The organism is Mucispirillum schaedleri ASF457, from assembly GCF_000487995.2.
Lineage (GTDB): Bacteria > Chrysiogenota > Deferribacteres > Deferribacterales > Mucispirillaceae > Mucispirillum > Mucispirillum schaedleri.
The window spans coordinates 1,708,427-1,766,097 of sequence record NZ_CP097562.1; the positions used below are offsets into that span (position 1 = coordinate 1,708,427).

The 57,671-nt window shown below is 28.9% G+C and carries 57 protein-coding genes, 2 tRNA genes and 1 pseudogene (2 of these 60 running past the window's edge); 31 read left to right on the forward strand and 29 right to left on the reverse strand.

Going from position 1 to position 57,671, the window contains the following annotated elements:
• On the forward strand, positions 1-349 hold the 3' portion of the coding sequence (locus N508_RS08005; RefSeq protein ID WP_023275900.1) for a helix-turn-helix domain-containing protein. It extends 77 nt beyond the left edge of the window; 349 of the gene's 426 nt are visible here — the last part of the coding sequence; the start codon falls outside the window, past its left edge; its stop codon occupies positions 347-349.
• A gap of 952 nt (positions 350-1,301) precedes the next feature.
• Here the strand turns inward: N508_RS08005 and N508_RS08010 are convergent.
• The 9 genes from N508_RS08010 to N508_RS08050 all read right to left on the reverse strand — a co-directional run bounded on the left by N508_RS08010 (position 1,302) and on the right by N508_RS08050 (position 7,234).
• Positions 1,302-1,375, reverse strand: a tRNA-Arg gene (locus N508_RS08010).
• A gap of 53 nt (positions 1,376-1,428) precedes the next feature.
• Positions 1,429-2,358 (reverse strand): tyrosine-type recombinase/integrase, encoded by a 930-nt coding sequence (locus N508_RS08015; protein ID WP_023275901.1) that lies wholly within the window; start codon positions 2,356-2,358, stop codon positions 1,429-1,431.
• Between the two features lie 54 nt (positions 2,359-2,412).
• Positions 2,413-2,877 (reverse strand): hypothetical protein, encoded by a 465-nt coding sequence (locus tag N508_RS08020; RefSeq protein WP_023275902.1) that lies wholly within the window; start codon positions 2,875-2,877, stop codon positions 2,413-2,415.
• 50 nt (positions 2,878-2,927) lie between these two features.
• Positions 2,928-3,143 carry a hypothetical protein gene (locus N508_RS08025; protein ID WP_023275903.1) on the reverse strand — a complete coding sequence of 72 codons (216 nt, stop codon included), beginning with the start codon at positions 3,141-3,143 and terminating at the stop codon, positions 2,928-2,930.
• The gene (locus tag N508_RS08030) at positions 3,133-4,203 is read right to left on the reverse strand and encodes a ParB/RepB/Spo0J family partition protein (protein WP_023275904.1); all 1,071 of its coding nucleotides are present in this window, start codon (positions 4,201-4,203) and stop codon (positions 3,133-3,135) included. Before N508_RS08030 ends, N508_RS08025 begins: the two co-directional genes overlap by 11 nt.
• An 11-nt stretch (positions 4,204-4,214) precedes the next feature.
• Positions 4,215-4,949 (reverse strand): ParA family protein, encoded by a 735-nt coding sequence (locus N508_RS08035; RefSeq protein ID WP_023275905.1) that lies wholly within the window; start codon positions 4,947-4,949, stop codon positions 4,215-4,217.
• Between the two features lie 363 nt (positions 4,950-5,312).
• A complete protein-coding gene (locus N508_RS08040) occupies positions 5,313-5,816 on the reverse strand; it encodes an ATP-binding protein (RefSeq protein WP_023275906.1) in 504 nt (167 codons plus the stop codon).
• 1 nt (position 5,817) lies between these two features.
• On the reverse strand, positions 5,818-6,192 hold the full coding sequence (locus N508_RS08045; RefSeq protein ID WP_023275907.1) for an ASCH domain-containing protein: 375 nt from the start codon (positions 6,190-6,192) through the stop codon (positions 5,818-5,820).
• On the reverse strand, positions 6,170-7,234 hold the full coding sequence (locus tag N508_RS08050; RefSeq protein ID WP_040636944.1) for a hypothetical protein: 1,065 nt from the start codon (positions 7,232-7,234) through the stop codon (positions 6,170-6,172). Before N508_RS08050 ends, N508_RS08045 begins: the two co-directional genes overlap by 23 nt.
• 524 nt (positions 7,235-7,758) lie before the next feature.
• Here N508_RS08050 and trbB point away from each other — a divergent pair.
• The 12 genes from trbB (at position 7,759) to N508_RS08110 (ending at position 20,651) form a co-directional block, all read left to right on the forward strand.
• On the forward strand, positions 7,759-8,712 hold the full coding sequence (gene trbB / locus N508_RS08055) for a P-type conjugative transfer ATPase TrbB (protein ID WP_023275909.1): 954 nt from the start codon (positions 7,759-7,761) through the stop codon (positions 8,710-8,712).
• A 22-nt stretch (positions 8,713-8,734) separates the two neighbouring features.
• Positions 8,735-9,073 (forward strand): TrbC/VirB2 family type IV secretion system protein, encoded by a 339-nt coding sequence (locus N508_RS08060; protein ID WP_023275910.1) that lies wholly within the window; start codon positions 8,735-8,737, stop codon positions 9,071-9,073.
• A gap of 2 nt (positions 9,074-9,075) precedes the next feature.
• On the forward strand, positions 9,076-9,366 hold the full coding sequence (gene trbD, locus N508_RS08065) for a conjugal transfer protein TrbD (protein WP_023275911.1): 291 nt from the start codon (positions 9,076-9,078) through the stop codon (positions 9,364-9,366).
• A 10-nt stretch (positions 9,367-9,376) separates the two neighbouring features.
• Entirely contained in the window at positions 9,377-12,001 is a 2,625-nt protein-coding gene (locus N508_RS08070) for a TraG/VirB4 family ATPase (RefSeq protein WP_051350780.1), read from the forward strand.
• Positions 11,988-12,752 carry a VirB8/TrbF family protein gene (locus tag N508_RS08075; protein WP_023275913.1) on the forward strand — a complete coding sequence of 255 codons (765 nt, stop codon included), beginning with the start codon at positions 11,988-11,990 and terminating at the stop codon, positions 12,750-12,752. Before N508_RS08070 ends, N508_RS08075 begins: the two co-directional genes overlap by 14 nt.
• Positions 12,733-13,632, forward strand: coding sequence for a P-type conjugative transfer protein TrbG (gene trbG, locus N508_RS08080; protein WP_023275914.1), 900 nt, complete (start codon positions 12,733-12,735; stop codon positions 13,630-13,632). Before N508_RS08075 ends, trbG begins: the two co-directional genes overlap by 20 nt.
• Before the next feature lies 1 nt (position 13,633).
• A complete protein-coding gene (locus tag N508_RS08085; RefSeq protein ID WP_023275915.1) occupies positions 13,634-14,092 on the forward strand; it encodes a hypothetical protein in 459 nt (152 codons plus the stop codon).
• A gap of 1 nt (position 14,093) precedes the next feature.
• Positions 14,094-15,563, forward strand: a complete 1,470-nt coding sequence (locus tag N508_RS08090; protein WP_023275916.1) for a TrbI/VirB10 family protein — start codon at positions 14,094-14,096, stop codon at positions 15,561-15,563.
• A 106-nt stretch (positions 15,564-15,669) separates the two neighbouring features.
• A complete protein-coding gene (locus N508_RS08095) occupies positions 15,670-16,452 on the forward strand; it encodes a TrbJ/VirB5 family protein (RefSeq protein ID WP_023275917.1) in 783 nt (260 codons plus the stop codon).
• Positions 16,453-16,463: 11 nt separating this feature from the next.
• Complete coding sequence (locus N508_RS08100; RefSeq protein ID WP_023275918.1) at positions 16,464-17,777, forward strand: type IV secretion system protein; 1,314 nt, start codon at positions 16,464-16,466, stop codon at positions 17,775-17,777.
• An 11-nt stretch (positions 17,778-17,788) separates the two neighbouring features.
• Positions 17,789-18,319 (forward strand): transglycosylase SLT domain-containing protein, encoded by a 531-nt coding sequence (locus tag N508_RS08105; protein ID WP_023275919.1) that lies wholly within the window; start codon positions 17,789-17,791, stop codon positions 18,317-18,319.
• A gap of 10 nt (positions 18,320-18,329) precedes the next feature.
• A complete protein-coding gene (locus N508_RS08110) occupies positions 18,330-20,651 on the forward strand; it encodes a PKD domain-containing protein (protein WP_023275920.1) in 2,322 nt (773 codons plus the stop codon).
• A gap of 17 nt (positions 20,652-20,668) precedes the next feature.
• Here N508_RS08110 and N508_RS08115 read toward each other — a convergent pair whose 3' ends face one another.
• From N508_RS08115 to N508_RS08160, 10 genes are all read right to left on the reverse strand, one after another.
• A complete protein-coding gene (locus N508_RS08115; RefSeq protein WP_023275921.1) occupies positions 20,669-21,361 on the reverse strand; it encodes a hypothetical protein in 693 nt (230 codons plus the stop codon).
• Positions 21,362-21,497: 136 nt separating this feature from the next.
• Entirely contained in the window at positions 21,498-21,845 is a 348-nt protein-coding gene (gene vapD / locus N508_RS08120; protein WP_023275922.1) for a VapD family protein, read from the reverse strand.
• Positions 21,846-21,848: 3 nt separating this feature from the next.
• Entirely contained in the window at positions 21,849-22,169 is a 321-nt protein-coding gene (locus N508_RS08125) for a hypothetical protein (RefSeq protein ID WP_023275923.1), read from the reverse strand.
• Positions 22,170-22,350: 181 nt separating this feature from the next.
• The gene (locus tag N508_RS08130; protein ID WP_023275924.1) at positions 22,351-25,119 is read right to left on the reverse strand and encodes a zincin-like metallopeptidase domain-containing protein; all 2,769 of its coding nucleotides are present in this window, start codon (positions 25,117-25,119) and stop codon (positions 22,351-22,353) included.
• On the reverse strand, positions 25,112-25,273 hold the full coding sequence (locus N508_RS08135) for a hypothetical protein (protein ID WP_023275925.1): 162 nt from the start codon (positions 25,271-25,273) through the stop codon (positions 25,112-25,114). The genes N508_RS08130 and N508_RS08135 overlap by 8 nt, the downstream gene beginning before the upstream one ends.
• Positions 25,274-25,318: 45 nt before the next feature.
• Positions 25,319-27,649 carry a DNA topoisomerase gene (locus N508_RS08140; RefSeq protein ID WP_023275926.1) on the reverse strand — a complete coding sequence of 777 codons (2,331 nt, stop codon included), beginning with the start codon at positions 27,647-27,649 and terminating at the stop codon, positions 25,319-25,321.
• Between the two features lie 95 nt (positions 27,650-27,744).
• Complete coding sequence (locus N508_RS08145; protein ID WP_023275927.1) at positions 27,745-28,275, reverse strand: S26 family signal peptidase; 531 nt, start codon at positions 28,273-28,275, stop codon at positions 27,745-27,747.
• Between the two features lie 16 nt (positions 28,276-28,291).
• Entirely contained in the window at positions 28,292-30,139 is a 1,848-nt protein-coding gene (locus N508_RS08150) for a type IV secretory system conjugative DNA transfer family protein (RefSeq protein ID WP_023275928.1), read from the reverse strand.
• Between the two features lie 3 nt (positions 30,140-30,142).
• Positions 30,143-32,110 carry a TraI/MobA(P) family conjugative relaxase gene (gene traI, locus N508_RS08155; RefSeq protein WP_023275929.1) on the reverse strand — a complete coding sequence of 656 codons (1,968 nt, stop codon included), beginning with the start codon at positions 32,108-32,110 and terminating at the stop codon, positions 30,143-30,145.
• Positions 32,107-32,457, reverse strand: coding sequence for a plasmid mobilization protein (locus tag N508_RS08160; protein WP_023275930.1), 351 nt, complete (start codon positions 32,455-32,457; stop codon positions 32,107-32,109). The genes traI and N508_RS08160 overlap by 4 nt, the downstream gene beginning before the upstream one ends.
• Before the next feature lie 266 nt (positions 32,458-32,723).
• Between N508_RS08160 and N508_RS08165 the strand changes: the two genes are divergently transcribed.
• Positions 32,724-33,254, forward strand: coding sequence for a hypothetical protein (locus tag N508_RS08165; protein WP_023275931.1), 531 nt, complete (start codon positions 32,724-32,726; stop codon positions 33,252-33,254).
• A gap of 16 nt (positions 33,255-33,270) precedes the next feature.
• Positions 33,271-34,056: a nucleotide-binding protein gene (locus tag N508_RS08170; RefSeq protein WP_023275932.1), complete on the forward strand. Its 786-nt coding sequence runs from the start codon at positions 33,271-33,273 to the stop codon at positions 34,054-34,056.
• Between the two features lie 702 nt (positions 34,057-34,758).
• Here N508_RS08170 and N508_RS08175 read toward each other — a convergent pair.
• The 3 genes and pseudogenes from N508_RS08175 to N508_RS10980 all read right to left on the reverse strand — a co-directional run.
• Complete coding sequence (locus N508_RS08175) at positions 34,759-36,315, reverse strand: sigma factor-like helix-turn-helix DNA-binding protein (RefSeq protein WP_023275933.1); 1,557 nt, start codon at positions 36,313-36,315, stop codon at positions 34,759-34,761.
• 468 nt (positions 36,316-36,783) lie between these two features.
• On the reverse strand, positions 36,784-37,053 hold the full coding sequence (locus N508_RS08180) for a hypothetical protein (RefSeq protein ID WP_244891706.1): 270 nt from the start codon (positions 37,051-37,053) through the stop codon (positions 36,784-36,786).
• Positions 37,054-37,065: 12 nt separating this feature from the next.
• Positions 37,066-37,173, reverse strand: a pseudogene (locus N508_RS10980) (hypothetical protein); the annotation flags it as partial.
• Between the two features lie 279 nt (positions 37,174-37,452).
• On the opposite strand from N508_RS10980, the gene N508_RS08185 reads away from it, so the two are divergent.
• From N508_RS08185 to N508_RS08210, 6 genes are all read left to right on the forward strand, one after another.
• Complete coding sequence (locus N508_RS08185; protein ID WP_076654143.1) at positions 37,453-38,391, forward strand: DDE-type integrase/transposase/recombinase; 939 nt, start codon at positions 37,453-37,455, stop codon at positions 38,389-38,391.
• 346 nt (positions 38,392-38,737) lie between these two features.
• Complete coding sequence (locus tag N508_RS08190) at positions 38,738-39,622, forward strand: IS30 family transposase (RefSeq protein ID WP_179077821.1); 885 nt, start codon at positions 38,738-38,740, stop codon at positions 39,620-39,622.
• Positions 39,623-39,815: 193 nt separating this feature from the next.
• The gene (locus N508_RS08195; RefSeq protein ID WP_023275935.1) at positions 39,816-40,835 is read left to right on the forward strand and encodes a ketoacyl-ACP synthase III; all 1,020 of its coding nucleotides are present in this window, start codon (positions 39,816-39,818) and stop codon (positions 40,833-40,835) included.
• An 88-nt stretch (positions 40,836-40,923) separates the two neighbouring features.
• A tRNA-Asn gene (locus N508_RS08200) sits at positions 40,924-40,996 on the forward strand.
• Between the two features lie 184 nt (positions 40,997-41,180).
• Positions 41,181-41,933, forward strand: a complete 753-nt coding sequence (locus N508_RS08205) for a hypothetical protein (protein ID WP_251930601.1) — start codon at positions 41,181-41,183, stop codon at positions 41,931-41,933.
• Between the two features lie 14 nt (positions 41,934-41,947).
• The gene (locus N508_RS08210) at positions 41,948-42,796 is read left to right on the forward strand and encodes a sigma factor-like helix-turn-helix DNA-binding protein (protein WP_251930603.1); all 849 of its coding nucleotides are present in this window, start codon (positions 41,948-41,950) and stop codon (positions 42,794-42,796) included.
• A gap of 505 nt (positions 42,797-43,301) precedes the next feature.
• Here N508_RS08210 and N508_RS08215 read toward each other — a convergent pair.
• Positions 43,302-43,553 (reverse strand): nucleotide-binding protein, encoded by a 252-nt coding sequence (locus tag N508_RS08215; protein ID WP_023275937.1) that lies wholly within the window; start codon positions 43,551-43,553, stop codon positions 43,302-43,304.
• A gap of 60 nt (positions 43,554-43,613) precedes the next feature.
• A complete protein-coding gene (locus tag N508_RS08220; RefSeq protein WP_023275938.1) occupies positions 43,614-44,153 on the reverse strand; it encodes a hypothetical protein in 540 nt (179 codons plus the stop codon).
• 276 nt (positions 44,154-44,429) lie between these two features.
• On the opposite strand from N508_RS08220, the gene N508_RS08225 reads away from it, so the two are divergent.
• Together N508_RS08225 and N508_RS08230 are read left to right on the forward strand one after the other, a co-directional pair.
• Positions 44,430-44,771: a plasmid mobilization protein gene (locus N508_RS08225; RefSeq protein WP_023275939.1), complete on the forward strand. Its 342-nt coding sequence runs from the start codon at positions 44,430-44,432 to the stop codon at positions 44,769-44,771.
• A 521-nt stretch (positions 44,772-45,292) separates the two neighbouring features.
• The gene (locus N508_RS08230) at positions 45,293-46,189 is read left to right on the forward strand and encodes a tyrosine-type recombinase/integrase (protein ID WP_023275940.1); all 897 of its coding nucleotides are present in this window, start codon (positions 45,293-45,295) and stop codon (positions 46,187-46,189) included.
• 424 nt (positions 46,190-46,613) lie between these two features.
• On the opposite strand, the gene N508_RS08235 is transcribed toward N508_RS08230, so the two are convergent.
• The 3 genes from N508_RS08235 to N508_RS08245 all read right to left on the reverse strand — a co-directional run bounded on the left by N508_RS08235 (position 46,614) and on the right by N508_RS08245 (position 49,254).
• Positions 46,614-47,873: a TRM11 family methyltransferase gene (locus N508_RS08235; protein WP_023275941.1), complete on the reverse strand. Its 1,260-nt coding sequence runs from the start codon at positions 47,871-47,873 to the stop codon at positions 46,614-46,616.
• Positions 47,870-48,634, reverse strand: coding sequence for a BsaWI family type II restriction enzyme (locus tag N508_RS08240; RefSeq protein ID WP_023275942.1), 765 nt, complete (start codon positions 48,632-48,634; stop codon positions 47,870-47,872). Before N508_RS08240 ends, N508_RS08235 begins: the two co-directional genes overlap by 4 nt.
• Positions 48,635-48,828: 194 nt before the next feature.
• The gene (locus N508_RS08245) at positions 48,829-49,254 is read right to left on the reverse strand and encodes a hypothetical protein (protein ID WP_143815556.1); all 426 of its coding nucleotides are present in this window, start codon (positions 49,252-49,254) and stop codon (positions 48,829-48,831) included.
• Positions 49,255-49,487: 233 nt separating this feature from the next.
• Here N508_RS08245 and N508_RS08250 point away from each other — a divergent pair, with 233 nt between their 5' ends.
• Entirely contained in the window at positions 49,488-50,870 is a 1,383-nt protein-coding gene (locus tag N508_RS08250; RefSeq protein WP_023275943.1) for an MATE family efflux transporter, read from the forward strand.
• Positions 50,871-50,888: 18 nt separating this feature from the next.
• Positions 50,889-51,251, forward strand: a complete 363-nt coding sequence (locus N508_RS08255; protein ID WP_023275944.1) for a hypothetical protein — start codon at positions 50,889-50,891, stop codon at positions 51,249-51,251.
• Between the two features lie 463 nt (positions 51,252-51,714).
• On the opposite strand, the gene N508_RS08260 is transcribed toward N508_RS08255, so the two are convergent.
• Together N508_RS08260 and N508_RS08265 are read right to left on the reverse strand one after the other, a co-directional pair.
• The gene (locus tag N508_RS08260) at positions 51,715-52,143 is read right to left on the reverse strand and encodes an RrF2 family transcriptional regulator (protein WP_023275945.1); all 429 of its coding nucleotides are present in this window, start codon (positions 52,141-52,143) and stop codon (positions 51,715-51,717) included.
• A gap of 18 nt (positions 52,144-52,161) precedes the next feature.
• Positions 52,162-53,004, reverse strand: a complete 843-nt coding sequence (locus tag N508_RS08265; protein WP_023275946.1) for a deoxyribonuclease IV — start codon at positions 53,002-53,004, stop codon at positions 52,162-52,164.
• 251 nt (positions 53,005-53,255) lie between these two features.
• Here N508_RS08265 and N508_RS08270 point away from each other — a divergent pair, with 251 nt between their 5' ends.
• The 6 genes from N508_RS08270 to N508_RS08295 form a co-directional block, all read left to right on the forward strand.
• Positions 53,256-53,483 carry a hypothetical protein gene (locus tag N508_RS08270; protein ID WP_023275947.1) on the forward strand — a complete coding sequence of 76 codons (228 nt, stop codon included), beginning with the start codon at positions 53,256-53,258 and terminating at the stop codon, positions 53,481-53,483.
• Between the two features lie 146 nt (positions 53,484-53,629).
• Entirely contained in the window at positions 53,630-54,949 is a 1,320-nt protein-coding gene (locus N508_RS08275) for a ferredoxin reductase family protein (protein ID WP_023275948.1), read from the forward strand.
• A 165-nt stretch (positions 54,950-55,114) separates the two neighbouring features.
• Positions 55,115-56,053 (forward strand): UDP-3-O-acyl-N-acetylglucosamine deacetylase, encoded by a 939-nt coding sequence (lpxC, locus tag N508_RS08280; RefSeq protein WP_023275949.1) that lies wholly within the window; start codon positions 55,115-55,117, stop codon positions 56,051-56,053.
• 56 nt (positions 56,054-56,109) lie between these two features.
• Positions 56,110-56,304, forward strand: a complete 195-nt coding sequence (locus tag N508_RS08285) for a hypothetical protein (protein ID WP_023275950.1) — start codon at positions 56,110-56,112, stop codon at positions 56,302-56,304.
• 7 nt (positions 56,305-56,311) lie between these two features.
• Complete coding sequence (locus N508_RS08290) at positions 56,312-56,776, forward strand: hypothetical protein (RefSeq protein ID WP_023275951.1); 465 nt, start codon at positions 56,312-56,314, stop codon at positions 56,774-56,776.
• 24 nt (positions 56,777-56,800) lie between these two features.
• Positions 56,801-57,671 carry the 5' portion of a proline--tRNA ligase gene (locus N508_RS08295; protein ID WP_023275952.1) on the forward strand. The gene runs 869 nt beyond the window's last position, so 871 of the gene's 1,740 nt are visible here — the first part of the coding sequence; it begins with the start codon at positions 56,801-56,803; its stop codon lies off the right edge, out of view.

Below are 57,671 nucleotides of genomic sequence, written 5' to 3' on the forward strand. Positions count from 1 at the left end.
ATCAAAAATGAATGTAAGTGAGATATCGGAGTTATTAGAAAGAGACAAAAGCACAATATACCAAGAAATTAAACGGGGTCTGGTAGAGTTTCGCAACAGTGACTGTAGTGTAAGAAAAGAATACAGTGCCTATTATTCATTAAACATAAGGGGACAGTTAATGAGTAAAACAGGGCGAAAGTTGTTCTATGAAAAAGACAGTTTGTTATTAAGTTATATACAAAGTAAGTTAGACGAGAAGTATTCCCCCGATGCCATATCTGGTGAATTAAGGCATCAGGGTATATTAACAATTATTAAAAATTTTTCAGCTGCTTATATTAAAAAAATTCGGGGACTGGATGAATAATTATCCTAGAACATTATTTAACTATAAATCGGCTAATGATATTTTTTATGAGAACATAAAACAATGCTTAAAATCTTGCAATTGTTTTTGGAGTTTACAAGCACGAAAAGAATAGTAAAAAATAGTAGTAAATTTATGCGATTTCACATATAGTGTATAAAAAAATATGTAACATGTATTTAAAAAGATAAATCATTAATAATATTACATAAAAATAGATAAAGATTAAAAATAAATGTGTATCTAATACGATTATTCAAATAAATATTTGGCAGGCTCAATATGTGTGAACAGACTGGGATAATGCTTCAATAGAAATTTTCGAACATACAGTAGAAGAATATATACCATACATTAAACCTAGATAATTTGCAGTATAAAGCCTCTATATGCAGGCTATTTTTTTGAAGATGCTGCAATATTCAACCCCCGCACCCATGTTTGAGAAGATGCTCCCGCTCCTTGCCTTTTCTTCCCCAACAACTCGTAAAAAAATAATTATTTTATAAATTATTAATCTAACCAAACAAATATAAAAACACCATACCAACACAAACAAAATATAAAACAAAGCTGCACAATGCATTAATATTAAAATTCAATAATAAGCCAAACAATTTCATATAATAATAGATTAACCAAACTATTTTAAAATAAATGCTGCTGCATTGCATTTTTTTTTGCAAAAATTATACATTTCCTGCGGGCTTCACTCCCGCACGGCAATTTTTAGTACAGAAAGAACCTATTGAGGAAATTTAGCAGTGATTTTTACTGCTAACTTCCAACTGGGGGGGGCATGGGGCTTGCTCTGTTTTTGAGAAAAATGTAAGAAACTGTGTAGATATATGTAATAAAAATAAGTGTAATTTAAGTGTAATTATATAATTAGAATACATTGTTTACTGCACTAGATGCAAAAAAAGCCTTGAATAATCAAGGTATTAAGAAATGCCCCTGACAGGAATTGAACCTGTGGCCTGCGGATTAGGAATCCGTCGCTCTATCCAACTGAGCTACAGAGGCAGATTACATCTGATTATTTTATATTAGAAAAACTTAATACAAGTATTATATGATTAAGCTTTATTAGAACTTCTATTTATAAAGCATAATTTATTGCTTGCGTCAAGCTCTTTTTTGCTATCATTTGCTAAATATCGCTCTGTCATTGCAATAGAGCTGTGTCCTAACATGTGCTGTATGACTTTAATATTGGTGCCATTATGCAAAAGAGTTGTAGCAAAAGTTCTTCTTAAATCATGAAATCTAAAATATTTAATATCTGCCTGCTTTAATGCACTTTTAAAAGACCTTTTTACTTCTTTTGTTTTAAATACATATTCACCATTATCATATTCAAGCATATATTTATTTAATTCATCAAGCAAGTCTTGATGCAAACATATAAGCTGTCCCTTACCTGACTTTGTTTCACAGCCATCAAGCTGGTAAATATTACCTTGAATGTTTGATTTTTTCATATTTACTATATTGCTGTATCTCATACCAGTATATAATGCTGCTAACACTATGTAATAAAGCTCTTTATTCTTACTTTTTTTACAGGCTTCAAGTAGTGCATTCACTTCAAATTCATTTAATGCCCTGTTTCTGCTTTCTTCTTTATATTTTTTTATATATTTTACTGGATTTTCTTTTATCAGTTTATCTTTAATTGCAGTATTAAATATATGGCTTAAACAAGAACGATAACGATTTTGAGTAGCCTGTGTAATCTTTCTATCCTTTTTTAAAAGGTTAAAGAAATTAACAATATCATTTTCTGTTATATCAAAAATTGCTTTTTTTACAAATGTATAGCTTGTAATTATTTTTAATTTGCCTAAGATATCCCTAAAATTTCTTTCTGTCTTGGAATTTCTTTGAAAAGGAATATAAGTATCATTAATATACCTTTCTAATGTGATTTTTTCATTATCTGTATTATCAGACATTAATACAGATGTTAATTCATTGATTTGTTTTAAGATTTCTGATTTTGTCATAGTGTGTCTCCTTGCTGTTTTTTGCTAAATACAGCAAGGAAATTACCACATAGACTAAAATACCAAATACATAATAAGCAGCGAAAGAATAATATTACCAGCAAGTAATAATTTTACATAAAAATTGCTTGTGATAAACATATTATTTTTTTCTTCATTAGCTTTGCTTAATTTATTTATTTTATCAGCAATAAAGTATAAAGTTTCCTGCACTTTTTCATCAGTTGATATTTTAATTTCATTAGTTAGGAATTGCACTTTTGAAAGAAATTCTTTATCATCTTCAATTTTTTTATTATCTAAATAGGCTTTAAATTCATCAATCACATCTCTTTGCTGCTGTCCTGCATTATCTATCCTATTATCAAGTTCTTCTGCATATTCTTTAAAGACATATTTTGCAATAGTATAAAACATTAGAACAGGGTCATTATTTTCAATAATGGATTCATTATTTAAAGCAATAGTTTTGATTAATTCTTCAAACTCTGCATCATCAATTTTATATATTTTACTCATTATCTTCACCTTTGATTTAATAATTTTATTCTTTCAACACTTCCATCAGCCTATATTAGCTCTGAATATGTAGAAAGCATAACATCTTTGAAAAAGTCAATTCCTCCATCTTTTAATTCTTTTTCAAGCAATTTTAAAATTTCGTGCAGTGCAGCATTATGCATAAAAATCAAGCTGCTTATATCACCATTAATTTTAGAATATACCTTTTTATTTTTATCAATTATTACTCTTAATTCTGCATAATTATTATGATTATTTCTCATTTTGAACTCGTATCTTATACACAAATTTAAGCATATCTGAAAGTTTATTATTTTCAAAAAGATATCTATATAATTCATCTGATAGCATAATTAAAATCTTATCATCAGAATTACAAATATTTTTTGTATATAAATCAAGATAAATATCTTTATACCACATTTGTCTATTTTCTTTCATATTCTGCTTATTAGAAGTCTTTTTTATTGATGTATCTATGTTATCTATATTTTCAGTAATTCCTATTTCATATGCATTAAAATGATTTTCAGCAATATCATTATCATCTTTTTCATTAGTTTCTAATTCTTGAACTATTTCATTGATATTAGTCTCTGCTAGTTCATCTAAATAATCTCCAATATTTGGTCTAGCTAAATCTTCATCTGTAATAATAGATTTATTATCATCATTGGATAAGTTATTTAATTTCTCAATAATATTTCTACTAATATTATCAATACTTTTAATATAATCAAGTGCTGCTGCATATATATCTGGCTCTGCATTATTGAGAAATTTATTAATTTCTACAATTAAAGTAATATCTTTTGTTTTTGGAGTAAGCAGTTCTTTAATATAATTATCAATTTTTGCATAATTATAGTATAATGTAATGTATGAGTTACTTTTAGATAATGATTTAGCAATATCTTTCTTTTTCTTTTTTTGAACATCAATCAAATATTTGATAGTTTCTGCTATTTCATCAAAATTCAGCTCTTGTCTTTGCACATTTTCTACCAGTTGCTTTTCAAATATGTCTTCAAAATTAGTATTAACTATGACAGCAGGTATTGATTTTAATCCTGCCTGTTTAGCTGCTCTAAATCGTCGTTCTCCATAACAAATTCTATAAACATTATCATTTTTAAATAATGTTATAGGTGAAAGCACTCCATGCAGTCTGATTGATTCTGCTAAATCATCTATATTATCAAATATTTTTCTTGGCTGGGTAGGGTCAATTTCAATTTTATCTAAATCTATTTCCTGAAATTTTTCTTCATTAGCATTCATTAGTAAATCACTTGTTTTTTTAATATCTTTTAAAAAATCCATATAATTACCCCTTACATTTTTGCATATATTGTGTCAAATACATTAATTAATTCTTTTTTATGTTTTGAATTACTTTTAAAGAAAGAAGTCTGGCTTGCACTAGCATTTGCTAAATCATTTCTATATTTAATAAATGGCAAAAATAAATCCTGACCATATTCAGAGTATAGTTTTTCTAAATTTTTACTTTGCCTTTTATTTGTAGTAATTACACGAGAAGGCAGCACACCAAGAAAAGACATATCATTATTTCTATTTTTTTTGATATTGAATATAGTATTAAGCATTAGAGATAAGCCTTGTAATGAATATATTTCAAGCTCAATAGGAGTTATTACATAATTTGATAACTCAAGTGAATATATAAGTTTATTAGACAGCACAGGTGCAGTATCTATAAGAATATAATCAAATAAAGTATATAAATATTTTAGATTTTGCAGATAGTTAATAGAGTTATCAAATTCATTTTCATTTGATAAATCAATAGTAGATTTGAAAAGATTTATTTCATCTTTTTTTATTCCAGAAATTTTAGCCGCTAAAATATTTACATCATCAGTAAAAAGTGAATAAGTATCGCCAATAATATTAGCATTACATAATGAGTATGAACAATTAGCTTGAGTATCTGTATCAATAACTAATACAGATTTATTTTTAAAATCCTTTAAATAATAAGCAAAATTAATTAAAAAAGTAGTCTTGCCAACGCCACCTTTTTGGTTTGCAACAGTAAATATCATATTGACACTCCATTATTTTATTTTTGTATTATGATTTAATACTGCTTTAAACTGAACTAATATTGAAAAGCTATTAAAAAAACTGAAAATATAATATTTAGCTATATATTAAGTGCAGATAATCATCAGAACAAGAGCTTATAAATTTGGTTTTAAGCAGTTACATGCCCATTTACAAGATGCAGGGGCGTGTTTCTGCTCATTTATACTTAATTAATGATACTATAAATATTATAATAAATTTTGAAAAGTAGGAAAGAAATTTTTGTAATGACACTTTTTTAAACTGAATAAGGAGTAAAGAGAAAAAGTGAACTAAAACGGTAGATTTTAATAAGACACCTGTGAAGTATTTTTTTCATGTTATATTAATTTTATTTCATCCAAATTTATATTGTTGTTAGTTGTATCTATAATATGTTCTTCAAAACCCATATATTTACATAATTCTTTATATCTTTTTATTTCTGCTTCCTGCATTTTATATAATAAATCAATATCATACTGTTTATTATCTCTAGCTAATATTCTATCTTGAATATGATGAATTTCACAGACCACAAGGAACATTTTTGTTATATTCATTTCATAATATATATCTTTTGGAACATTTTGAATGATGCCTTTACTTAAAAGTGTATAATGTCCATCTAAGATGATTGAGTTATATTTATCTTTTAGATGTTGTAATTCAGCTATTAAAACATTTTGATTAGAATTGATACTTTTCACTTCTTTATTTTTTTGAATACCTTGATTAATTAACTCTCCTGCTGAAAAATGTTTTATACTTAATTGACTTGATAATCGTTTACATAGAAATGTTTTTCCAACTCCATGTATACCGCCAAAAAAATGTATATTCATATTAATGTTCTACATCCCAATACATAAATGATTGTGGAGCCTTAAACTGTTTAATTATATCTTTAGGCTCAAGTTCATATTGTTTAATATTTCCAATTTTTATCGCATAAGCAATTTTTCTGTTATAAAAATATTTATCAAAATAGTCCTGTGTAATACCAGCAAATTCCTGTGTTATTTGCCAAATATTTTCAGGTGTATCATATAAAATGCCATCAATTTCAAATTCGCCAATAATTTTACAAAATGGAGTTGTTTTATAAATTACAACTGTATCAACATTCTTTTTGAATATTGCTTTACGATATTCATATTTTTTATTACCTTTAATAATACTTTCAACAAATTTTGGTTTAATAGATAATAAGACCTTCACTTACTCCACCTAATTCACAAATTCTTTTGAATTGCTCTTTTGTCATCTGCATTAATCCTGCATATGCTTCTCTATCTATATTAGCTTTTTCAATTAAATCATGTCTTGTAATTCTTTTATCTAATGCGACATTATATGTCATTTTTATAACATAGTTATTTTTATTGGCAAATTCTATTTTTAGCTCTTTTTCAGAAAAAATACTATATTTAGAGTAATCCAAAAATTCATCAATATTTTTAAATGAATTTATACTTTTATTTTTATCTACAATACAAATAGATGTGGCAACAGACGAATATTCTGCACTTTTTCCTTTTTCTGCTGTTCTATATATTACTACTACATCATTTCTAGAAATTTGTTCCATTCCTTGCATTCTTGCAATATATATCTTCTTTATACTATTAGCAGGAGTTACATCATTAATTAATTGGTTAAGTATATGATTTTCTGTTCTTAAGGCAGAATCTGGAAAAAGTTTTGTATGATATTCAGGATAAATACCCAAAAGCCATATATTATTGTCCTGCACATTAACAACTGGATAATCTAAATAAATATTGTTATTTTGAGTAACAAAATTTTTTAAAAATACTTCTTCTCTACCATTATCGGTTATTTTTTCACCATACTTGATAAAGCCATATTCACATAATCTTTTTATAAGTTTCTCATGTTTTTCAAATACTGTAACATAAACATATTTAATACTATTTGCAATAGCCATATCAAAAATTTTTTTGATATATCTATCAGAAAGTTTCGTTCCATGTGCTTCTATTTTAAATGTTCCAACTTTTAAAACTTTCTTGTCATTTAAAGATGGACTTATATCAACTATTGGACCATTCTCTATTTTTAAATACATAAAACCTATTAAATTATTGTCATTATCGTATGTCACGAAAACTGTTTCATCTCTTTTTTTGCTGAACCAACTAGTAAATTCAGAATAGCTATTTTTTAAATCATTAAAAAAAGGAACATTAATATCTATATCTTTGAATTTAGATAGTTGAATAACAGGGTCTTTAAGCATAGATGCCTCATATGAATTAATTAGAAATATATTTATGTATAATGTATATACAAAAATATATTCAAATGCAAGCATAAAAAATTTCAGCCGCTAAACTTTTTTGTATTTTTAATAAATTCAGGATGATTTTTGAAAAATCAATTGAAAATTTTACTTGAAATAAAATTAAAATTGTATATACTGAAGATAGTTGGAGCGGTTAGCTCCATTAAGATTTTTTATTTTAAAATCCGCTTGTTGCTACCAAGCGGTTTTTTTATGTTATTTTTTAAGCTTATATATTAGATAAGCTAGGGCTGTAACTAAAATTATAATTGTAGTCCAGCTTTCTTGTAACATAAGCTCATCTCCATTATAATATTTATTATTAATGTGATAAGCTAACCGCTTTTTCCAACTACCCATCTTTTTATATCATTAAAATTATATAATTTCAATTAAAATATCTTTTTTTTAAATCTTTTTCAAAAAATATCAAAAATAGTTCAGTTGCCATCAGTATATAAAATACAGGTGATAGAAATATGATTAAAGAAGAAAACAAACGAAATATTGAAATGATAAAAAAGACATTAGGTTCAATTTTTATGGAAAAATTACAAGACCCTAATGTAATAGAGATAATGTGTAACAGCGATGGTTCATTATGGATAGATGAGCTTGGAGTTGGTATGTCCAAAGTAGGCAGTATTAATCCATATAATGTTCAAGCTGCAATCAATGTAATAGCCTCAATGCTTAAAATAACAGCTACAAAAGAAATGCCTATTATTGAGGGTGAGTTTCCATTAGATAATTCAAGATTTGCAGCACAACTTCCACCAGTAGTTGCAAGCCCTACATTTGCTTTAAGGAAAAAAGCAAGTCTAGTATTTACATTAGAAAACTATGTTGAAAAAAATATGATGACTGAACACCAAAAAGAAATAATAAAAGAAGCCATAAGAGAACATAAAAATATAGTCATAGTAGGTGGCACAAGTTCTGGCAAAACTACATTAACTAATGCCTGTATAGATTATATGTCAAAAATTGCAAACGAAGAAAGAATAATCATTATAGAAGATACTGGAGAGATACAATGTAAGGCTGTTAATTCAGTTCTTTTTCATACAACAGTTCATACATCTATCACAGATTTATTAAAAACTACATTAAGAATGAGACCTGATAGAATAATTATTGGGGAAGTTAGAGACCATACAGCATTGGATTTGCTTGATGCCTGGTCTACAGGACACCCCGGGGGAATATCTACAATCCATGCTAATAATTCATTGCAGGCACTTGATAGAATAGAGGGGCTTGTATCTCGTCATAATAATGCACCTGATGATAAAAAATCGGTAATAAGTAATGCAGTTGATTTAATAATAAATATAAGAAAGACAGGCTTAAATAGGAAAGTAGAAGAGATATTAGAGTTAGAAGGTTATGACAAGAATAAAAATGAATATATTTTTAAATATATAAAATAAGTTTTCAGATGGAGGAAAGAAAATGAAAACAAGAATTCTATTAGTAATTTTAATGTTAGTTGTAACAAGTTCATTAGCTTATGCTGGAGGCACACTGCCTTTTGAAAGTGGGCTTACAAAAATCAGTAATTCTTTGTCAGGTCCTGTTGCAATCAGCATTGCAGTCATAGCATTTGCAGCTGCTGGTATAATGTATGTATTTAATCCAGATGCAACTGCTTTAATAAAAGGGCTAATAGGTTTGTGCATAGCATTAGGTGTAATGTTTGGTGGAAAAGTATTTGTTGATTTAATCGCCAAGCCATCAAGTTCAGGTTGTATTATTACACAAGACTACATTGATAAAATGCCAAAGAGTTAAATATGGATAATAAAATTTATAGATTTGGCTGGCGACCAGTTCTTTTTATGGGTGGTGATAGGGAGTTAGTATTACTAACTGCCCTATTCTCTGGAATGATTATGTTTTACAGCTTTGACCTAGTGCTTTTCATAATAGCTTTTACTCTTTTTATGGTGTCATTAAAAGCATTTAGAATGATAGCCAAAGCTGACCCATTAATGAAGAATGTATATTTAAGACATACAAAATATAAGGGGATTTATTTAGCAAAAAGCACCCCTTATGTAGTTAGCAATAAAATTTATAAATAAATGGTGCTGTATGTATATGCTGCTTTTAGGAACAAGTATATTTTTTACTGTTATGTCAGGTATAGTTCTTTTATTAATATTTTTAAGGCTGATAGATATAAACAGCTTTTTTAAAACAAACACATTTAAAAGGCGGGAAGAAGGATTTAGTGATTTACTACAATATGATACTGTAATTGAAGATGGTATTATATTATTAAAAAATGGCTCATTGCTTTCTGGATTTTACTATAAAGGCTTGGATATGTCTGAACTAGCAAGAGAAGACCATGATATAATGACAGCAAGAATATCTAAGGCAATATTTGAATTAGGTTCTGGCTGGGCAGTTAATTTTGATGCAATCAGGCTTGAAAGCAGGAACTATCCAGACAGAGCATTTTCGTCATACAACAAAGAAATTAGTTTTGCCATTGATGAAGAAAGAAGAGAGCTGTTTTCAACTCGTGGGACAATGTTTAGAACAGAAAACTTTCTAACAGTAACATATACACCACCAACTCTTGTAACAAACAAAATTGTAGATATGATGTATACTCAGGATGAAAATGGTGAACCATTATCATATTATGATAAAAATTTAATCCATTTCAAAAATAAGTTAAATGCTTTTTTTGCAATATTATCTACAATTTTTAAGATAGAAAAATTAGGAAATACTACATACATATCAGAAGATGGCTCTAAACACAAAAGAGATGTGTTTTTAGAATATCTGCATTACTGTGCTACTGGTAAAGTGCAGACAATCAATACACCAAATAATATAAATATCAGCCTTGATTCTATAATATGCGGTGAGGATTTTATTACTGGAATTTATCCAAAAATTGGGAAGTATTACATAGCAGCAGTCGCCATTGATGGTTTTCCAGCAGAAAGTTATCCAACTATATTAAACAGGCTTTCAGATATACCAGTAACTACAAGATTTTCAACAAGATTTATATGTATAGACAAGCTGGAAGCAGAAAAGAAACTAGATACAATCAAAAAGCGTTGGCAGCAGAAACAACGGGGTATGATGCAGGTTATTTTAAATCAACAGCAGACAGATACTAATACAAATTGGGATGCAGTAGAAATGACTCAGGATGCAATAGAAGGCATCACGCTGCAAAATAGTGAAAGAGCAATATTTGGCTATTATACAGCCAACATTATACTTATGGAAGAAAACCAAGAAGTATTAGAGAAATGGTCATTAGAGATAAAGAAAATAATAAGTTCATTAGGTTTTAATGCAAGAGTGGAAACTGTTAATACAGTAGAAGCATTTTTAGGTAGTCTTCCAGGACATAATATAGAAAATGTTAGACGATTTTTTATTCATAGCTTAAATTTAGGTGATTTAATTCCAAAACATTCTGTATGGACTGGTTATGAAAATACACCATGTGATAAATTTCCAAAAGAAGCACCCTGTCTTATGGAATGTATCACAACTGGCAATACACCATATCATTTAAATCTGCATGTAAAAGATGTAGGACATACTTTAATAGTTGGTCCAACAGGGGCTGGGAAATCTACTTTATTATGTATGATAGCTGCTCAAGCATTTAGATATAAAGATGCTACTGTATTTTCATTTGATAAAGGTATGTCTATGTTTGCATTAAATCAGGCATTAGGTGGAGTTCATTTTGAAATAGGAAGTGATGACAGCACTGTATCTTTTGCACCTTTTAATTATATAGATACTCAAGAAGAACGGTCTTGGCTTGTATCATTTGTAGAAAACATATTACAGCTTAATAAGTTAGTAATAACACCAAATATAACAGCAAGTATTCATGAAGCTATAAACAGGCTTTATGAAGTAAAACAGGCAAATATAGTCAATGGTGAAGAGTTTTATATAAGCATAACTGATTTTATAGCACAGTTACATAATCAAACAGTAAATTTGCAAGAAATACTAAATCAGTATGATATAACAGGTGCTTATGGTGGTTATTTTTCATCTACAAAAGATAATCTAAATTTTTCCAGCTTTTCAGTGTTTGAGTTAGAAAAGTTAATGAATTTGGATGATAAAATAATGCTTCCAGTTCTTGATTATTTATTCCGTAAAATAGATTTAAGGCTTAAAGGACAGCCAGCCTTTTTATTAATAGATGAAGCATGGATTGCTTTTAAAAACCCTGTATTTTCAAAAAGAATAATAGAATGGCTAAAAGTATTCAGAAAAAGAAACTGTTCAGTTGTGCTTGCTACTCAAAATTTAGCAGATACATCAACAAGTGAAGCAGAAACCTTATTAAGTGAACTAATTATATCTACTGCAAGTAAAATATTCCTGCCTAATGCAGCAGCTATTAAAGATGAATTTAAAATCATTTATCATAAATTTGGACTTAATGAACAGCAGATAAAAATAATAGCTAATGCAATTCCTAAACGACAGTATTTTCATTACACAGAAGAGGGCAGCAGGCTTTTTGAACTTGCAATAGGAGAACTGGCTTTAAAGTTTGTCGCCATATCTACTATGCCAGAAATAAATATGATTAGAAATTATATAAATAACTATGCTGATAAGTGGGTATATCATTACTTATCAGATAATGGAATAGATTTAAATAGATATTTAACATATTTCAGTTCAGGAGCAGCAGATGGAAATATTTAAAAAAATGAAAACTAAAAAGGATGATTACGAATACAAAGAAAATCCTAATTTAAATGCAAAGAATGTATGGAACTCTAGAATTTCAGAGTTTTTTTGGAAATATAGAGCATGGCAATTATTAGCACTTATATCTTTGCTTATTGCATTTGTTGCTGTTAGTGGTGTTATTTATATTGGTAGTCAGTCAAAATTTATCCCTTATATTGTAGAGGTTAATAAACTTGGTGAAACAATAGTTGTAGGCAGAACACAAGTAGGAACAATTAAAGATCCTAGAATAATAAGAGCAAAAGTAGCAAATTTTATTGATACATTAAGATTAGTGTCAGTAGACCCTGCTTTGCAGAGAAATTACATATATAAAACTTATGAAAGTTTAAGACGGGGCGATCCTGCTTTTGAAAAAGCTAATATTTTTTATCAAGATAATAAAACCAACCCTTTTAAGTTAGGTAAAAACATATCAAGAAATATAGAAATAAAAAGTTTGAACCGCCAGACTGATGAAACATATCAAATAGACTGGCTGGAAAAAACTTATGACAAAAAAGGGATACTATTAAATGTAAAAGAGTTTAGGGCATTAGTTACAGTATTTTTATCTCATATTGATGTAGAATCAGTAGATCAGTTAATAGATAACCCATTGGGAATTTATATAAGAGATTACAACATATCAGAATTAAAAACATCTGATAATTCCATAATAAAAAATGACAGTAAGGAAGTGTATGAAGATGAAAGCAAATAAAATAATACTAATAGTATTGCTAATAATATTTATTTCTATAAAGGATAGTTATTCTCAAACAATAGGAGAAATATTATCAAGTTCAGAGTCAAGCATAAGTGCAAGTATTAACCTTTCATCTAATGAAAAAAAAGCATTACAGATAGTAAATGAATGGACAAAAGGTAATAGAGTTTCACCTATAACAAAAGGCAATAATGGTGAAATTGAAATGATTTATGGTTTATCACAACCACATATATTAACAGCTATATTGCAGGTTACAGATATACAGTTTGAGCAAGGTGAAACAATTACATCAATTCATTTAGGTGATACTGCTAGATGGAGTATGGAGCATATAAAAGCAAACACTATTTATGGTTATCAAGACCATATAATAGTCAAGCCAAAAGATATAAATTTATTAACATCTTTGGTGGTAGTAACAGATAAAAGAACATACCATTTGCAGCTTAAAAGCACTGAACGGCAGTATTATCCTATGGTTAAATTTCATTATCCATCAAGCCTTATAGTTAGAAGCAATAGAGAAGAAATGACAGTAAAAACAAAAGAAATATCTATGAAAGACATAACGACTGGCTCTTATTTAAAAGATTTAAGTTTTGGATACACTATAAAAGGCAATGCAAAATTTAAGCCAGTAAGGGTATATAATGATGGTTTAAAAACCATTGTAGAACTACCAAGAACTATTAATTCAAGCAATATACCAATACTTATGACATTAGAGCCAGAGAGCAAAAAACCAGTTATTGTAAATTACAGGTATCAAAATAATAAATTTATTGTAGATGCTGTATTTGATAAAGCTATTTTAATTTCTGGTGTAGGAAGTAAACAAAAGAAAATAACACTTATCAGAGAGGTAGAATAATATGCAAAAAATATTATTAGTGATGTTATTACTTATATTATCTTCTTGTGCTATAGCAGTAAATGATAAAAATATAGTAACTGTTAAGCTGAATAATAAAATGTATGAAATCATAGCAAAAGATACTATTGATATGATGGAAAAATATATCACACCAAGCACATCAAATCTTATTGTATACAGTAAACAAAATGCTTTTCTAAATAATTTAGAGCAGCATTTCAGAATAGCTGGGTACTCTATTTTTGTAACACCAAAAGAAGAAATAATATTAAAAGAAAGTGATTATGTATTCAGTTATGTATTAGATATGATAGATAAATCAAAAGTAGAAAAAAATATTATTCAAACATTAAGGTATACATTTTCAATCAATAAAAACAGCTGCTCTAAACTGTATAAAGTCAATAATGGTAGTGAATTATTATTTAAATCAGACTGGGTATGTTTAGGAGAATAAGATGGCTTATTTAGATGGTCGTATCAAGCAGGTCTTAAATGCTATTAGTGTAAAGAAATTAACTAATACTCCAAAAATAGCAATCATATTGTTTTTATTAATAGTGTTTGGTTTAACATTACTTGTAATTTTAAATGCTGATAAAAGGACAAAAGGTGAAATTCAAACAACAGAATTAAAAGTAGAAGAAACAGAAGAATATGATGATAAATTTGTAAAAAATCAAGCTGACCTTTTAGGATATGACGAAAATGATGGTAGTAATAAACCTAAAAATTTAAAAAAAGAAGAATATGAAAAGATATTTGCACAAGACCCAGCTTTTCAATATTCAAAATCAAGTAGTAATTCAGAAAATAGTGAATATTTAGAAACTGATTTTTTAAAAGAAGCAGGACTTAGTGTAGAAGATGAAAAAAAGGCTGATGAAATATTATCATTACTTGAAGAAAAAACAGATATAGCAAAAGATACCCCAGCACTACCTGTATTAATATTACTTGATAAAAACACATATGCTTATGGTGTTGCTGGAAGTGATGAACAATATCCAAGTGGCTTAAAGCCAGATAATATTATGCGGACAGCATATTTAACACCAGAGCAAAAACAGGCAATGAAGGAAGCACAGCTTGCAGAAGCTCAGGCAAAATATCAAGAATTACAAGATGCTCTAAAAAGTCCTACAAAAGTTGTTGATAAAAGTGATGAAAATAAAAAAGTTCAAAACGAGCAGGAAGTATCCATGCCATCATATGCTGATAATCTAAAAACTGCTATGGAATATGCAAATACTATGAGACAGGAACAAGAAAGTAAACCAAAAGATGTTTTAGATATTGATGACGGCTTTACATTAAATGCACAAATCAAAAAAGCAAGGCAGGGAGAAATAAAAACTGGTTTTGTTATACCTGCTACACTGCTGACAGAAATAGAAAGTGCATTAAAAGGTATGGTTATTGGACAAGTAAGGCAGTCAGTGTTTGATACGGCAACAGGAGATATGCTTTTAATTCCACAAGGGACAAAATTAATAGGAGATTATCAATCAGATGTTCAATTTGGAGCAAAGAGGATTTTTGTAAGCTGGAAACGGCTTGTATTTCCTAATGGTTCATCCATTGATTTAGGAAATATGCCAGGAGCTGATATGGCTGGTACATCAGGATTTAAGGATAAATATGACAGCCACTTTTGGAAAATGTTTGGTAATGCTTTATTGTTCAGTTTTGTGCTTGCTGGTGTGAATATGACACAAAGCCCTGATTTAATTAATCAGTTTATCCCAGTTATTGGCAGAAATGCAACAAGCTCTTTAAGTGAAAGTGTTGGTCAGTCATTAGGTGAAACATTATCACAGATGATACAGAAAAATTTAAATTTAGCCCCTGATATAACAATCAGGTCTGGTTATCTTTTTAATATAATGATTACAAAAGATTTTGTTTTACCAGAATATATTGAATAAAAATTTTAGCTGCTAAAATTCTATTATCTAGAAAATATAAACAAATATGGAAATGAAATAATAAAGGTTCAGTTGAATACTGTATATATTAAATAGGAGAAGAAATATGAAAAAGTTAATATGTTTTATTGTAGTAATGTCATTTATTATGGTTTCTAAAAGCGATGCTGTTATGCTTACCGAAGATGTAGCTAATCTGCCACATAATATTTTGACTGGTGTCAATACAATGCAATCTATTACAGAAGCAGTTAAGCAGTATAAGCTTTTAATGGACGAATACAAGATGATGGCAAAAAATATGGCAGCACCTTATTTTTGGGTTTTTAATGAAGTTAAAAACTTTGATAAAAATATTAATAAGTATAAAGAGCAGTATAAAAAGTATGGAGATAAGGCTGTATGGGAAGAGCATTTTGCTTCGCTTTTAGACCCTGATACATATGCAACAAGTCCATGTTTTAAATTTGGTGGCTGTTCACCAGAAGAAAATGCAAAAATGAGAGCTAATAGAGAGCTGGCTCTAAAAAATGCAGCAGAGGTAAGCAGGAACTTTGTAAATAGATTTAATGAATTATCAGATGAATATAAAAAAAGGCTTAGCATTATTGAAAAAGTATCAAAGAACAGCGAACAGGCAGATGGTCAATTAAAAGCTATTGGAGCAAGTAACGAGTATTTGCATACATTAAATTCTGCTATTGTAGAATTAACTGCAAAGTTTGATACTTTTCTTGATGCATACAATGCTATGAATATGATTGAAATAGAAAAGCATAGAAGAACAGATGCTATGCTAAATAACCAGCATAATAAAGTAAATATCAATATGCCAACTGATAACAGGCTGTTATTTCTGGATATTATGAAACCTACAGGTTTTAGATAAAAAGGTATTTTATGAAAAAATATCTATATATTTTCATACCTTTATTATTATTTTTTATTTTGTCTAGTGATGTATTTGCAAAAGATATTAATGAAATACAATTTAAATTTGATTACATAGAAGATGTTAAACAACAAATAGCAGAACATTCAGAAAAATGGATGGCACATATAAAAAAGGTTGCATTAAATCTTTTTTATATTCTAGCTGGGATAAGTTTTATATCAAAATTCATTTTAGATGTAATGAGTAAAGGTGAAATAGATGCAAAAGAAAGTATTTCATTTATAGTAAAATTTATTATTACAACTGGATTTTTTTATTATCTGCTTGATAACGGTGTAGCATTAGCTCAATCAATCACAACAGGCTTTACACAACTGGCAACTGATGCCGCTGGTGGAAGACCAAAATATAATAAACTTATAGCACTTGGTTTTGATTTATTAAAAGCTGGGGAACATATAAGCTGGCATGACTGGGAAATTAAATTTATCCATTTTGTAATGTCTGTTTTAACTCTTGTATTTTTAATGATTATGTCAGCTAATCTTGTAATAGAAGAAATAGCAGCTGCTATAATGATATATGCAGGGTTCTTTGTGCTGGCTCTTGGTGGTATGGACTATACAAGAGAAAGTGCTGTAAATTTTTTTAAAGCTGTTCTTGGAATATCATTAAAAATATTAACCATTATTCTTATTATGACAATAACAGTTGGAATTATAGATTCTGTTACAAAAAATTTCAATCTAAATAGTGGTAAAGCTGTATTAGGTGATTTAATTATATATTATGATTTAGTAGCCTTTTTAACAGTATTTTTTCTAACATTATTATCTTTAAAAATTCCTGATGCTGTATCAAACCTTGTATCATCTGCATGGGGCAATATGTCTGGTTTAACATTAATGGGTGGTGTAGCACTTGCCACTAATATTGCACAAAAAACAGCTAATGCCGTCAATTCTACATTCAGAGGGGCAAAAAATGCTCATGCTGGATACAAAGACTATAAGAAAAATAAAGAGATAGGACAAAAGAAAAAAGAAGCAGAATCAAGAGGAGAAGATACTTCATTAAATCCTATGTTCAATAAGCAAAAAAATGCAAGTGGTGGAGCTTATTATGGTGGCAAAGCAGTTGCTGCTGGTGCTGATGCGTTTGGAAGTGTATCAAAAAAATTAAGTAATGTATTTGGTAATTCAAAAGAAATGTCTGACACTGTGCCTAATAATAATCAAGACCAAAGCGGAAACAGTAATGCAGCAAATGATGATACACCAAAAACAAATGATAAACCTAATAACGATAAATCTAGTTAAAGGAGATATAAGTGAATAAAATAATAATTTATATAATAATATTATGCTTGTTAAATTCCAGCTCTATTTATGCAAAAGATTTTCCAGTAAATAATGAATTTACTGTTAAAGAGCGGATAGATTGTGCCGTGCAGGCAAGCATAAAATATAATGTCCCTGTTGATGTATTACTTGCAATATCATCTATTGAAAATGGCAATATAGATACAATAAGCAAAAACACAAACAATACTTATGATTATGGAGTTATGCAAATCAATTCGGATTATATAAAAGATTTAAATAGTAAATTAAATCTTAATATATCTTATACGGATTTTCTAAAAAGAGATTGTTTTTCATTTCAAGTAGCAGCTTATAAACTTAAAGAACATATTAAATTTGACAAAGGCGACCTGCTTACAAGACTTGCAATGTATCACTCAAAAACACCAAAATATAATGAAATTTATAAGAAAAAAATAGTTTTTCACTCTAAATACTGGAGTGATTTTTTACAAAAAAATAATTTTAAACTGTATCTATATTCAGAAATACAGTAAGGAGGAATAAATGAAATTATTTTTTAAAAACTTAAAACAATATCAACTTAAAACTATTCCTAAATTGATTATTTTAAGTTTAGCAGTAGTCATAACAGCTTTTATGTATGCTTGTGATAAAGGAACAGACAGTGTGGATTTTGAGCATTATTTAGATGCTAACGACCGCCGTATAGTTCATTTTAATGCAAAAGGTAAAAGTGATTATGGTGATTTTGAGTATCAATGGCAATTTGGAGATGGTTCAGTTGGCACAGGTAAAGAAATAACTCATGAGTTTGGTGATTTTGGTAAATTTACTGTAATACTTACAGCTACAATTGAAAAGAGCAATATTGAAACAAGTATAGTAAAAGAGATTGAAGTAGTTATTCCAAAAATCACTGGTTTAGACTTTGAAGTTACACCGGATAAAAAGAACCCAAGACTCTACAATTTCCGAGCAGTATCTAATACAGATTATGGTAACATAGAATATGATTGGGACTTTGGCGACGGTATGACTACAAGTGGTGATAATGTTCAGTATGGTTTTGAATATTTTGGTGATTATGAAGTATCATTAAAAGCTACTATTTCAGAATATGAAAAAGTATCAAGTGTAAGCAAACAATTTGTAAAAGTTGCAGCCCCTAGTATTACACGATTGGATATATATGCAGTTCAAGACGATTACAACCCATTTTTGTATCATTTTAAGCCAATAGCAGAATCAAGCTGGGGAACACTAGCATATGAATGGTCATTTGGTGATGGAAAATATGCTTATGATGAAGAAGTGCAGAATATTTATTCAAATTATGCCTCATATGCTGTAAAAGTTAAAGCTACAATAAAGGAAACTGGGACAGTAAAAGAATTAGTGAAAACAATTGAAGTAGAACAGCCAATATTTAAGCATTATGAGATAACCTATACAGTAGACCCTAATGACCCATTAAAAGTATATTTTACAATAGAAAATAAAGATGGTGAAAGTGAAGATATGAGCCAGCAGGATAGTTTTAGGTGGGAATTTAGTGACGGCAACACTGCATCAGGTTTAAGAGTAAATTACAGATATGAAAGCTATGGCGAAAAAACAGTATATGTAACACTACGAACAGCACAGCAGACACAGAAAACACTTACTAAAACATTTACATTAGAAACGCCAGCAATTAAAAATATTAAGCCAAGTGGTAAACCATCATATAAAGCAGGAAATATTGTTCAGTATAATGTAGTTGCTGATAGTGAATTTGAAGATGAAATAGAATATAAATGGGAATTTAATGATGGCACAATAAAAAGTGGAAGAATAGTTGAAAGGGATATGTCATACTGGGCTGATATAGAAGCAGGCACACCAGGACAGATAAAAGAAGAAGTATATGTTACTGCCAGCATACCAAGATTAAATGTGAAAGTTAGGGACTTATATGAAATTTATGTTATAAAACCTAGTATAAAAAATGTAGGAATAAACTGTGTAAATAATGGTTATGTCACGAATGAATTTATTTGCTCACCTAATGATAACGGCACATTTCCAACAATTGCTGGTGGCGGTGGTGGTAAAATAGAATACGAATGGGTATTTAACGGGCAGTCATACAATGGAGCAAATCAAAGATTTAAAGTAGATAGTTTGGCAGAATATCCATTAACTTTAATTGCTACAATTGAAAATACAAATATAACAAAACAGGATAGAATTTCATTGAAAACAGTAGGTAAAGAACCATACATCAGCTGTTATACACAACCAGTTGAAGACACTGCGGAAAATGCGTTATTAACAACCTGCACCCCTACATATGATACTAATTTTTATACTAATGTTAGAATAAAATGGGATTTTGGTGATGGTTCACAACCTTATAATACATTAGACAGAGAAAAACAAACACATAGATATAAGAAAGCTGGTGTTTATCCTGTTAAAATAACATTTCTTTCTACACAAAGTGGAAATGAAAAAATGTATGCTGAAACTGAAGCATTAGCTATGGTAAAACCAGTTGCAAGTGGTAGAATTTGGAAAAGCAGTTATCAAACAGGCGGAGCTAATAAATGCGGTAATATTTATTATTATTTTTATAGGGGTTATTTTGATAATAATTTTCATTTATTTAATCAAGATGATTTCACTATAACAAATGAATTTAATGCAAGTGGTAGTTGTGAATGTCAGGGCGTAAAAGGGACAAATAATGTATGGTATAGTAACGGAAAAGAAATACAAGGTGGTTGTTGGGGTAATTATAATAGTCAAACAATTAAGACTACTATATGCAAAAAAGGAACAACTAATATAGACTATGAATGTGTAAGTAATTTTGATAATTAAAAACAGGAGGCTGGTTTTTACCAGCCTCCTGTACCATACATTCTATTAAAACATATTTCTTTTATGCATTGCGAATCATCTGGATAATCTATTATTAAATCTCCAAAAATTCTTTGACCTAGATACTCTTGCATTAAATTAGTAATATTTGCAGATATTATATTAAACTCTATAGACCCTTTTTGATAAGTTGATTGTTTATAATTTTGTAATTCCATATTATTTGCGAGTACTATTTTGTATTTTACATTATTATCAATGTTTTGTAATTTGATAAAAAAATAAGATTCTGCATCCATAAATAAATAATCTTGAAAGTAATCTATTAGTAACATATCACAATTTTGATTTAGATTTTCTGGAACTGGTTTTAAAACAATTTTTTCACCACATTGCATATTATTATAATAAAAAACTATATCTTTTTCACCTGAAACTGAATTTTTATTAAATTCTAATAATGGTTCTAGATTGTCAGATTTTATATTTGGTTCTCTTAATGATTGCCACCTTATACTACCAGCATACTGTCTTTTGCTTTCATCATTTAACTTTATTTTATACTGATTTTGTTTCACTCTTTCATAAGTAAAATCAGCTGATGTTATAGGACAGGTTTCAGTAACTCCATCGCCATTACTTCCGCTTTCATCAGAACAGCCAACTACTACAAATATAACACCAAATAATAAAAATAACAATTTTTTCATTTAAAAATACCCCCTTTAATAACTTATGATTATATACTAATTGATAAAATTTCAGCCGCTAAAATTTTAGCTGTAATTTGTATATACATTATTCGGGGGGGGGAATGCAAGAGAAAACTTTAAAATATTATAAAAATTATCTTTCAAGTCCTTTGTTTTTATTAATTTCCTTTTCCTGTTTTTTCGCATCATCAAAAATATATTTTAAATCATAAGTTGCACCAATTTCAGTAACATCATATTTTTGAATACAATCTTTCAACCATTTAAATTTCTGATTTAATTTTTCGGTTACACTTATTGCAGAGAACTCTGATATAGGTTCTCTTGAAACATATCCAGAATACTGTCTGTGTTCAAATCCATTATCTTCCATAAATACTTTTATTGCAGAATATGCTTGATGAGTATTTTTAAAATGTTTAAGTAATTCTTTTGTATCTAAATCAAAATTAATTGCTCTTTTTGTTTCTTTTTTTCTCATTTATTAAACCCAAACACCTTCATTTTCATTTTTAAAATGTTCTATTAAATTTTCATCACCTTCTTCTTTATTTATCCAAGTCCACTCTTTTACATTTTTTGTAAACCATTCTGCTTCAACTAACTTATGAAAATTAAATATAGCAAGAGCTGCTAAATCTTTTTCATTACCTTGACAAATATAGGTATATTTATTTTTTTTAATAAGACCAGCATATTCTGCCAGCTCATCAATATTTTGATAAACTTTATCTAAATCATATTTCCCTTCTCTTCTGATTTTATCTTCATCCATAACAATTCTTGTGCCTCTTTTGTAATCCATATTGTGCCTCCAAAATTAAAATTTGTTTCTTATAATGTATATACAAATATACCATTTTTAAGAATATTATACAAGAAAATTTATTTAAGCACTGCTGCATAATTATCCACAAGTTATGCAGCAAATATTTTTTATATATCAAATAAATATACTATTTGATTAAAATTTAAGCATTATCTGATTATAAGGAATGAAAAGTCTCTACTGTAATAATTTTTCCTTCTTTTGTAGTTCTTACTCTGCCTTTTGAATTATCTTTTACAACTATCTGGTTTTTTTCCTTTTCCTGCTTTTGTGTTTTATCCAGCTTCAAAACAGGCTGCAAAGATTTCTGAATATTTTTTAATGCTTCATCACGAGACAGCCCATATTTAGAAACAATATCATTAAAATCACCAGCAACTTCTTTACCATTGATTTTTGGAACTGTTACAGTAACATTTTTGTATTTATCACATACAGCATTAGCAGCATTTAAACCAATATTACCAACTTTATTAGTTAAATCATTATCAGCTGCAATTATTATATTCATTTCTGGATATTTATTAGTAATTGCTTTGACAGTATGTTCAAGATTATTTGCACTCATTGCAGCTATAACTTTTAATTCTGGTTCTTTCACTGCTTCATTAATACTTGCAGCAGTAGCATAACCCTCTGTAATAATGATTGATTTAGCAGATTTTAAATCAGATATATTACCATCTACAATATGAAATGCACCAACTTTATTTGTATTTTTAGCAAATCTTTTTTCGCCATTCTCATCAATATATTGTGCTGATTTTAATCTGCCATCTATATTAAAAAGTGGAATCGTGATAGTGCTATCCTGACCAGCATATATATTTTTTGTTGGCTCTATCATTTTATTAGATAAATAAGTATGTTCTGATACAGCTTCTTTATTCATAAATTTAGCATATATTGCTTTTTCTGCCTTTTCAGTTAATATTTTATCCTGCTGCTCTCTTTCTGCTTTTTTAGCCTGATACAATGCTTTCATTTCTGCCTTTTCTTCCTGCGAGATACCATACTCTTTTGAATTCCATTTGATTTCTTCTCCCGTGCGGTTATTCATAAAATAACCATTTGCTACACCATCAGCGTGAAGCACATAAAAACCTGACTGTTCTTTATCTTTATCACCGTCAACTGCTATTCTATGCTTTTGACCATCTGCAATAACAGTATTTTCTAATACACCAGCAGATTTTATGCGGTCTAAAAATTCTTCTTCAATATTTAAAGGCATATCATACTGAACTTTATTATCAATATTTTTTATATCCCATTTAAAAAATTTTTCTTTTTCTTCATTCTTGCAATACCAAAATTTGCCATCTTTATCCCATTCAGCACCAAGAGTTTTTGCCTGGTCTTTTTCATCATACGGCACAGCAAGGATATATTTTTTTTCCTGCTTATATGCTATTTTATTTTGCTGCATTTGCTCTTTTCTAGAAGCTAAATCTTGTTCATTAACTTTTTCCCATTTTTCAAATAAAGAGATATTTACATCAGCAGGCACAAACCAACACATATTATTTCTATCCCATTTTGCACCAAGTGATTTAGCTTCATCTTTTTCAGCTTTTGGGACATTTATATAAGTAACAGAGTTATTTTTATCTACATTTATTTCTGGTGTTTCTTTTTCCATAGTCTGCTCATTAGTATTTACTTGTTGCAGATACTCTAAATATCTATCTTCTTCTTTTTTAAAGTCTAGCAACTCATCATTAGGTACCATTTTGATATATTCTAAAGCATCAGAAACTTTTTCTTTTCCTCCAAATTCATAATCGCCTATATCAATTCTAATTCTCCCTGTATCATATTCTTTATAACTGAATGCAAATCTAGTTTTATAATAGTAATCTCCATCAATATCTTCCCCACTCAATTTCCTTTCTTGAATTTTATTTTGCTCAATATCTGACTTTACTAATTTGTCTAAAAATTTATAAGCCTCTTCACCTCTTAATATAGTATCTTCTTTGATTCCAAAATCCATTTCAGACCATGCAAAATTTATAACTAAATCTTTGAAAAAGCCTTTTTCTTTGTCATTTTCTAATATTAATTCATTTCCTAAAATAAGTTTAGCTGCCTTATCAGCTTCTTTTACTGCGTTATATAAAAATGATGGTTCATCTCTTATTGCTTTTGCCCACGATTTTAAATAAGCAATATTATTCTTGTCTGGCTCATGACCTAAACCGCATTGAGTGCCTACAAGAAAGGAAGTAATTTCAGCGACAAGTTCTTCTTTTGCATAGCTTTCTGTGCCAAATGTGCCAGACATATTACGATTATTTCTGCTTGAATGACCTGTCCAGTGTCCAAGTTCGTGTAAAGCAGTTCTATAATATTCTTCACTGTTTACAAACTGCTCTTTTAAAGGAAGAGTAATTGTATCTGTTACAGGGCTGTAATAGGCTCTGTCTTGTGCTTTATGCTTAATTTTAGCTCCAGAATTATTTAAAATTTCTTCAGCTTTTTCAATAGGGTTAAAATCTATTTTTTTAGGCTCATAAGCTGGCAGTCCTTCGCACTGCTCCGCATTAAATACCACACTCCATACAGCTCTTGGTTTTTCAAGTTTCTCTGTAACCACAATTTCTTCGCCTGTTTCTTTATCTATTTCTTTTCTTGTTTCAGTAGTCTGTAGATACATGATAGGTGTTCCTTTTTCACCAGCTCTAACTTTTGCATTCTGTTCCGCAGCCTGTAAAAAAGTAAGCCATCTGGCATCTTCATAACCTCTATCTGTTGCAATATCTATTAAGTTCAACATATTCATTCCGTTATATTCTTTACCAGTTTTTATATTAAATGGTAAAAATCCATTACTGCTCCACGATTTTTGCCATGGGGCTTCATTTTTTTCTATCAGGTCAGCAAATTTATTTGCCAGCTCATAGTATTTGTTTGTTTTACTCATCTTCCACCTCGTCAAACCTTGCATTTAATGCATATTCTTCTGATACTGCTGTTTCAACTTGCAAGCCTAAAATATCAGCTTCATCAGGGGTAAGTTCTACCACTGCTCCCGGGATGTCTAAATCTATTAGTTTTTGTTCCAAAATTTCATTCATAATTTCACCTCATTTATTTTTTTATAATTTTAGCCGCTAAAATTATTAATCCTTTTTTGCTAATTCTTTATTGTATATTGGTTCGCCATTATTATCTTGGTAGATTGTTTTGCATTTCGGATAAGCAGAACAGCCCCAAAACCAGCCATTTTTTCCATTTCTTCTAACAAGTTTGGAGTTGCACTCTAAACAGCGATACTGCTCTGATGGAACAGCTTTTTCCCTAATAGTTAAATCTGGTTTACCTTTATCATCATTAAATGTTTTGCTGCATTCTGGATTTTTACATTTCCAGTAAGCACCATATTTGCCTCTGAATTTTAAAAGCTCACCTTTTTCGCATACTGGACAAGACACACTTAAATATACATCAGGTTCACCATTATTATCTTGATAAGATACTTTACATTCTGGATAAGTAGAGCAGCCCCAGAAATAACTGCTTTTATCTTTACCTTTTCTTTTAACAAGATAGCCAGTATCGCAGTTAGGGCATTTTTGAGCATTGCTTTTAAATACTGCTTCGCTTGATGTTATTTTATCTATTTCTTTACTTGAAAACTCTGTTATAGAGTTAATAAAGTCATCAAGTTTTGACATATTTGTATTAATTTCTTTTATATCTTCATGCCATAAGGCTGTCATATCTGGATAAGTGATTTCATCTGATAAAAGTGATATAAGCTCTTTACCTAAATCAGTAGATACTATATTTTTCTTGTCATCTTTAATATAGCCCCTGTCATATAATGTTTTAATGATCGCTGACCTTGTAGCAGGTGTGCCTATACCACCGCTTTCACCAGCCTTGTCTTTATCTTTTTCTTTTAAAAACTGTTTTGTTTTTTCATTTTTGCAGTAAACAGCTACTCTTTTTAAATCATTTAAAAAGCTGTCAGTTGTGTATAACTTTTTAGGCTTTGTTTCTTCTTTTAAAGAAATAAAGTCTATTTTCTCTACTGGTTTTTCTTCATAGATTTTGCTGTAATCAAAATTACCTGATACTGTTTCATCTTCTTCTTTTTCTGATAATATTCCTTTCCAGCCTGCATCTAACAGCTGCCTGTGATTATTAATTAAATAATCATCATTAATTTTAATTGTAATTGTATGCTTTAAATATTTTGCTGGTGGTAAAAACTGCATAACAAAACGATTGGCTATTAATAAAAATACTTTCTTTTCATCATCTGAAAATGCAGAAAAATCCAGTTTTGTTTCTGTTGGAATAATAGCAGTGTGTGCTGTTGTTTTTGATGAATTAAATGCTTTTGATTTTATATCTATATTTGCATTATTTACTATATTTTGTAGTTTTTCATCGTTAATATCTTGCAGGCAGGCAATTATAGCTGGTGATTGCTCATAAGTTTCATCAAGCAGATAGTTACAGTCTGAACGGTTGTATGTTATTGCTTTATGTTTTTCCCTTAAATCCTGAGTAACAGACATTACCTTATCTGCTTTCATATTGTAAAGTTTAGAACAGTCTACCTGTAAATCTAGCAAGTTATATGGAAGTGGAACGGTATCTATTTCTTCCTTTGTTTCATACTTAAATACAACTGCTTTACTTTTATTGTCATTTAAACGATTTATTATGGTATTAGCAGTTTCTTCTGATGTAATTTTTTTAGTTTCATCTATTTCTTCAGCTTTTGTCTGATATATAAAATCAAGACTGCTGCCAGCAATTGCAGTGCTGCCTTTTATTGTATAATAATATGATTTTACATGATTTTTTATTTCCTGCTCTCTACGGACAATCAGTGCAAGCATAGGTGTCTGAACTCTGCCAATAGATATTACATTATTATTGCCAGCTTCTTGATTTTTAAGAGTATATCCTCTTGTTAAATTGTAACCAAATGTTTTATCTGCTAATGTTCTTGCAAGAGCCATATATGATAAATTAAGATATTCATTATTATCTTTTAAATTAGATAATTCTTTTTTAATGCTTTTAGTATTAAAATCATTTACAAGAAGTCTTTTGATAGTCTTTTTAGAATTGCCTTTTAAATCAATAATATTCTCTTTATAAAGAATGCTGTCTACTATTAATTGACCTTCTTCATCTGGGTCGCCTGCATGAATGATAGTATCTGACATATCTATTAATGTCTTAACTATATTATACTGCTTTTTAGTGTTTTCTTTAATTTGAAAATTCCAGCCTTTATGTTTTAATGGCAGATTATCAAAACTCCATTTACTGTTTTCATCTGGAAGCATTACTTCTAAAAGATGACCAATACACCAAGAAATATAATATTCCTTGTTTTCATAATAGCTGTCTTTCTTCTGAAAATCTGTGCCAATAGCCTCTTTTATTGCTTCCGCTAGTGCTGGCTTTTCTGCAATTATTAGCTTCATAGTTCAACTCCGTAAATTTTAGCCGCTAAAATTTTTAGCAGCTTTATTCATTTAATTATTTATACAAATACAGACTGAACTATAAATTGATAGATTTATTTGAATATAATTAGTGGCACAACTTCTTTTTTTACTTGATATTTTTTTATTATTCCAAAATACCTGCTGTCATAAGAATGTTTATTATAGTCTGATAGCATAAAGTATTCATCAGATTTCAGAATAAACTCTTTATTTTTATTATATGCTTTATTTTTTAAAATAATTTTAGTATTTGCTATTAATTCATTATTAACAAATACACCATCATCTGTAATAAGTATTTTATCAAACGGCAATCCTAATGCTTTTTTTAAATATTTTGGTGTCTTACCACAAGATTTACTAATATTACCCCAGAAACCATTTTGCTCTGCAAACTTCATTTTTTCATCATATTCAGGGCAGAAAATGTATAGCTTTCCCTGTTCTATATCTTCAAAATTCCTGTTGAAATAAAGTCCTGTTGGAAAAGAATGTGAGTAATTTATTGTAAAAAAAGAGAAAACTGTATTTAAAATTAATATTAATACTCCAATAAATAAAAGATATTTAATCAGCCTTATCAGTATCTGATATTTTTTCATTTTCCTGCTCCTGCACTTATTCTTTTTTAATACTTTTTGGTTTAAGTTTTTCAAACACTCCTATTTTATCGGACTCTTTTGGTGCTGGAATACTAGCACGATAAGAAAATGCTGGGTCTTGAAAATATAAAGCCTGCACACCTTTAATTGCAGGATAACCAGCAACAAATATCAACATTTCACCTGCTCTTGTGATTTCACCTTTGGCATTTTTATCTGCTCCTCTCAATCTCATACATTCATCAGGTGTCAAAAGATTTCTTTTTGTATGCTGGTAGCTTTTAGAATAATTTTTATTACTTAATAAACCACCACTAGATGATATAGATATATTTTCATCAACAATGGTAGCTTCACCAGTTGCATTAGATAAATATTGTGCAGTTTCATATCTATTAGGTGCATAAGCATTTTGTATATGACAGTTAGAAGTTATACTTTCATTTTTACCATATTTATCCTGCAACTGTGATAAATCCTGCACAATTAAATAAGCCTTTATGCCATAGCCTGCCATATATGCTAACGCTTTTTGCACTTCATCCATCTTCCCCAAAGATGGAAATTCATCAAGCATTAAAAGCATTCTATGTTTATAGTTACCAGCTCCACGAATAGCATTATATCGTTTAGTATCTTTACCCTGTAAAAATCTACCTGCTTTTTCAATAACAGAATAATCTTTAAAATTATCACTTTGAAAAAATCTAAATTCTGATACATTTTTTCTTATAAGCATATTGACTAATAGTCTAAATAGTGGACTTATCCTTGTTTGGTCTGATGGCTGCACTACAATATATAAAGATACTGGTGTATCGCTATTCATAATATCATAGACATAAAAATCAGAAGTATTTGTATTTTTGGCAACTATTGGGTCTCTATATAGTGCCAGCTCTGATTTTGCTGTTGATACTATACTTCCTGCTTCATTTTCTGGTTTATCTTTCATATCCTGTCCTACCTGTCTAGCTACTTGATTATCAGATTTACTCATAGCTTCCCACAGACTTTGCAACGGCAGTTCAGGGTCTGATAACATTTTATCAAGATATGAAAGACTGACCTGCCCTTTTTCTTGTTTTTCTTTGTCATTAATGAGATAAAGTATGCAGCCAGTTAAAAGTGAGTAAGCTGTTTTTACCCAGTGGTCATCAAGTCCTTTACCCATAGGGTCTACAATTAAAAGTGCTATACTTTGAGCATCTGATACTTCATTATCTCCCTTTCTGATTTCCAATAATGGATTCCATTTTACAGAATCTTTTACTGCTGGCTCAAATTTAAGAACTTTATTATTCAAACCACTTTTTCTAAATCCTGCTGTCATATGCCATAACTCTCCTTTTATATCTGTTGCAACCAGCGAATGCTTCCAATTAACTAAAGACGGAACAATTAAGCCGACACCTTTACCACTTCTAGTAGGAGCATAGGTTAAAATATGCTCTGGTCCATTATGTATTAAAGTATATTTTTTTGGTTTTCTTAAAAATCTCTTTTTTTCAAAAGCACCTACAATTACACCTTCATCTGATAATAAACCCATCTGTTTTATATCATTAATATCTGCCCATCTGGCTGTTCCATGCAGTGCCTTATTAGCTTTTGATTTGCCACGATTTATGATTAACGCTGTCAATATTACACCAAAACACAGCACTGGCAGCATGTAAAAAAATGATTTATTTACTAAATCATAACCTGCACTTCCATATGTTTTAAAAAGCCATTCAATAGATTTCCAAAAATGATTGTATTCAATTATTCCTTTCAGCTGGTAGACAATATATATTGTAACCGCTTGAAAATATAAAATAATTGAACCAAAAAATACAAATAAGCCTGTAATCGTTTTCATACATTACCTCTCTAATCCTTTATTTTTATTATTTATATTTTCTTTATTCTGTTCTTTTTCTTTAATATGATATGTTGTTGAGACATAAATACTGTTATCATTATCTTTTTTGTATAAATATAATTTTTGACCATTATGTTCTTTAGTGGATATTCTTTTATAGAAATTATCAGGGCTTGAAAGTTCTTTAAATGTTATTCTAGTTTTTTCTTTCTCATTAACAAAACATTCTATATCATAACTGTCTTTTATCGGAGTATTAACATATACAGTATCGCCTTTTTTATACTGCTTTAATAAAATATAATCTTCTTTTATTGGTTCTTTAATATATACGGTATTACTTGTATTTGACTTAAATTTTAATAAGAATTTATCATTATATTTAAAATAGCCTTGATAAATATATTCCTGTTCTTTACCGTCAAATTTGGCAAAACTTATTATTTTACTGTTTCTTTCATTGACATATGAAATAAGATTATCCTGCTTTAAAATTTTAGCCGCTGAAATTTTTTGATTTATATTATTATCTTGAAATGTAATATCTAAATCATTTGCTGCTATTATATCAATTATTTTTGCTTTAAACTCATCTGTGCCATTTAATGTATCTGGTTTAATATTATTATCTTTTAATATTTCAACAGCTTTTTTGATATTATTATATTTTGGTGTTAGAAAAATAGATATATTTGTAGCTTTCAGCTTATTATTTAAAATATAAGTGCCGTTCTTGGTTATTTTTAAAGCACTGTTTTTAAGTCCTTTAAAATCACCTTTAATATAATTAATACGGCTTTCTTTTATATTTTTTAAAGCAAGCTCTGCTTTTTCATTAGTTAGTGCCTGCTGCTGCAGCCAGACATCATAATTATAATATTTGTATTTATCATTTATTTTTTTTATTTCTTTCTGGCGTTCTTCTCTTAATTTTTCAAGTTTTGCTTTTGCCATAGCTCTTTTATTCATTTTGATTAATATTCTATCAAGCTCACTGCCACCAGCCATTCGGCTTAAATTATCTATTATATCACCAGAATATTTAGCAGCATCCATGTATTCATTTTTAACAACCTGCTTTTCCTGCTTTGATTTTATTTTTCTACTGGTATCTATAAGGTCATACTGCTTTTTTAAAGATAAATCTTGATACCTTTGATATGAGTTTTGAATATTATTTAAAGATTGTGATGGTTCAAAGATGCCATACTTCTTTTCTAGTGAATTTAAAGAGTATTCTCTTTGGACTGCACTTGCCTTTATATTTATCTTATCATCTATTAAATCTTTAAATACTGCACCATTGCCATATTTTCTATACTCAACACCATTTTCTTTCAGCTTATCATGAAAATCCTGCCATGATTTACAATCTGATAAATCAATATTCTCTACATAGCTTTTAAAACTTATCTGTGTTGCTCTGCTGTCAATATCATTAGCCACATAACATCTATTATCTTTTGTTTTTTCATTAGAATGTGTTTGATTTAAATTATATTTATTTTCTAATTCCATAGCTTTTTCAGATAGTATTTTATAATCACGAAAAGGCTCATGAATTGTATATTTTTCTGGGTTTATTTTATTTATTGCTATATGCATATGCAGGTTATCTGTGTCATCATGAATTACAGTTAATCTTTGGTGTTTACTGTATCCTAAACTATCTATAAGCTCATTATTGATATTTTTTAAAGTTTCAATATCTGGTCGTTCCTCTGCCCCAAAAGAAACTATTAAATGATATGTTTTATCTGATTTTGCATTACTCATTGACTGCACTGATTCTATATCTTCAATGAACAAATCTAAATCATCTATATCATAAATATCATCAGGTTCTATCCAGACACCAACATTACGGATATTTATATCCGACTGCACCTGCTCCTGCGTAATATATTCTGTTAATCTTTTAAAAGATGATTTAATAGATTTATCTAACTTTGCTGCTTTTACTATCATACAATGCCCAAATCATTTTTTAAATTTGAAATAATACCTTTAATTTCTTTTTTCAGTTTTTCATTATCTTTAATAACCATATCAATTCTTTTTTTTGATATATCATCAAGAGATGAAATATGCAGTTTTAAAAGACCAGTGTTTTTACCAAACAAACCTGCAAGCCGTCTTAATTCATTAATGTGTGCAACATCTAATTTTGACGGCACTTCATAATTAGTAATAAGTCTGCGGATATATTCCGCTTTTGAATTAACACCTGAAAGAAAAAAGTTTTTTTCAAATAAGAGCCTGTCTTTTTCTGACAATCTGAAAATAAATTTTTTATTTTTAAAATCTTCACTCATAGAGTGATATCCTCCTTTCGTTCTTTTCAAAAGAACCAAGATAAAATTAGAGCATTTATGCGAATTATTTTCGTGAATGTATATACATTCACCTATCTTGCCTATAAAACATAAGCGACTTTTGGCGACTTTAAGCGACAAAAAGCGATATTTAGCGACTTTAAGAGATTTTAGGCGATTAAAGGCGACTATTTAGTAATATCAATGCAAAGTTCACTTCTTATTAGTATATACTTATATAAACTGACAATTTTAGGTGTAATGCTATGAATAATAAAATTGATGATTTATATGACAGATTAATACAAAAAAACAAATATGTTTTATTAAGAAATTTTTTAGAAAATAATAAAAATCAGATTATAAAATCACTGAGATATAAAGTTAGTCATAAAAATATTTATACTGAATTTAAAAATATATCTAATTTAGATATTAATTATAAATGGTTTTGTAAAATCCTTTCAGAATTTAAAATAAAATATATTTATAGCCAAGAATTAAAAGATATTACACCAAAAGAAAAAATAGAAACAAGTGATATAGAACAACCAAAAATTTTAGCGGCTAAAATTTCAGAAGTGGAGCCACCAGCACAAGCAAAAAAGACTGAAAAAATAGAAACTAAAAAATATGTTCCAGCTGACGAAACACCAAGTAATAATACAAATTCAGAAGAGCCACAAAAATTATCAAGAAAAGAAAGGCTTTTAGCAATTAAAAATAGTGAAGATAAAATTATTGATGTTCAAAAAGACCAAGAAAAATTTATTTGGACACCAAGTATAAAAAAATAAATATAAGGAGTAGACTATGTCTGAAACAGAAAACAAGAAATTAAAAAACTTTCACTTTATTTTGCAGGGAAAAGGCGGGGTAGGAAAAACAACTTGTGCTTCCTTTATAGCTCAATATTTAAAAGACCATTTACAAAAAGAGTATCTTGCAATAGATACTGATCAGGTAAACGCCAGTTTTGCCAGTTTTAAGGCTTTAAATGTGGAAGCTCTAAATATTATGGAAAATAATCAAATACTGCCTCGTGGCTGGGATACACTGCTTGAAAAAATAATAAACAGCGATAAGTCAAATATTATCATTGACAATGGAGCCAGCTCATTTGTGCCATTAATAGCATATGCTATTGAAAATGATATGGTGGATTTACTCACATCAGAAGAAAACAGCTATGCAGGTAATATTTTTATACATGTAGTAATAGCTGGTGGCGAGGGTTTGTCACATACACTGGCAGGTCTTAATATGATTTGTGAAAAATTTAATCAAGATAATGTAATGATTATTGTATGGTTAAATGAATTTTTAGGCAGTATTGAACAGGCTGGAAGACAGTTTAAAGATATAGATGAATACAAAAAAAATAAATCAAGAATATTTACTGTTATCAAAATACCAACATATACAAGTGATACATTTGGAAAGGATATTTCTGATATGCTTTCAAAAAATAGAACATTCTCTGAAATGATAGTATCGCCATCTGTAAATATTGCTTCAAGACACAGATATAAAAAAGTACAAAAAGAAATATTTACACTGCTAAATAATATCAATGATATTTTTGAAGAAAGCGAATAAATTTTATAAAAATTTTAGCCACTAAAATTTTTTACTTGTAATATAATCATTGTATTACGCCAGTATAAAACTGATAAAAAGATTAAAAAAGCTGTTAAAGCAGCACAAACACAGTAAAAAATTCAATTTAATCAACAATCAAGAGGGCTTATTTTAGCCTTCTTTTTTTTAAAAAAAATGGCGGTCAAAAATTCTACTCTAAACTATCTAACTTTATTCAAAATATTTACATCTGTTATATATCAATTTAAATTTTAAAGATTTTCTACTATACTTTTTTTAAAAACATCTACCAGCAAATAATAATATATGCAATATTAAAAGTTATCTTAACTATCATAAAACATAAAACTTGAATATGCGATATACTCTTTTTCTTTTTTTTAAAATTATTACTTCCTTCTTTTTTATTTGGCGTCATAAAACATTAAAAATATAATAATATACCTTTATCTTTATATATTCTTATAAACTATATTAAAAATTGTAATCAGTGTATGAATTTTTGCGAAGTGTTTTGATAAATACACCAATGAAAAAATATTGATTTTTAAATTTTTAATAAATTTTCTACACAATTTCTACATAATATACCAGGAATAAAATTTATAATTTAAATTTTCTTGATATACTGTATTTTTTGATAAATGTGAGAGAGTATAGTATTATATTGTAATGTGTTGGTTAGTATTTCATCAGAATTTAGCTGTTATTTATAAGATGCCTTATTTCATTTTCCATATCTGGTGGAAAATGCTCTCTCAAAAGCAGAATAGCTTTTTTATATATTCTTGCTATAAGTGATTCTGAAAGATTTAATATTTTGCCTATTTCTTTAAAAGTCAGATGATGCCCATCATAGCCTATATAGTGCTTAATTATAAATATACTTCTTTCATCTAATATACTAAAAAGTTTATTTATGCCTGTATTTTTATCAAAATTAATCTCTAACGGCTTTTCTTCCATCTTACATACAGATAAATCTAAATTATCAAATTCATACTCATAATTGATTATAGAGCTTTTATTTTCAAATGTATCTATTAATGACCTTTTTTGATACATATAATCTTTTAATCTGTATTTTATTGTAGATATCGTAAAATTATCATTATTATGATGCTTCTTAAAGTATTCATAAGCTGATTTTAATGCTTCCTGATAAAAATCTTCAAAATCAATATCTGTAACACCTGCTGATGAACTGTAATACCATTTCTGTAATGCACCTTTTAAACTATTTATATAATTTAATGCCCTTTGCCATATTTCTATATCAGATATGACTTTATTCTGATTAGGTTCATCTTTATCAGTTTCATCACTGCTTAATAAGTTATTTTTTAACTTATATATAAATCTTTTAGCCTTTCTTTTAGAAAGTGCTTTTGAAAGGTTATATAATTTATCATATGATTTTTTTATTTTTGCTGGTGTTGTAAACTCTTTAAAATCAAAATAGTTTAATGTGATAAAAGAAAAAATATGCTTTAAAATTAATGGATTATAACCATCATTAAGCATTCTTTTAATAGTCATTTTATAACTTTTAAGCTCACTTTTAGAAAAAGAAATATTTACCTGCTTTAAATATTCTTGATATATGCTAAATAGTTCAGCAGTAAATTTATTTATATCATCAGCACTGTAATTATTTGTGATTTTAGATACATTGATTTTATAATTATAGACACCATAAACAAGTTCAGCTGCAATGTAATCATCAGCTATAAGCTGCTTTAAGATAGAACGAATAGAACTTTCACTGTTATTTACGCCCAGCATTGATTTTAATTTGCTGGCAGATATTCTTATCTCATTGATACCTGATAGTGCATATGTTCTAAATTTGTTTAATAAAGCAGCTGTAAGATAATGAAAATCATACTTTAAATCAATTCCTTCTATTAGTGCTAATATATCCTGGTTATCAGAAATTACTTTATCAGTCGGTTCATATAAATCTTGGTTGTATATTAAACTATTGCTTTTATATTTGCGAATTAGACCAAGTTCAATAAGCTGTTCCAGCTTAGCTCTTATAGTTTGTTTTGTCTTTTCATTTAAAGTCAACCTTTTAATATCATTTAAAGTAAGTTTATCTTTTTTAGAAAAGATTATCTGATTAAGCAGGACGGCAAGTTCTAAATCCTGTGTCAATTCCAGTAAATAATCCCGCACTGGTATTTTTACAGAATCATATAAATCTTGACTGTGAAAATAAATTTGCTTTTCTCTTATTTCAGTGCTTACCATAAAGCACCGCCATATAAGAAAAACAATATTTTGTAGTTTGAAATGCACCGCCTATTAAATAATAGGCGGTAAAAATAATGCCGTTAGAAGCAGGAGAATATTTTTGATTAGCACAACAAAAGAACTCTATGCTTCTAACAAATATCCCTGAAATAATTATATAAAAAAATTCAGGGTATAATAAACCTCTCTACCAGATTAGGAATCCGTCGCTCTATCCAACTGAGCTACAGAGGCAGATTACATCTGATTATTTTATATTAGAAAAACTTAATACAAGTATTATATGATTAAGCTTTATTAGAACTTCTATTTATAAAGCATAATTTATTGCTTGCGTCAAGCTCTTTTTTGCTGTCATTTGCTAAATGTAAACTCTAAAAACGATTGCAAGATTTTAAGCATTGTTTTATGTTCTCATAAAAAATATCATTAGCCGATTTATAGTTAAATAATTTTCTAGGATAATTATTCATCCAGTCCCCAAATTTTTTTAATATAAGCAGCTGAAAAATTTTTAATAATTGTTGATATACCCTGATGCCTTAATTCACCAGATATGGCATCGGGGGAATACTTCTCGTCTAACTTACTTTGTATATAACTTAATAACAAATTGTCTTTTTCATAGAACAACTTTCGCCCTGTTTTACTCATTAACTGTCCCCTTATGTTTAATGAATAATAGGCACTGTATTCTTTTCTTACACTCCAGTCACTGTTGCGAAACTCTACCATGCCCCGTTTAATTTCTTGGTATATTGTGCTTTTGTCTCTTTCTAATAACTCCGATATCTCACTTACATTCATTTTTGATTTTAATAATATTTCTAGTTTGCAGCATTCTGATGAACTTAAGTGTTTATTTTTTTTGTCGTTTTAGTGTAGTATACATTAGTGGTTGTTAACTCCTTTTTATTTTTTTGGCTGAAAAATAATATTTTATTTAAAGAGTTTTAACAACCACTTTTTTTGACTCAATTGTTTTGAAATCGTTTTTGGATTTTACCATATAGCAGACTTTTACAATTTTGTAAGAGTATAAGACATATGTTACAAAAATAAGTACAACAAAATACCTCTTAGTATATAGTATAAAATTAAGCAAAAAACTAAACTAAACTAAGAGGTATCACAATGAATAAAGTGATAATAACAGAAGAAATGCGATTTCGTCAACGGTTATGTGAGTATGCATTAAAAAAAGGAGCAACGAAAGCAGCCCGCAAATATCAAGTGAACCGTATGTTTGTATACAGGCATTTAAAGAAATATGATGGAACAGTTCAGAGTTTATCTTTTAAAAGTCGTAGACCAAGAAACAGTCCAAATAAGCATAGTAAAGAAGAGCTTGATTTAATATTTAACACATATGCCGAGCATGGTTTGTATGGTAATGCGGAGGTATATGTCAGACTTCTAGAAATTGGTTATAATCGTAGTTTTGGCAGTATGTGTATACAGATAAGGAAGAAAGGCTTAAAGTCATTAAACAAGTCAAAAAAGAGCTATACAAGATATGAACCAATAACAGGTCAGTATATAGGCGACAAGGTTCAGATAGATATAAAATATGTTCCACAGGAATGTATAATGTTTTCCAGCTATGGTAAAAAATATTATCAGATAACAGCGATAGATGAATACAGCAGAATGAGAGTATTAGAAATAGTAGAAGAAAAAAGCACATTTGAAACAGGTAAGTTTTTAGACGAACTGGAAAATAAATTTGGCTTTCCACTAAAAACAATTCAAGTGGATAATGGCTATGAGTTTGTAAATGATAAGGAAGTTACAAACAAGAAAAGCTATTTTGAAGAGACAGCTGAAAAGAAAGGATATACTATTAAACGAATAAGACCTTATTCACCTTGGCAGAATGGAAAGGTGGAAAGAAGTCATAGAGAGGATGGAAAAATTTTATATGCAAATAATAAATTCTATTCCAAAGATGAATTAATTAAGGCTCTTAAAAAGCATGAAGATAGATATAATAATACTGCTAAAACATGCTTAAATTTTAAATCTCCATATGAGATTGTTATTGAAAATAAATTATTGCTTGATTTATATTAATTTAAGATTTATTTTTTATTAAAAATGTAACATTTGTCCTGTTAGTTAAGAACCATATAGCAGACTTTTGGTAAATTCTAAAAACGATTGCGAAAAAGTGAATAAATAAAAAAGTGGTTGTTAAAACTCTTTAAATAAAATAATATTTTTTAGCCAAAAAATAGAGTAAGAGAGGTAACAACCACAAATGGATACTACACCAAAAAATCGTAAAAATAAACACTTAAATGCATTTGAGTGTTATAAATTAGAAGGTCTGTTGAAATCCAAAGTTAGTGTGTTGGAAATAGCGTAGATATTATGCAGGTCTAAAAGCACGATATACCGAGAAATAAAGCGAGGGACAGTGGAATTTCTCAACAGTGACTTGAGTGTAAGGAAAGAATATAGTGCATACTATTCTCTAAATATAAGGCAAGGTTTAATGAGTAAAACAGGTAGGAAATTACAATATAACATTGAATATGGCTTATTAGACTATATACAGAGTAAGTTAGATGAGAAGTATTCCCCAGATGTTATATCTGGAGAGTTAAGGCATCAGTGTATATCAACAATAAGTACCCAAACAATATATAACTATATATCATTAGGACTATTAGAAAGTATAGAATATAGAAAATATACTAAACAATGTAAAAGTAATCCACGAACAGCCTATAATAATACACGCGGCAGAAGTATAGACGAACGACCATTTGAACTGAAAGAGCGACTATATGGCAATTGGGAGATGGATACAGTGGTGGGCAAACAAGGCAGTAAATCAGCCTTACTGGTGCTTACAGAACGAGTATCACGGTTTGAAATAATAATCAAATTAAGAAATAAAACACAGAAAAGTATAATAGCAGCATTAGATAAGTTAGAAAGAAAGTATAAAGATAAATTCAGCTTAATATTTAAGAGCATAACAGTAGATAATGGTGTAGAATTTTTAGATATGGCAGGTTTAGAAAAATCAGTGTATGATAAAGTATCTAAACGAACAACTATTTATTATGCTCACCCTTATTGCTCTTGGGAGAGGGGAAGTAATGAGAATAATAATAAACTTATAAGGAAATTTATTAAAAAGAAAACTGATATTAAAAACTTTTCAGCTGCTTATATTAAAAAAATACAAGACTGGATGAATAATTATCCTAGAAAATTATTTAATTATAAATCGGCTAATGATATATTTTATGAGAACTTAAACAACTGCTTAAAATGTTGCAATCGTTTTTAGATTTTACAATATAGCAGACTTTTACAATTTTTACTTGTCAAAACAATATAAATATATTATCTTTATGGTTTAACAATGAATAATGAAAGTTATCATTTTTGTTTTTATCTGTGGCACAATTTTTTAAAAAACTAATTTATTTTATTTTGTCTTTATCTGCCACGCCATTATTTTTTATATGAGGTTTTTTATTATGGCGAAACGAGCTTATATTAAGCATATTACATCTTACTACCCAAATAACTTTGAGTTTAATAACCCAGAGAACCGTATTACAAGTAAAATAGGGGTTTTAAGACGCCCTGTTGCACTTCCTAATGAATGTGCGTCAGATTTAGCTGTAGAAGCAGCAAAAATTATGTTTGCAAAATACAATGTGAATAAAGAAGATATTGATGCACTTGTATTATGCACAGAAACACCAGACCATATTATGCCTGCAACATCATGCATTATACACGGCAGGCTTGGTTTAAAAACAAACTGTATGTGTCTTGATTACAACCATGGCTGCACAGGTTATATTTATGGGCTTTCTATTGCAAAAGCATTAATAGAATCAGGTCAGGCTAATAATGTCCTTTTGCTTACAGCTGATACATTAAGCAAACTTATTCACCCAAAGGATATGAGAACGAAACCGCTTTTTGGTGACGCAGCTGCTGCAACATTGGTAGCTTCTACATATTCAAGAACAGAATATCTTCGCGGATTCCAGTTTGGAACAAACGGTGTAGATTTTATGAAAATCATTATAAACTATGGTATGATGCGAATGAAGTATGCTTCAAAGGAAGAAGCATATAGAGAGATAGAAGACCAGTATGGCAATGTCCGCACAGATGCTGCTGTATATATGGACGGTAAAGGTGTTGTGCAGTTTACTCAGACAGTTGTGCCGCCAATGCTTAACTCTATTTTAGAAAAAAATATGCTTTGTCTTGATGATATAGACAACTTTATTTTTCATCAGGCAAATAAATTTATGCTGCAGACTATCCAAAAAGCGTGTAAAATACCAGATGATGGCAGATATTTTAATGACTGCGAAGATACAGGCAACACTGCTTCTGCAACTATACCTATAGCTATTAATAAAATGCAGTCATTAAATATTCCACTTGGCAGAAGAGCATTGTTAATGGGCTTTGGTGTTGGTTTAAGCTGGGGTGGATGTCTTGTAGATTTAACACTTATGGACCCTGAAGAATAATTTTAAATTTTTTTAAAAAAAGTTGTTGACAACTGAAATAAAATATGGTTTACTCTGCAAACACTGAATAGATAATCTTTTCAGACATTCCCCGATAGCTCAGTCGGTAGAGCAAGTGACTGTTAATCACTGGGTCGGCGGTTCGAGCCCGTCTCGGGGAGCTTCTTTTTATACCTTATTAGTAGTTTGCTATTAATAAAGGGTTATTATTAACTAAAAGCAAATTTATAATTTTGTCGCAAATCTTTATAACTTCCTTGCTTTTAGTTTTAGATTTTACCCCCTATTTAATAGGGGGTATATCCAACACTACAATTTATCAATTATCTCTTTTGGTGGTTCTTTATGGTAACCGCTGAAAGACGCCAAAAGCAAATCCGCTTTCACAGTGTAGATTTATATAATTCTATACAAATTCCAGTGCGTGATTATTTACTGGAATTGACGAAAGATTTAGAACTTGCCGTCCTGCTTAATCAGATGATATTTTCTAAAAAAGAATATATGACATTGAATGACATAAAACGGCTGTCATTAAATGAGAAAACAAAACAGACTATTCGGGTTAAGCTGGAGCAGCTTATAGAATTTGGTTTAATAAAAAAGTATAAAAATAATAAGATTATATATAATCAAGATTTATATACAGTATCTGACAGCATAATATCTGCCCCAGAAGATAATAAAATATTAGGAATAGTAGAGGGGAAAGACTTAAATTATGAATTTCACTATTTAATGGCAATGATTATAAATAAATTTAGAACTTATGCATTAAGTGGCATAAATGAGCTAACTATATCAGTATATCAATTAAAAATAATGCTGGGTGTAAATAACAGTGAAAGTTCTATCCGTAATGTTTTAAATCAGCTTGAAGAAGATAACTATATAACAATTGAAAACAGTAATAACATAAATACATATATTATTAATACAGATAAAATCATAAATAATTACAGCCTTGAAGATATAAAGAAATATACTGATGAACTGGTAAAATATTATGAAGAATATTTAAAACGAATGGCATATTATATTTATAAAAACAGGTTGAAAAATCAAATCACTATTGACTATTATATTAAAAAACATTAGACAGATTTAAAAATATGATTAAAAAGATGTTTGAAACTGGTAAAGCTGATTATTATATATTAAAGCATATAATAATCTACTTAATCCATAATATAGATTTAGAGAAATATACAAATCCAAGTGCTATCAAAAAAGAATATAATGAGCTGGCGGAATTATCAAAAGATTTATCTAAAAGAAAGGCTAAACGGTTTATATATAAATTTCAAAATAACTTACTTAATGAAGAAAGCTGTAAGGCATTAAATAAAATCTACTGGGAAGAAGCATATAAATTAATAGATAACTATAAAAATATATTTCGTTTAAAATATTTTGAAAGCAGGGCAGGTGTTAATTTAATAGATTTTGAAGACTACAAGCAGGAAGCAGTTTATACTGTATATAAAACATTAAAAAAATATAATATTATTGATATAAACGATAATACAAAATATGATGCAGAATTTTTATTAAGTGCAATATTATACAGATTAAAAGAGAAAATGTTTAACAACAGGGAAACCGTAGAAACAGAAGAAAATAAACGAACAATAGTGAAATATTCAACAGATATAAGTAATTTAAATTTATCAGCCTATTTAAATAACGAAGAGCAGGAACAAGAGCAGGTAGAAATAGATTTTGATACAAATACAGGCATAAATAAACTTTTTAGTATATTGAATGAAAGAAGTATATTTATAATAAAAAAATATACAGGTTATGACGGTCAGACTTTAACATTTAAAGAAATAGGGGAAAAGTTAGGCATAACAGAAAGTATTACAGCAAGAATATATAAAAGAGCTATCCAGCAATTACGGCAGCACTTCCCGCCCGATAAAGAGCAGGAATTAAGGCAGTTGATTTTTAAGACTTAACCGCTGATGAAACACCAAACAGCATAACCAGAATAACCAAAACATCCCAAACAATATAATACTATCTACTCTTAAATTAATCAAAAATAACGATATACCAGGAAAATTTAAATTATAAATTTTATTCCTGGTGTATTATGTAAAAATTGTGTAGAAAGCTGGCACCAAAGAAAGAAAATAATTTTTTATTTGGTGTTTTTTTATATCAGCAGTTCGCAAAAATTCATACACTACTCGCAATTTCTAATACACTCTATATAAAGAATATATAAAAATAAAGGTATTATATATTTATTATATATATATTTATAACGCCAAAGAAAAAAAGAAGGAATAATTTTTAAAAATAAAAAAAAGAGTATATCACACATTCAAGTTTTATGATGTATGATAGTTAAGATTATCTTTAATACTGCATATATGATTATTTGCTGGCAGATGTTTTTTAAAATGTATAGTAGATAATCTTTAAAATTTAAAATGATATATAGCAGATGTAAATATTTTAAATAAAGCTAGACAGTTTAAGCAGAGTAGAATTTTTGACCGCTTCTGTTATAATGTTATCCTGCATAACATTAATAGTTTCTACATTTAAGGCTTTAAATTTTGCAAAGCTGGCGTTTACCTGGTCAGTATCTATTGCCATATAATCCTGTTTTAGATAATCTTTTAAATACTGTGTAATAAAGGTTGATACTGTTGTTTTTCCTACTCCACCCTTTCCTTGTAAGATAAAATGAAAATTTTTTCTCATTTCTGTTTCTCCTTTTAATAGTTATATTTTAAGTATTTTATACTTAATTTGCATTTACTTTTATGTCGGTTTCCAAATAAACTCTTCTTTTAATTCCATTGATTTTGGTTGACTTTTTAAATATTTAAAATATTCATTTAATGAGTTAAACCCTGCTTCTTTCCATTTTGGAATTTTGCCACTTGGCTTTTCATCCGCTGGAACATCTTTTTTAGTTTCTGCTTTTTCCTGCTCTTTTGGTTGTACTGGTTGCTCTGATTCCGAAATTTTAGCCGCTAAAATTTTCGGCTGTTCTATCTCTACTTTTTTCTCTGGTGTGGTGATACCTGCTTGACTGATTGCCTGCATTTGTTTTTTATATTCTGCTTCTGTTAGGTTATAAATGTATTTCTTTTTAAATTCTGAAATAAATTGACAAAAATATTTATAATCAATATCTAATTGTGTTCTTTCAATAAATACTTCATATATATGTATATATCTTACTTTATCATTAAGAGCCTTTAATATATCATTTTTATTTTTTTCTAAAAAACTTCTTAATATATTATATTTATTTTTACTAATTAGCTCGTCATATAAACTTTGTTCTTTTTTCATATCTATACTCCCTACTAGTATATACAGATACCAACTGAACATATTTATTGATATAAGTTAATAATCAAAAATTTTCATAAATATTTATATAATTATTACATAAGTTCAGTTGTTATCAGTATATATCAGTAGCACAATATATATAATCAGCTTTTATCGGTTGCAATTTACAGGCAAGATGGGTGAATGTGGGCACATTCACGGGAAACAATTCGCATAAATGCTCTAGTTTTATCTTGGTTCTTTTGAAAAGAACGAAAGGGGGATATTTTTATTATGAATAAAAAAGATAAGTGGTTTAAACTACGATTAACACCAGAAGAAAAAGAACTTTTAAAAAGCAAGGTTGAAAAAGTTGGGTATATTACACAGTCGGATTATATTCGCCGTTTAATTACAGATGTAGAAATACCCTGTTATTTAGACAAAGTTAAGTTAAATGATATTAGACGGCTTGCTGGTCTGCTGGGTAAAAATACAGGGCTTTTAAAAATGTATATTATGGAACTTGAAGAACCTAATAAAAAAATGATTGATAAAATTATCAATAATAATGAGAAAATCAAAAAGGAAATAAGGCAAATATTGGAACAGATAAAAGCAAAATTTAATATATAAAAATTTTAGCGGCTAAAATTTTATATAATTGCCTGTCTGCTTAATCGTTAAGCAGGTTGACATAAACATTTGAAAATACTAAAAAAGCATTGTGGATTATCTGGGGATAAGTATTTTAACTTGTAATTTTTTTATTTTTGGTGTTAAATACATACGGCACGGTGCGATTGATGGGATAGCCTACATCATAATGGAGGTAGGCTTATGGTATATGAAAGCTGGATTATTCAAATAATCTTAGTAATCATAATTGCCAGCTTAATACAAAAGCTGAAATAATCCATAAAAAAAACCGTCTATATATCGCAGTGTAGACGGTTATTTTTTTTAAAACCAAAAACACGGGGCTATACATCAGTCCCCTGTGCTACTCTTAATATAATCAATATTTTATATAAATTCAAGTCTTTTTTTACTTACACCATATAAAAAATAATACTTCTTGGCAATTCTTTTGCTTATTCTACAACTACAAAATATTTTAGTGGCTAAAATTTATATTATTTTTTGGAGTATTAATTATGGATAGTTTAGAAGCATTACAGCAAATAAATATTTTATCATCTGCAATTTTATCAAATTTTAATTCTATTACATTAAAAGAGTATATAGAAGACTATTATATACCTTTTCAGAAAAACGCCAAAAAAGAAACAAATTACAGGCATATTTTAGGGCAGTTAAATATTATAGCAGGCTATGATTTTACAGATAAGGCAATAAATGCAGTATCTGAAAATGATATAATAAACTTTTTTAATATTTTAAAAAGTGATAGGAATATTAAACAGGCAACACAAAACCGTTACAGGTCATTATTAAATCATATCTTTAATACAGCGATTAAAGATAAAGTAGTTAATTACAACCCAGTAAAATATACTAAAAAATTCAAAGAAATAAGCAGGGACAGGGCTTTAAATAGTAGTGAAATAAAAGCACTATTGCAGGCTTGCAGTGATTCCAGGAATCAAGAATTATACTATATTGTCATGATTGCATTATATACTGGTATGAGATACAGCAATATAGTAAATATGAAGAAATCAAATATTAAAGGTAATGTTTACCAGCTTGACGGTAACGAAACTAAATCAGGCAAAGGGCAGCTTATATATTTACATCAAGATTTAATGAATGAATTAAATAAGCATATGCAGGCTTATAATAGAGATAATATATTTATTACAAAAAGGGTCAAGCGGTCATTTAAAACAGCCTGTAATAAAGCAGGTATAGAAAATTTTAGATTCCACGATTTAAGGAGGACATTTGCAACTTTTTTACTGTATAATAATACTAATATTAAAACTATTCAAAATATACTGGGGCATAGTTCTATTATGATGACAGAGAGATATTTAGCAAATGACAGCAAAAAAGAGCTTGACGCAATTAATAAATTATGCTTTATTTAGATTGCGACAAAATGTAAGGAAGTAAACAATGATTTTTCCATAATATATTACTCAAACATAGTATAATAATCAAGGTATAAAAGCAGGTAATAGGCACATTGCCTGTTAATCACTGGGTCGGCGGTTCGAGCCCGTCTCGGGGAGCTTCTTTTAAGTCTTGCATTAGCAAGGTTTTTTTATGCCTGTATTTTAGATATTTTTCATTATAAATATTTTACACAAATCTAAACACTCAATTTAAAAATACTCTCACTTTTGTTATACAGAGTATCTGTAAATATATATTTTTTTTTCATCTTAAATTATAGTGTATAAATCTATATAACAGGAACCTATAACAGTAATAACTATTTCCTGATTATAAAAATAAACTGTATCATTCTTTATAATTATAATGCTATGATACTGTTGTTAAATTATTAGTTTACATTGAACATACTACTATATATTCATAATTCATTGTAGTAGCAGTTTTACCAGCTTTATTTGTTGGCGAATTTCGCAGAGGCATTGTTTTATTTGTGAGTCTTCGTTTTATAGTTTCTATGTGTTTTAAACCATAATATTCAAATGTTTCAGCGATAAATTTATCTGTTGGTAATTCAACTCCTTTAACTGTCCTATTACTTACTACAAAAAAAACTTTTCCATCTTTATTCATTACTCGTGAAAATTTTGCTATATCATGTGCTAAATCGTAATAAAATGCCGATACTTCATATGCTCTTTTTACATCTTGCTTACTTATTTCTACTATATAATCTGCAATAATACCAGCATCATACATTTTTTTATTTTTATCAACTTTACCACCAAGCAATTGTTTATCAAGTTTTCTAGCTTCTTTAAAGCCCAACCACTCATTTATAAAAGTAGAAAATTGACCATATGCAACAGTGGTTCTACTATCTCCATATGGTGGGGATGTTAGTATAATATCAAAACTAGGCTGCTGGTCACTAATAGTTTTATTATATATATTGTAGATTGGTTTTGTTTGCATAATCATTTGATGATAATAATTAAGATAATCATTTACTATTTTATTAAGATTTTTAATAAAAATAGAAACGCTATCAACAATAAATGAGTCTACATTTTTCATCCTAAATAATTTAAATTCGCTATTTCTAACATAGCTTACTTCTCTTAATGTTGTAGAAAATGCCAATAATACTAAATTTTTAATATTTATATCTATTATGACTTCATTTATTGTATAGTAAATAACTAATAAATCGTTTTGAACTTGTTTACTCAACCAATAATTGCGATTAGTTATATTTGCTAATGCTTGTTCTTGTATTGATATTCTTCCAACATTATACAATTTTATATTTACATTTAATTTTGAAATAAATGTATCTATGACAGAGTTTAATATATGTTTATCAATATATGTAATTTTAGCCTGTGTAATCATAACAGCAAGTGGATTCAAATCATATCCAGTAAAATTAGATATACCATGATGAAGTCCAGAAACAAAACTAGAACCACTACCACAATATGGATCAAGCATTTTGGCATCTTTAGATATATTGTAATCATTAAGCAACTTAATTCCTATCTGAGGTATCATTGTAGCTGGATATTTATGCAAATATGGATATAAAGAACTATACTTTTCTCCTATAAAATCATAATGAGAATCGTAATAGCATTTGTAGTTTAATGTATTCATAACAATATTTCTCGTGTATAATCTATCAAATAGCTTAATGGTTTTATAAAATCACCAGTTTCAATATTTTTCCCAATAAAAGCACAATCAAAAAATTTAAACATTCCTCTATGCTGCGGATTGTTGATTTCATCATAAAAGTTAATAGTAGCAAAACATACTACTGGATTAACTGGGGGATTATATTCTATATTATATCGTTCTTTTATATCTGATGCAGAATTAGCAATTTCCATCAATAGTTTCCACTTATATGTTTGTCCTGCTCTTTCTCTTAAAGATGTTTTAAGTGAAAGTATCATACATTTCTTAAGAGATTCATCTTCATTTAAACTATATACAGCCAAATCCATATCTGGTTTTTGTGTCTCTTCTCCAACATTAATAGTAAACAATTCAGCATTATTTGGGACACGCTTCTTATGAGATGTAATATAGATATTATCATCTATATTACCTACTTCCTTATTTTTCAGAAAAATCCAAACTATAGTGTTTGAAAATATTGAACCAACAACTGTTTTCGCTGCTTGTTTAGTATCTGAAATATAACCATTATCTTTTCGTTGCTGTATTATTGCCTCTACATCTTCTTTTGAAGTGATAACATATTCATATATATGATTGAATGAATTCTTAACAAATTCCTTTTTAGCATCTTGATTATCTGGTAACAAAGAATTGATTTTTTCAAGTATTGGTCTCATATAATATTTACTTTCAATTTCTTGAATATCTTTCAGTTCCATATTATTTAACATGACACACCCATATATATAAAAATAAACTAATTTTTTGTATACTTTATACCAATATAATTATGCTTGATATAAATATATGCAGTATTATTATATAAATGGAGGCATTTTGCAAGAATTCTTTTTTGAAGTATATTATTAATTTTTCATTTCTTCTTTTAAAATATTGAGAATTTTATCTATGATATTTTGAGTATTTAGAAATTTAGGCAGTGTAAACATCTTTTTTTCCTGCCGTTTTTCATAATCTTTAAAGTAAAAACACCCATTATCAGAATAACAAAAAGTATAATTATCATCTTCGTCATCAAAAAAGTCACTGGTGACTTTTTTATCTTATTCAATGATATTTTATTATAAATCGCTCTTATAGTTGCTTCATTATGTAAAATTTTTATTATATCTGCCTGCTCTGCATTTTCTGCAACGATAATTGCCTGTTTTGCCTTTGTTTCTGACAACCTAATAAACTTTTTCATTATAAAATCTGCTTTTGAGCCATTGCCATATTTTTTCTCATAATATGGCAGAGCTTCTATTATTAACTTTATTAATATGCTGTTATCTATATTTCTTCTATGGAATTGTAATCTGTGTATATAATCACTGGGTCGGCGGTTCAAGCCCGTCTTGGGGAGTTTCTTTTAAGCCTTGCATTAGCAAGTTTTTTTATGCCTGTATTTTAGATATTTTTCCATTACTTATAATAATTTTTTAATATTATTTTTTCAAAATAAACCAGCTCTTTTAGAAGTGTTATATAAATTATATATTTTTTAAAATACTTCTTTACAATAAAATTTCTTTTTTGTAGTGTATGTAGGTTTAATTAAATCATATTTTTACAGGATGATATATGAAAAAAGACTTGACTGTGGGAAGTCCTTTAAAGCTGATTATATATTTTACTATTCCATTATTAATTGGTAACCTTTTTCAGCAGTTATATAATACTGCGGATACAATGATAGTTGGCAGAACAATAGGATTTGATGCTTTAGCTGCTGTTGGAGCAACAGGTGCGTTAGTATTTTTTGTTATAGGATTTGCTCAAGGGCTGACAGGTGGATTTTCTATTATTACAGCACAGAAATTTGGCAATAAAGATGCGGCAGGTGTAAGAAAAAGTATTGCATCATCATTTATATTATCATTTATTATAAATATAGTTTTAACACTAGCAAGTGTGGCTCTTTCAGGCTGGCTTTTGCATATTATAAGCACACCAGAAGAGCTTTATGATAATGCATATAAGTATATAGTTATAATATTCTGGGGAACAGGGGCAGCAATTCTTTTTAATCTTTTTTCAAATATGCTGCGAGCCATAGGCAATTCAAAATGGCCCTTATATTTTTTAATTGCTGCATGTATTGTAAATATTATTTTGGACTATTTATTTATTCTTTATTTTAATATGGGGATATCTGGTGCTGCACTTGCAACAGTTATTTCGCAGATTACAGCAAGTTTATTATGTTTTGAATATATAAGAAGATTTGTACCTGAGCTTCAGGCAAAGGGCAGCGATTGGAAAGTTACTAAACATGACTTATGGGAGCATATAAGGGTGGGTATACCAATGGCTGTGCAGGTGGCAATTATTGCTGTTGGTATAGTAATACTTCAGTGGGCATTAAACAGGCTTGGAGCATTAGCAGTCGGTGCTTTTACTGTGGCTCAAAGAATAGATGTGCTTGCGGTGCAGTGTCTTTTATCGTTTGGTATCACTATGGCAACATATTCTGCACAAAACTATGGAGCAGGTGATATTCCAAGAATAAGGCATGGAATCAGGCAGGGCAGTATTATATCTGTTGCATTTGCTGTAATGAGTGGTATATTAATATTATCAGCAGCAGATTTTTCTGTAAAATTATTTTTAGGTAAAAATATAACTGACCCAGCAAAGATAGAAGAAACTATATATCTTGCAAAGGTATACTTAACGATTAACTGCTCTATGTATGTATTTTTAGCACTTCTTTTAGTTTTCAGAAGTGCACTGCAGGGGCTTGGCAATAGTATTGTGCCAACATTTGCGGGCATAATGGAGCTTATTATGCGGACAGTTGCAGCTATAATACTTTCTGAATATATTGGCTTTACAGGTATAGCATGGGCAAGTCCTATTGCATGGGTTGGTGCATTTATACCAGTTTTTGCAGCTTATTTTTATATTATAAAAAGTCTTATGCATAAATATGAAATAAAAAAAGCTATGCAGAAACATATATAAAATCAAGGAGACATTATTATGAAACAGAAACAGTTACTTATAATTTTAGGTGCAGCAGGTATTATATTATGGATTTATAGTATTTATTCATCTATTCCATTTGCAAAACACCTTAATTTTAATTTTTTAAAACTTATACTGGAAAATATGCTTACAATAGAAAGCCTTGTTACACCACTTGGGTTTATCATAGTTACCGCTGGTGCAGTTATTAATCAAAAAATTGCAGTTGCTGCTGGTGGTATTATTTCACTAATTATGCCTGTATATGCTTTTATAAAAAATGGCAGTGTAGATAATATAATATCATTAATTATGATACTTATATCTATTGCTGTTATAGTATTGAGTCTGGCAGGTAAAAAACTAAAACTTAAATAATTATATAAAAACTGGACTTATATAAAAATTTTGAGAATCAGTCATTTTGAGCCTGATTTTTACAGACAAAAAATCTAAATTATATATATTTCAGTAGTGTATAATATATTTAAATTGTATGCTTTTTAGATACTTCGCCTTTGGCTTAGTAAGACATGGAAGCAGGCTCAGGACGAGCCGTCTGAAAGTAAGCGATAGGCGAACTTGTTTTGGCAGAGCATGATTTAAAAAATTCACGGATGAATTTTTTAATATAAATTTATTAAGTTCATTTTGAGCCTGATATTAAAGGCGAAAAATCTAAATTATATATATTACAGTAGTGTATAATATATTTAAATTGTATACTTTTTAGATACTTCTCTTTTGGCTCAGTATGACATGGAAACAGGCTCAATATAACCTTATTTTCTTTCTATATAAGCTGCTTATATGTATTAGTATAATTTTTTTGTAAATCCAATTAATCAGGGCAGCCAAGCACTGGATATTTTTTATCATTTAAGGAAGCTATGTTTACATTTCTTAAATATTCTTCCATATGGTTTTTCATTTCATACCAAAGCCCGTTAATAGAACATTCTGGACATACTGTGCAGTTTTTATTATTTACACAGTGAATAGGAATAAGTCCCCCATCCATAGTAGTTATCACATCAAGAATAGAAATATCTTCTACAGGTCTTGCCAGTTTATATCCACCAAGCTTGCCTGCTGTTGAAATAACAAGTTTGCTTCTTTTAAGGTTAGAAAAAATCTGCTCTAAATATTTATTAGACAGTCCCAGTTTTTCAGAAAGTGTGGCAATACCTACAGGCTTACTGTCTTCTGAAAGCAGATTAAGTGTATGTAATGCTCTGATAGCATAGATTGATTTTGTAGTAATTTTCATAATTGCCCCTTCATCTTTTTATAGAGTGCATTCAGTAAAGTTTTCCCTTAACAGTTTTATTTCTGCAGCATACCCATCAAGCTCATTTGGAGTTTCAAGATAAAAAGGCAGATGACGAAGTTCAGGGTGGTTAATAAATTTGATAACTGCATCAAGTCCTATGGAGCCTTTGCCAATTTTTTCATGTCTGTCTTTATGGCTGTTGTAGGGCATCATAGAGTCATTTAAATGGACAGCTTTAAGCCTTTGAAGCCCTATAACTTTATCAAACTTTTCTAATACACCATCTAAATCATTGACAATATCATATCCTGCAGAAAAAATATGGCATGTATCAAGACACACACCTAATTTATGGTTTAATTCAACTCTGTCAATAATAGTGCTTATTTCTTCAAAAGTAGAGCCCACTTCACTCCCTTTGCCAGACATTGTTTCAAGCAGCACAGTTGTGTGATATTCTTCTTTTAATATAGAGTTAAGCATATCTGTTATAAAATCAATAGCAGTATCAATCCCTTGTCCTACATGGCTTCCGGGATGGAAATTATACATATTTTCGGGTATATGTTCCATAATTTCTAAATCGCTTGCCATTGTATTTTTTGCAAATTCTCTAAGCCCTGCATCACTAGAGCATGCGTTTAAAGTGTATGGTGCATGTGCTAAAACAGGTGCAAAGTTATTTTTTTGTAATATTTCATTAAGGGCAGCAGTATCTTTTTCGTCAACAGCTTTTGCTTTACTGCCTCGTGGATTTCTACTGAAAAATTGAAATGTATTTGCATTAATACTTAATGCTTCTTTACCCATATGCTTAAAACCTTTTGATGATGAAAGATGACATCCAATATTAAGCATTTTTTACTCCATAATATATTTAATATATTTATTTAAATACATTTAAAAACTAAGTCTTACATATAATTTTATATAAAAATAATTTAAATGCAAGTAAAATAAGATAATATTTTAAAAAAAATATGTAGAAATAACAGATATATTCTTTAAAAAACTTAAACAAACAGCATTAAATTGTTAAAAATACTTGTAAATAATAAGAACTTTTACTACATTATAAGTAGATATATTTTATATGGTGGAGGCATAATATGTATAAACTTTTAGACATTTTAAACCCAAACCAAATCAATTTTTTATTGTCAATAGGTATAGATATTTATGATAAAGAATATACTGTAGATGAAGTCAGTGATATTTATTTTGCAGTAATGGATAAGCTCAGCGATAATCTTGGAGATGAAATAACTTCTCCAGATGAATACAGTAAGAAATGCTCTGATATTTTAAACTCACTTGCAAAAGTTACAAGTATATAATTTAATGATTAATATATTGATAGTGAACTATTTATTTACGAACTTGTCATACTAACCATATAATTTTGTAACTTAATTTATTATGTCTGTGTCTTATGACTTTGCAGCATAATATTTAAGTTATAAAAGTATTTATGAGGTGATGTATGAGTAAAGCTGCAAAATGGAGTATATCTGGTTTGTTACTAGGAGTTTTAATATTTTTATTATCTCCAAGTTTTAATAAACTTATTTCAAATTTTGCATTCTGGAATGTTAAAGAGCAGTCATTATATTTAACAGGCTCTATTGCTATTGTTTATATGGTAATGAGTATGCTGCTTTCTGTTCGTTTTAGTTTTATTAATAATATATCAGGTGGTCTTGATAAAGCTTATATTATTCATAAATGGGTTGGTATTTGGGCATTTGTTTTTTCTGTAATTCACTGGTTTATTGAAACACTATTTGTAGATATATACAAATTATTTTTTGAACTTCCGCCAAAAATAAAAGGTGTTTCTTCTATAAGTGATTTTGCTAAATCAATATATAAAATAGGAAATGAGTTAGCTGAGAATGCTTTTTATATATTAGTTATTGTTTTAGTTGTGGCATTGATTAAACGTGTCCCATATCATAAATTTAGATATATCCACAAAATAATACCTTTTCTTTTCCTTTTTATAGCATATCACTCTTTTACAATACAGATAAAAGGTGTATGGTTTGGCTCTATTGGCAGTTATCTTTTATCTGCTGTTATAATTATTGGTGTAATTGCTGCTGTTATTGATTTGCTGCAGTTAATAGGTTTTAAGCATAAGGTATTTGCTGAAATAGTAAAATATGAGCGTAATGAAAAAAATAAAACTATTGATTTAGTGTTAAAACCAGCAGAGCCTTTTGAATATACTGCAGGTCAGTATGTGTTTTTAAAGTTCTGCCACAGTAGAGAGCCGCACCCATTTAGTATTGCAGGATATGATAAAGAAAGCAATACACTTAGATTTTTGATAAAAGAGCTTGGCGATTTTACAAATGAGCTTGCTGTAAAAATTAAAAAAGATGATATAATAACTATAGAAGGTCCTTATGGTAATTTTACATTTAATGACAGCAGGGCTCAGCAGATATGGGTAGCAGGTGGTATTGGCTTTACTCCATTTGCAGCAAGGCTTGAATATCTTGTATCTCTTGGTAAAAAAGTAGATAATGTAGATTTCTTTTACAGTGCAAGGGGCGAAAATTTATATCCTGAGCTTGCAGAATTAAGTGAAAAAGCAGGTGTTCGTTTTCATTACAGAGATACATGTAAAGATGGCAGGCTTAATTTTGATATAATAAAAGAAAAAATAAAAGATATAAAAAATATATCATTATGGTATTGCGGTCCTGCATCTTTTGGTGCAGCATTAAAGCGGAATGCAGCTTCCTGCGGCATAAGCAAAAAAGATATACACTATGACAGCTTTGATATGCGTTAGTATATGAATGTGACAGAACATTAGTTCGTTTGTTATTTTTAACAAAAAAGGCTGATTGTGTTCTAAAAAACACATCAGTCTTTTTATTTATTCTTATTTATCAATAATTTATGTATGGCACATATTTTGCTATACTGAATTATATGAAAATAAGGAGTGTAATATATGCAAAAAACACTTTCAAAAGCTTTTACTATAAAGGGTATAGGACTTCACAGCGGCAGAGAATTTACAGCAGTAGTAAGCCCTGCTCCAGAAAATACAGGTATCCAGTTCAGGCGTGACGATGTGCGTAACTGTGAATATACCCGTATTACTCCTTATAATGTTTCTTCTACTCAGCTTGCCACAACTATTGACTGCGGCGGGCTTCCTATCAGCACAATTGAGCATTTTTCTGGTGCATTTTATGGGCTTGGTCTTGACAATGCTTATGTTTCTGTTTCAGGAACGGAAGTGCCTATATTAGATGGCTCAGCAAAAGAAATTATTGAACATGTAGAAAGAGCAGGCTTAAAAGAGCAGAAAGCACTAAGAAAGGTGCTGAAAGTAACACGCCCTGTATCTATAGAATATGAAGAAAAAACTGTAGAAATTGAACCTTATGACGGTTTTCAGATTACTTTTGAGCTGGATTATCCACATCCTGTAATAGGCAGGCAGGTTTTCACTTATGAATATAATGAAAATACATTTCATAAAGAAATAGGCATAGCCCGCACTTTTGGCTTTAAAAGAGAAGTGGAGGCATTATGGTCTATGGGGCTTGCAAAAGGCGGCTCTCTTGATAATGCTATTGTAATAGATGATAAGGAAGGGGTATTAAACCCAGAAGGTTTAAGAGCACCTGATGAGTTTGTCCGCCATAAAATACTTGATATGTTTGGAGATTTATCATTAATTGGATACAGACTGCAGGGTAAAATTAAAGCCAGCAGGTCAGGTCATCAGGTAAATAATGTATTTGCCAGAACACTTCTTGAAGCAACTAACAGTTATGAAATAGAAGAAGTTTATGATAAATATGAAAATATGCAGGAAAGCACAGCAGAAAATATTTCATTTAATCCTTTTGTGGCTTCCCCATCAGTAAGCCCCGCATAATATACATTATTGACAGTATATTATATCTATGATAAATACTATTTAAGGGGTAAAATATGAAAGAGAGTTTAGCAGATACAAAAAAGTGGCGAGAAGAGCAGGAAAAAAATATTAAATATTTTAATAATATATCAAATATGACTTTGCCAAATGACAGCAATTTACCTAATTATGATGATTTAGCAGATAAATTAAATAAAAATTTCTCAAATTTTATAAATAATATTGATAAAGCTGTCAGTGATAAATAGGTATTACATGCAGTTTGATAATGATATTTTTGTTAATAATGAGATAGATGTTATTCTTAATTTCTATAGAAATTCTTTTAGTAAATCCTATAAATGTGTTCTACAACTTCAATTATTATGGCATACTATTACTTGTTTTGCTAAAGATTTAGATAGACTGTGTAGTTTTCATTGTATAGATATTCCAGACAAGCATAAACAAGTGGCACATTTAATATATTGGATAGTCAAAATAAAGCCAATACATATTATAGATGGAAAAGGTAATTTTGACAGACTAAGTGTGCCATTTATTAATGAGATTTTTGCTTGTTACATTGGACTTACAAGGTTAGGCATAGATGTTATGAGCATTAGTAATATATTTTTAAAAAATTTTTTATATATGCTTCATTTTAGAGAAATAAAGCCAGAGCCTCTTTATTTGTTTTTATATACTTTAGAAAAAGCATGTATGAAAGAAATTCCATAAAAATAATTGATTTAAGGTAAAATTATGAGACAAAGCAGATATTTTATACAAACTATGAGAGAAATTCCATCAGAAGCAGAAGTTATCAGCCACCAGCTTATGTTACGAGCTGGTATGATAAAAAAAGTTGCAGCAGGTATATATGATTATCTTCCATTAGGATTAAAAGTTATCCGTAAAGTAGAAAATATTGTTCGTGAAAATATGAATAAGGCAGGAGCAGTTGAGCTTTTAATGAGTGTAGTGCAGCCTGCTGAGCTTTGGCAGCTTTCTGGCAGATGGAATCATTTTGGTAAAGAACTGCTCCGTTTTAAAGACAGGGGGGAAAGAGACTTTTGTCTTGGACCTACTCATGAAGAAGTAATTACAGATATTGTTAAATCTCAGGTTAATTCATATAAACAAATGCCTGTTACATTATACCAGATACAGACAAAATTTCGTGATGAAGTTCGCCCTAGGTTTGGTTTAATGCGCGGCAGAGAGTTTATTATGAAAGATGCATACTCATTTGATATAGATGATGCAGGTGCAGATATAAGTTATCAGAAAATGTATGATGCTTACAGGTCAGTATTTAATGCCTGTGGACTTCGCCACAAGGTAGTAGATGCAGATACTGGTGCAATTGGCGGCTCATTTTCACATGAATTTATGGTGCTTGCTGATACTGGTGAAGATGCTGTTATGTCATGCACAAAATGCGATTACAGTGCAAATATTGAAAAAGCTCAGGTAGTAGATAACGGTGAAAAAGAAACGGTAGAACTTTCGCCATTAGAAGAAGTTGCAACACCAGATAAACATACTGCATTAGAAGTTGCTGAATTTTTAGGTGTTGATATTAAGCATGTTCCCAAAACTATGATTATAAGATGCGAAGGTGTAATGGACG

Excerpts from the sequence above, each read along its gene's own strand:
- N508_RS08015 (WP_023275901.1), bottom strand. The coding sequence starts at position 2,358 with ATGACAAAATCAGAAATCTTAAAACAAATCAATGAATTAACATCTGTA.
- N508_RS08020 (WP_023275902.1), bottom strand. The coding sequence starts at position 2,877 with ATGAGTAAAATATATAAAATTGATGATGCAGAGTTTGAAGAATTAATC.
- N508_RS08025 (WP_023275903.1), bottom strand. The coding sequence starts at position 3,143 with ATGAGAAATAATCATAATAATTATGCAGAATTAAGAGTAATAATTGAT.
- N508_RS08030 (WP_023275904.1), bottom strand. The coding sequence starts at position 4,203 with ATGGATTTTTTAAAAGATATTAAAAAAACAAGTGATTTACTAATGAAT.
- N508_RS08035 (WP_023275905.1), bottom strand. The coding sequence starts at position 4,949 with ATGATATTTACTGTTGCAAACCAAAAAGGTGGCGTTGGCAAGACTACT.
- N508_RS08040 (WP_023275906.1), bottom strand. The coding sequence starts at position 5,816 with ATGAATATACATTTTTTTGGCGGTATACATGGAGTTGGAAAAACATTT.
- N508_RS08050 (WP_040636944.1), bottom strand. The coding sequence starts at position 7,234 with ATGCTTAAAGACCCTGTTATTCAACTATCTAAATTCAAAGATATAGAT.
- trbB (WP_023275909.1), top strand. The coding sequence starts at position 7,759 with ATGATTAAAGAAGAAAACAAACGAAATATTGAAATGATAAAAAAGACA.
- N508_RS08060 (WP_023275910.1), top strand. The coding sequence starts at position 8,735 with ATGAAAACAAGAATTCTATTAGTAATTTTAATGTTAGTTGTAACAAGT.
- trbD (WP_023275911.1), top strand. The coding sequence starts at position 9,076 with ATGGATAATAAAATTTATAGATTTGGCTGGCGACCAGTTCTTTTTATG.
- N508_RS08070 (WP_051350780.1), top strand. The coding sequence starts at position 9,377 with ATGTATATGCTGCTTTTAGGAACAAGTATATTTTTTACTGTTATGTCA.
- N508_RS08075 (WP_023275913.1), top strand. The coding sequence starts at position 11,988 with ATGGAAATATTTAAAAAAATGAAAACTAAAAAGGATGATTACGAATAC.
- trbG (WP_023275914.1), top strand. The coding sequence starts at position 12,733 with ATGAAGATGAAAGCAAATAAAATAATACTAATAGTATTGCTAATAATA.
- N508_RS08085 (WP_023275915.1), top strand. The coding sequence starts at position 13,634 with ATGCAAAAAATATTATTAGTGATGTTATTACTTATATTATCTTCTTGT.
- N508_RS08090 (WP_023275916.1), top strand. The coding sequence starts at position 14,094 with ATGGCTTATTTAGATGGTCGTATCAAGCAGGTCTTAAATGCTATTAGT.
- N508_RS08095 (WP_023275917.1), top strand. The coding sequence starts at position 15,670 with ATGAAAAAGTTAATATGTTTTATTGTAGTAATGTCATTTATTATGGTT.
- N508_RS08100 (WP_023275918.1), top strand. The coding sequence starts at position 16,464 with ATGAAAAAATATCTATATATTTTCATACCTTTATTATTATTTTTTATT.
- N508_RS08110 (WP_023275920.1), top strand. The coding sequence starts at position 18,330 with ATGAAATTATTTTTTAAAAACTTAAAACAATATCAACTTAAAACTATT.
- N508_RS08115 (WP_023275921.1), bottom strand. The coding sequence starts at position 21,361 with ATGAAAAAATTGTTATTTTTATTATTTGGTGTTATATTTGTAGTAGTT.
- vapD (WP_023275922.1), bottom strand. The coding sequence starts at position 21,845 with ATGAGAAAAAAAGAAACAAAAAGAGCAATTAATTTTGATTTAGATACA.
- N508_RS08125 (WP_023275923.1), bottom strand. The coding sequence starts at position 22,169 with ATGGATTACAAAAGAGGCACAAGAATTGTTATGGATGAAGATAAAATC.
- N508_RS08130 (WP_023275924.1), bottom strand. The coding sequence starts at position 25,119 with ATGAGTAAAACAAACAAATACTATGAGCTGGCAAATAAATTTGCTGAC.
- N508_RS08135 (WP_023275925.1), bottom strand. The coding sequence starts at position 25,273 with ATGAATGAAATTTTGGAACAAAAACTAATAGATTTAGACATCCCGGGA.
- N508_RS08140 (WP_023275926.1), bottom strand. The coding sequence starts at position 27,649 with ATGAAGCTAATAATTGCAGAAAAGCCAGCACTAGCGGAAGCAATAAAA.
- N508_RS08145 (WP_023275927.1), bottom strand. The coding sequence starts at position 28,275 with ATGAAAAAATATCAGATACTGATAAGGCTGATTAAATATCTTTTATTT.
- N508_RS08150 (WP_023275928.1), bottom strand. The coding sequence starts at position 30,139 with ATGAAAACGATTACAGGCTTATTTGTATTTTTTGGTTCAATTATTTTA.
- traI (WP_023275929.1), bottom strand. The coding sequence starts at position 32,110 with ATGATAGTAAAAGCAGCAAAGTTAGATAAATCTATTAAATCATCTTTT.
- N508_RS08160 (WP_023275930.1), bottom strand. The coding sequence starts at position 32,457 with ATGAGTGAAGATTTTAAAAATAAAAAATTTATTTTCAGATTGTCAGAA.
- N508_RS08165 (WP_023275931.1), top strand. The coding sequence starts at position 32,724 with ATGAATAATAAAATTGATGATTTATATGACAGATTAATACAAAAAAAC.
- N508_RS08170 (WP_023275932.1), top strand. The coding sequence starts at position 33,271 with ATGTCTGAAACAGAAAACAAGAAATTAAAAAACTTTCACTTTATTTTG.
- N508_RS08175 (WP_023275933.1), bottom strand. The coding sequence starts at position 36,315 with ATGGTAAGCACTGAAATAAGAGAAAAGCAAATTTATTTTCACAGTCAA.
- N508_RS08180 (WP_244891706.1), bottom strand. The coding sequence starts at position 37,053 with ATGGTAGAGTTTCGCAACAGTGACTGGAGTGTAAGAAAAGAATACAGT.
- N508_RS08185 (WP_076654143.1), top strand. The coding sequence starts at position 37,453 with ATGAATAAAGTGATAATAACAGAAGAAATGCGATTTCGTCAACGGTTA.
- N508_RS08195 (WP_023275935.1), top strand. The coding sequence starts at position 39,816 with ATGGCGAAACGAGCTTATATTAAGCATATTACATCTTACTACCCAAAT.
- N508_RS08205 (WP_251930601.1), top strand. The coding sequence starts at position 41,181 with ATGGTAACCGCTGAAAGACGCCAAAAGCAAATCCGCTTTCACAGTGTA.
- N508_RS08210 (WP_251930603.1), top strand. The coding sequence starts at position 41,948 with ATGATTAAAAAGATGTTTGAAACTGGTAAAGCTGATTATTATATATTA.
- N508_RS08215 (WP_023275937.1), bottom strand. The coding sequence starts at position 43,553 with ATGAGAAAAAATTTTCATTTTATCTTACAAGGAAAGGGTGGAGTAGGA.
- N508_RS08220 (WP_023275938.1), bottom strand. The coding sequence starts at position 44,153 with ATGAAAAAAGAACAAAGTTTATATGACGAGCTAATTAGTAAAAATAAA.
- N508_RS08225 (WP_023275939.1), top strand. The coding sequence starts at position 44,430 with ATGAATAAAAAAGATAAGTGGTTTAAACTACGATTAACACCAGAAGAA.
- N508_RS08230 (WP_023275940.1), top strand. The coding sequence starts at position 45,293 with ATGGATAGTTTAGAAGCATTACAGCAAATAAATATTTTATCATCTGCA.
- N508_RS08235 (WP_023275941.1), bottom strand. The coding sequence starts at position 47,873 with ATGAATACATTAAACTACAAATGCTATTACGATTCTCATTATGATTTT.
- N508_RS08240 (WP_023275942.1), bottom strand. The coding sequence starts at position 48,634 with ATGTTAAATAATATGGAACTGAAAGATATTCAAGAAATTGAAAGTAAA.
- N508_RS08250 (WP_023275943.1), top strand. The coding sequence starts at position 49,488 with ATGAAAAAAGACTTGACTGTGGGAAGTCCTTTAAAGCTGATTATATAT.
- N508_RS08255 (WP_023275944.1), top strand. The coding sequence starts at position 50,889 with ATGAAACAGAAACAGTTACTTATAATTTTAGGTGCAGCAGGTATTATA.
- N508_RS08260 (WP_023275945.1), bottom strand. The coding sequence starts at position 52,143 with ATGAAAATTACTACAAAATCAATCTATGCTATCAGAGCATTACATACA.
- N508_RS08265 (WP_023275946.1), bottom strand. The coding sequence starts at position 53,004 with ATGCTTAATATTGGATGTCATCTTTCATCATCAAAAGGTTTTAAGCAT.
- N508_RS08270 (WP_023275947.1), top strand. The coding sequence starts at position 53,256 with ATGTATAAACTTTTAGACATTTTAAACCCAAACCAAATCAATTTTTTA.
- N508_RS08275 (WP_023275948.1), top strand. The coding sequence starts at position 53,630 with ATGAGTAAAGCTGCAAAATGGAGTATATCTGGTTTGTTACTAGGAGTT.
- lpxC (WP_023275949.1), top strand. The coding sequence starts at position 55,115 with ATGCAAAAAACACTTTCAAAAGCTTTTACTATAAAGGGTATAGGACTT.
- N508_RS08285 (WP_023275950.1), top strand. The coding sequence starts at position 56,110 with ATGAAAGAGAGTTTAGCAGATACAAAAAAGTGGCGAGAAGAGCAGGAA.
- N508_RS08290 (WP_023275951.1), top strand. The coding sequence starts at position 56,312 with ATGCAGTTTGATAATGATATTTTTGTTAATAATGAGATAGATGTTATT.